Annotated in this window: 46 protein-coding genes, 1 tRNA gene and 1 pseudogene (2 of these 48 running past the window's edge); 36 read left to right on the forward strand and 12 right to left on the reverse strand. The window is 69.5% G+C overall.

The features are described 5' to 3' along the window. Positions 1-27 carry the 5' end (the start) of a GlsB/YeaQ/YmgE family stress response membrane protein gene (locus PQI23_RS00540; RefSeq protein ID WP_339970656.1) on the reverse strand. It extends 246 nt beyond the left edge of the window, so 27 of the gene's 273 nt are visible here — the first part of the coding sequence; its start codon is at positions 25-27; the stop codon falls past the left edge of the window. Between the two features lie 218 nt (positions 28-245). On the opposite strand from PQI23_RS00540, the gene PQI23_RS00545 reads away from it, so the two are divergent. Next, positions 246-893 carry a Maf family protein gene (locus PQI23_RS00545; protein WP_339970657.1) on the forward strand — a complete coding sequence of 216 codons (648 nt, stop codon included), beginning with the start codon at positions 246-248 and terminating at the stop codon, positions 891-893. A 19-nt stretch (positions 894-912) separates the two neighbouring features. On the opposite strand, the gene PQI23_RS00550 is transcribed toward PQI23_RS00545, so the two are convergent. Continuing rightward, positions 913-2,610: a PucR family transcriptional regulator gene (locus PQI23_RS00550; protein ID WP_339970658.1), complete on the reverse strand. Its 1,698-nt coding sequence runs from the start codon at positions 2,608-2,610 to the stop codon at positions 913-915. Positions 2,611-2,804: 194 nt separating this feature from the next. Here PQI23_RS00550 and PQI23_RS00555 point away from each other — a divergent pair, with 194 nt between their 5' ends. The 11 genes from PQI23_RS00555 to PQI23_RS00605 all read left to right on the forward strand — a co-directional run bounded on the left by PQI23_RS00555 (position 2,805) and on the right by PQI23_RS00605 (position 15,926). Further along, positions 2,805-4,289: a CoA-acylating methylmalonate-semialdehyde dehydrogenase gene (locus tag PQI23_RS00555; protein ID WP_339970659.1), complete on the forward strand. Its 1,485-nt coding sequence runs from the start codon at positions 2,805-2,807 to the stop codon at positions 4,287-4,289. A 12-nt stretch (positions 4,290-4,301) separates the two neighbouring features. Further along, positions 4,302-5,690, forward strand: coding sequence for an aspartate aminotransferase family protein (locus PQI23_RS00560; protein ID WP_339970660.1), 1,389 nt, complete (start codon positions 4,302-4,304; stop codon positions 5,688-5,690). Between the two features lie 148 nt (positions 5,691-5,838). Beyond that, on the forward strand, positions 5,839-6,621 hold the full coding sequence (locus PQI23_RS00565) for an IclR family transcriptional regulator (RefSeq protein ID WP_339970661.1): 783 nt from the start codon (positions 5,839-5,841) through the stop codon (positions 6,619-6,621). Positions 6,622-6,683: 62 nt separating this feature from the next. Next, positions 6,684-8,303 carry a thiamine pyrophosphate-dependent enzyme gene (locus PQI23_RS00570; protein WP_339970662.1) on the forward strand — a complete coding sequence of 540 codons (1,620 nt, stop codon included), beginning with the start codon at positions 6,684-6,686 and terminating at the stop codon, positions 8,301-8,303. Continuing rightward, on the forward strand, positions 8,300-9,664 hold the full coding sequence (locus PQI23_RS00575) for an aldehyde dehydrogenase family protein (RefSeq protein ID WP_339970663.1): 1,365 nt from the start codon (positions 8,300-8,302) through the stop codon (positions 9,662-9,664). Before PQI23_RS00570 ends, PQI23_RS00575 begins: the two co-directional genes overlap by 4 nt. Before the next feature lie 33 nt (positions 9,665-9,697). After that, positions 9,698-10,159, forward strand: coding sequence for a MarR family winged helix-turn-helix transcriptional regulator (locus PQI23_RS00580; protein WP_339970664.1), 462 nt, complete (start codon positions 9,698-9,700; stop codon positions 10,157-10,159). Between the two features lie 112 nt (positions 10,160-10,271). Next, positions 10,272-11,555 (forward strand): MFS transporter, encoded by a 1,284-nt coding sequence (locus PQI23_RS00585; protein WP_339970665.1) that lies wholly within the window; start codon positions 10,272-10,274, stop codon positions 11,553-11,555. 47 nt (positions 11,556-11,602) lie between these two features. Further along, positions 11,603-12,811, forward strand: a complete 1,209-nt coding sequence (locus PQI23_RS00590) for a nucleoside hydrolase (protein ID WP_339970666.1) — start codon at positions 11,603-11,605, stop codon at positions 12,809-12,811. After that, the gene (locus PQI23_RS00595; RefSeq protein ID WP_339970667.1) at positions 12,795-13,643 is read left to right on the forward strand and encodes a histidine kinase; all 849 of its coding nucleotides are present in this window, start codon (positions 12,795-12,797) and stop codon (positions 13,641-13,643) included. The genes PQI23_RS00590 and PQI23_RS00595 overlap by 17 nt, the downstream gene beginning before the upstream one ends. An 8-nt stretch (positions 13,644-13,651) precedes the next feature. After that, positions 13,652-14,506: an energy-coupling factor transporter transmembrane component T family protein gene (locus PQI23_RS00600; protein ID WP_339970668.1), complete on the forward strand. Its 855-nt coding sequence runs from the start codon at positions 13,652-13,654 to the stop codon at positions 14,504-14,506. Continuing rightward, entirely contained in the window at positions 14,499-15,926 is a 1,428-nt protein-coding gene (locus tag PQI23_RS00605; protein ID WP_339970669.1) for an ATP-binding cassette domain-containing protein, read from the forward strand. The genes PQI23_RS00600 and PQI23_RS00605 overlap by 8 nt, the downstream gene beginning before the upstream one ends. Before the next feature lie 16 nt (positions 15,927-15,942). Here PQI23_RS00605 and PQI23_RS00610 read toward each other — a convergent pair whose 3' ends face one another. The 3 genes from PQI23_RS00610 to PQI23_RS00620 all read right to left on the reverse strand — a co-directional run bounded on the left by PQI23_RS00610 (position 15,943) and on the right by PQI23_RS00620 (position 18,410). Further along, the gene (locus PQI23_RS00610; RefSeq protein WP_339970670.1) at positions 15,943-16,659 is read right to left on the reverse strand and encodes a CE1759 family FMN reductase; all 717 of its coding nucleotides are present in this window, start codon (positions 16,657-16,659) and stop codon (positions 15,943-15,945) included. 42 nt (positions 16,660-16,701) lie between these two features. Beyond that, a complete protein-coding gene (locus PQI23_RS00615; protein ID WP_339970671.1) occupies positions 16,702-17,157 on the reverse strand; it encodes a MarR family winged helix-turn-helix transcriptional regulator in 456 nt (151 codons plus the stop codon). A 65-nt stretch (positions 17,158-17,222) separates the two neighbouring features. Then, positions 17,223-18,410 (reverse strand): CE1758 family FMN-dependent luciferase-like monooxygenase, encoded by a 1,188-nt coding sequence (locus tag PQI23_RS00620; protein WP_339970672.1) that lies wholly within the window; start codon positions 18,408-18,410, stop codon positions 17,223-17,225. A gap of 133 nt (positions 18,411-18,543) precedes the next feature. Between PQI23_RS00620 and PQI23_RS00625 the strand changes: the two genes are divergently transcribed. After that, positions 18,544-19,371, forward strand: a complete 828-nt coding sequence (locus tag PQI23_RS00625; protein WP_339970673.1) for a lytic murein transglycosylase — start codon at positions 18,544-18,546, stop codon at positions 19,369-19,371. Positions 19,372-19,448: 77 nt separating this feature from the next. Here the strand turns inward: PQI23_RS00625 and PQI23_RS00630 are convergent, their stop codons facing one another. Further along, positions 19,449-20,651, reverse strand: coding sequence for a pyridoxal phosphate-dependent aminotransferase (locus PQI23_RS00630; protein ID WP_339970674.1), 1,203 nt, complete (start codon positions 20,649-20,651; stop codon positions 19,449-19,451). A 179-nt stretch (positions 20,652-20,830) separates the two neighbouring features. Between PQI23_RS00630 and PQI23_RS00635 the strand changes: the two genes are divergently transcribed. The 13 genes from PQI23_RS00635 to PQI23_RS00695 all read left to right on the forward strand — a co-directional run bounded on the left by PQI23_RS00635 (position 20,831) and on the right by PQI23_RS00695 (position 38,957). After that, positions 20,831-20,906 (forward strand) — tRNA-Trp (locus PQI23_RS00635). 51 nt (positions 20,907-20,957) lie between these two features. Next, positions 20,958-21,230, forward strand: coding sequence for a preprotein translocase subunit SecE (gene secE, locus PQI23_RS00640; protein WP_339970675.1), 273 nt, complete (start codon positions 20,958-20,960; stop codon positions 21,228-21,230). 46 nt (positions 21,231-21,276) lie between these two features. Continuing rightward, positions 21,277-22,089 (forward strand): transcription termination/antitermination protein NusG, encoded by an 813-nt coding sequence (nusG, locus tag PQI23_RS00645; protein ID WP_339970676.1) that lies wholly within the window; start codon positions 21,277-21,279, stop codon positions 22,087-22,089. Positions 22,090-22,156: 67 nt separating this feature from the next. Beyond that, on the forward strand, positions 22,157-23,719 hold the full coding sequence (locus PQI23_RS00650) for a molybdopterin-dependent oxidoreductase (RefSeq protein WP_339970677.1): 1,563 nt from the start codon (positions 22,157-22,159) through the stop codon (positions 23,717-23,719). Positions 23,720-23,913: 194 nt separating this feature from the next. Then, positions 23,914-24,342: a 50S ribosomal protein L11 gene (gene rplK / locus PQI23_RS00655; protein WP_010156073.1), complete on the forward strand. Its 429-nt coding sequence runs from the start codon at positions 23,914-23,916 to the stop codon at positions 24,340-24,342. Between the two features lie 12 nt (positions 24,343-24,354). Then, on the forward strand, positions 24,355-25,044 hold the full coding sequence (gene rplA / locus PQI23_RS00660; protein ID WP_339970678.1) for a 50S ribosomal protein L1: 690 nt from the start codon (positions 24,355-24,357) through the stop codon (positions 25,042-25,044). 220 nt (positions 25,045-25,264) lie between these two features. Then, entirely contained in the window at positions 25,265-26,401 is a 1,137-nt protein-coding gene (locus tag PQI23_RS00665; RefSeq protein WP_339970679.1) for a serine/threonine-protein kinase, read from the forward strand. 2 nt (positions 26,402-26,403) lie between these two features. After that, entirely contained in the window at positions 26,404-32,553 is a 6,150-nt protein-coding gene (locus tag PQI23_RS00670; RefSeq protein ID WP_339970680.1) for an Ig-like domain-containing protein, read from the forward strand. 48 nt (positions 32,554-32,601) lie between these two features. Then, on the forward strand, positions 32,602-33,594 hold the full coding sequence (locus PQI23_RS00675; RefSeq protein WP_339970681.1) for an AAA family ATPase: 993 nt from the start codon (positions 32,602-32,604) through the stop codon (positions 33,592-33,594). Next, on the forward strand, positions 33,591-34,958 hold the full coding sequence (locus PQI23_RS00680) for a DUF58 domain-containing protein (protein WP_339970682.1): 1,368 nt from the start codon (positions 33,591-33,593) through the stop codon (positions 34,956-34,958). Before PQI23_RS00675 ends, PQI23_RS00680 begins: the two co-directional genes overlap by 4 nt. Further along, positions 34,955-37,522 carry a transglutaminase domain-containing protein gene (locus tag PQI23_RS00685; RefSeq protein ID WP_339970683.1) on the forward strand — a complete coding sequence of 856 codons (2,568 nt, stop codon included), beginning with the start codon at positions 34,955-34,957 and terminating at the stop codon, positions 37,520-37,522. The genes PQI23_RS00680 and PQI23_RS00685 overlap by 4 nt, the downstream gene beginning before the upstream one ends. After that, positions 37,519-38,343, forward strand: a complete 825-nt coding sequence (locus PQI23_RS00690) for a PP2C family protein-serine/threonine phosphatase (RefSeq protein ID WP_339970684.1) — start codon at positions 37,519-37,521, stop codon at positions 38,341-38,343. The genes PQI23_RS00685 and PQI23_RS00690 overlap by 4 nt, the downstream gene beginning before the upstream one ends. Continuing rightward, positions 38,340-38,957 (forward strand): hypothetical protein, encoded by a 618-nt coding sequence (locus PQI23_RS00695; RefSeq protein WP_339970685.1) that lies wholly within the window; start codon positions 38,340-38,342, stop codon positions 38,955-38,957. Before PQI23_RS00690 ends, PQI23_RS00695 begins: the two co-directional genes overlap by 4 nt. A 143-nt stretch (positions 38,958-39,100) precedes the next feature. Here the strand turns inward: PQI23_RS00695 and PQI23_RS00700 are convergent, their stop codons facing one another. After that, positions 39,101-40,465: a hypothetical protein gene (locus tag PQI23_RS00700; protein ID WP_339970686.1), complete on the reverse strand. Its 1,365-nt coding sequence runs from the start codon at positions 40,463-40,465 to the stop codon at positions 39,101-39,103. Further along, positions 40,462-41,667, reverse strand: coding sequence for a DUF2510 domain-containing protein (locus PQI23_RS00705; RefSeq protein WP_339970687.1), 1,206 nt, complete (start codon positions 41,665-41,667; stop codon positions 40,462-40,464). Before PQI23_RS00705 ends, PQI23_RS00700 begins: the two co-directional genes overlap by 4 nt. 229 nt (positions 41,668-41,896) lie before the next feature. Here PQI23_RS00705 and eccCa point away from each other — a divergent pair. From eccCa to PQI23_RS00725, 4 genes and pseudogenes are all read left to right on the forward strand, one after another. Continuing rightward, a pseudogene (gene eccCa, locus PQI23_RS00710) lies at positions 41,897-43,897 on the forward strand (type VII secretion protein EccCa); the annotation flags it as partial. Between the two features lie 166 nt (positions 43,898-44,063). After that, positions 44,064-45,887 (forward strand): type VII secretion protein EccCb, encoded by a 1,824-nt coding sequence (gene eccCb / locus PQI23_RS00715; RefSeq protein WP_339970688.1) that lies wholly within the window; start codon positions 44,064-44,066, stop codon positions 45,885-45,887. Positions 45,888-45,996: 109 nt separating this feature from the next. Continuing rightward, on the forward strand, positions 45,997-47,598 hold the full coding sequence (locus tag PQI23_RS00720; RefSeq protein WP_339970689.1) for a DUF5684 domain-containing protein: 1,602 nt from the start codon (positions 45,997-45,999) through the stop codon (positions 47,596-47,598). A 119-nt stretch (positions 47,599-47,717) separates the two neighbouring features. Further along, positions 47,718-48,416 (forward strand): endonuclease/exonuclease/phosphatase family protein, encoded by a 699-nt coding sequence (locus PQI23_RS00725; protein ID WP_339970690.1) that lies wholly within the window; start codon positions 47,718-47,720, stop codon positions 48,414-48,416. Between the two features lie 46 nt (positions 48,417-48,462). Here the strand turns inward: PQI23_RS00725 and PQI23_RS00730 are convergent, their stop codons facing one another. Beyond that, positions 48,463-49,254: a GntR family transcriptional regulator gene (locus PQI23_RS00730; RefSeq protein ID WP_339970691.1), complete on the reverse strand. Its 792-nt coding sequence runs from the start codon at positions 49,252-49,254 to the stop codon at positions 48,463-48,465. A gap of 99 nt (positions 49,255-49,353) precedes the next feature. Next, on the reverse strand, positions 49,354-49,821 hold the full coding sequence (locus tag PQI23_RS00735; protein WP_339970692.1) for a MarR family winged helix-turn-helix transcriptional regulator: 468 nt from the start codon (positions 49,819-49,821) through the stop codon (positions 49,354-49,356). 83 nt (positions 49,822-49,904) lie between these two features. On the opposite strand from PQI23_RS00735, the gene PQI23_RS00740 reads away from it, so the two are divergent. Together PQI23_RS00740 and purE are read left to right on the forward strand one after the other, a co-directional pair. After that, positions 49,905-51,050 (forward strand): 5-(carboxyamino)imidazole ribonucleotide synthase, encoded by a 1,146-nt coding sequence (locus tag PQI23_RS00740; protein ID WP_339970693.1) that lies wholly within the window; start codon positions 49,905-49,907, stop codon positions 51,048-51,050. A gap of 24 nt (positions 51,051-51,074) precedes the next feature. Continuing rightward, positions 51,075-51,587: a 5-(carboxyamino)imidazole ribonucleotide mutase gene (purE, locus tag PQI23_RS00745; protein ID WP_339970694.1), complete on the forward strand. Its 513-nt coding sequence runs from the start codon at positions 51,075-51,077 to the stop codon at positions 51,585-51,587. Between the two features lie 25 nt (positions 51,588-51,612). Here the strand turns inward: purE and PQI23_RS00750 are convergent, their stop codons facing one another. Further along, the gene (locus PQI23_RS00750) at positions 51,613-52,728 is read right to left on the reverse strand and encodes a mannosyltransferase (protein ID WP_339970695.1); all 1,116 of its coding nucleotides are present in this window, start codon (positions 52,726-52,728) and stop codon (positions 51,613-51,615) included. Positions 52,729-53,034: 306 nt separating this feature from the next. On the opposite strand from PQI23_RS00750, the gene galE reads away from it, so the two are divergent. The 3 genes from galE to PQI23_RS00765 are packed head-to-tail and all read left to right on the forward strand — an operon-like array spanning position 53,035 to position 56,493. Then, positions 53,035-54,048 (forward strand): UDP-glucose 4-epimerase GalE, encoded by a 1,014-nt coding sequence (galE, locus tag PQI23_RS00755; protein ID WP_339970696.1) that lies wholly within the window; start codon positions 53,035-53,037, stop codon positions 54,046-54,048. Further along, positions 54,045-55,475, forward strand: coding sequence for an LCP family protein (locus tag PQI23_RS00760; RefSeq protein ID WP_339970697.1), 1,431 nt, complete (start codon positions 54,045-54,047; stop codon positions 55,473-55,475). Before galE ends, PQI23_RS00760 begins: the two co-directional genes overlap by 4 nt. A gap of 40 nt (positions 55,476-55,515) precedes the next feature. Continuing rightward, positions 55,516-56,493: a glycosyltransferase gene (locus PQI23_RS00765; protein WP_339970698.1), complete on the forward strand. Its 978-nt coding sequence runs from the start codon at positions 55,516-55,518 to the stop codon at positions 56,491-56,493. A 9-nt stretch (positions 56,494-56,502) separates the two neighbouring features. Here the strand turns inward: PQI23_RS00765 and PQI23_RS00770 are convergent, their stop codons facing one another. Further along, the gene (locus PQI23_RS00770) at positions 56,503-57,036 is read right to left on the reverse strand and encodes an Rv3235 family protein (protein ID WP_339970699.1); all 534 of its coding nucleotides are present in this window, start codon (positions 57,034-57,036) and stop codon (positions 56,503-56,505) included. A 205-nt stretch (positions 57,037-57,241) separates the two neighbouring features. On the opposite strand from PQI23_RS00770, the gene PQI23_RS00775 reads away from it, so the two are divergent. Next, a protein-coding gene (locus tag PQI23_RS00775; protein ID WP_339970700.1) for a sensor histidine kinase crosses the window boundary here: on the forward strand, positions 57,242-57,671 show its beginning. It continues 1,082 nt past the right edge of the window; 430 of the gene's 1,512 nt are visible here — the first part of the coding sequence; it begins with the start codon at positions 57,242-57,244; the stop codon falls past the right edge of the window.

The following is a 57,671-nucleotide window of genomic DNA, read 5'->3' on the forward strand; positions in this document are numbered from 1 at the left end:
GAGCAACAAAAATCCGAGGAAACCCATGAGAACTCCTTCCGTTCACGGGGAGGCACGGTGCGACCCCATGTCTATAGATTCGGGGGGTTCTCCCATCCCGGCCAGGGGGTTGTCGCACCCGAACCCGCTGGTGTAGCGCGCGCCCGCCCGCCTATCAGCATGCGCGGGTGCGCAGTGGCGGGTGCGCAGTGGCGGGTGCGCAGCGGCGGCAGAGCGCGGCCGGGCTGCGAATTACACTGGCAGGCATGCGCCTCTACCTCGCGTCCACGTCGCCCGCCCGTCTCTCCGTGCTGCGCGGAGCCGGCATCGAGCCGGTGTGCTTCGCACCCGAGGTGGATGAGGAGGCCGAGGTCGTCGCGCGCGAAGCACAGCTCGGGCGCGCCCTGACCGCCCCCGAGCTCACCGAGTACCTCGGGCGGCTCAAGGCGGAGGACGTGGTGCGCCGCCACGGCCCCGATGGCACGGGCGAGATCGACGGCCTCGTGCTCGGGGGCGATTCGATGTTTCTGCTCGACGGCGAGATTCTGGGCAAGCCGCACCGCCCGGAGGTCGCGCTCGAACGGTCGAAGCAGCACCGCGGTCGCACAGGAGTGCTGCACTCGGGCCACTGGCTCATCGACTGCTCGGGAGGCGGGACGCGCGCTGCGGCCGGTGCGGTCGACACGGCGACTGTGACACTCGCGAGCGATCTCTCCGATGCCGAGCTCGAGGCCTACGTCGCAACCGGTGAGCCGCTCGAACTCGCCGGCGGCTTCGCGATCGACGGCCTCGCCGGGGCGTTCATCGAACGCATCGAGGGCGCTCCGAGCTGCGTGATCGGGCTCTCGCTGCCGGCGCTTCGGCGTCTCGTGATCGAGCTCGGCCACGAGTATCCCGGCCTGTGGAGCGCTTGACCGGAGCGCGTGACCGGGTTCAGTCGCTCCGCGCGAGCAGAGCGACGGTGAGCGTCGCGATCGTCGTTCCGTCGGCGAGATCGACGCCGAGCAGCTCTTCGATGAGCGCGAGGCGCTGATAGAAGACGGATCGCGAGAGCCGCGCGCGCTGCGCCGCCAGTGAGCGGTTCGTGGGGTGCGCGAGGTAGGAGCGCAGCACGAGCAGGAGATCGCCGCTGTGCCCGGGCCCTGACGCTGCGTCGTGCGCGATCACCGGGCCGAGGGCATCGGCGGCGAACTCCTGCACCTCGGGAGTGGCCGAGAGGCCGCGCACGAGATAGGCGAGCGCTTGGCGCTCGGCCTGCTGCACGGTGACCCTCCCCGCTGCTGCGGTCGGTCGGAGGCGACCTGCTGCCCGCACGCGCTCGAGCGAGGTGATGAGCGAGCGCACGCCTCTGCCGGGCGCGCCGAGTCCGAGGTGGGCCCGCCAAGAGGGCGGCGTCGGTGAGGGGATCAGCATGTCGAGTTCGCGTGCGAGGCGGATCGCGAGGGGTGGCGCCGACCCCGTATCGGCTGCGGGAGCGACGCGGGGGTCGCCCGCCGGGAAGGAGAGGAGAGCGAGCAGCGGGGGGCGATCCTGGTCGGAGCCCGAGGGCCGGGTGCCGTCGATCGCGGTCTCAGCCGGGTCGACCGGGTCGGGTACGAGGATCACGCGGCCCTCGGGAGCGACCGCGCGGCGCATCGCGGTGTCGAGAACCGCGCGCTCGAGGGAGGAGTGCGCGCCGAAGCCGTCCGTGCCGCGCAACGTCGCGCCCAGCAGGATGCGCCCCTCGATCGGCAGACCGGCGGCGGCGAGCTGAGTCGCGAGCTCGCTGTCGCTGCGATAGCGGCCGCTGAGCACCGCGTCGAACAGGCGCTTCGAGCTCAGCCGCAACCACTGCTCCCCATCGGCATCGGCGAGTCTGCCGAGCGCGAGCGCGAAGGCGCCGAGCTCGAGCACGGTGCGTCGGCCGGCGGCGTGCGGGGGTCCCGGAAGGGCGGACAGTCGGCCCCATCGTTTTCCCTGCGCCTCGACGGCGACGGACTCGGCTCCCGAGGGCAGGGACGCGGGGTGGGCCCCGGCCCATGGTGCGAGCGCCGCCTGCGGAAGCAGTTCGCCACCGGCCCAGGCCACGACTCGTCCCGCCGAATCCTCGAGCACGACGGGCGCGTCGAGCGTTTCGGAGAGGCGCTCGACGACGTAATCGACCGGGCTGCGGTTGAGTCCGAGCTCGGTGAGCATCGTGTGCACGTCTGCGCGAGCTGCGAGCGCGTCGGTCTGGGCCGCGAGCACGCGCTGGTGCACGCGCTGCGTGATCTGCACGAAGCGGACCTCCCGATGCAGCACGATGAGCGGGATCCCGTGGCGCTCGCAGGCCTCGGCGAGTTCGGCGGGCGCGGCATCGAAGTGCGACCCGAGCTCGAGAACGGCGGCGGCCGGCCCGGCGGCGATCACGGATCGGGCGAGGGCCTCGAGCGCGGCACGGTCGGTCGGCCACCCGGCGCCCGTCGTGAGGATCAGCTCGTCGCCCTCGAGCAGCGGGATGGCCCCGGTTCCCGCCACGACGTGGGCCCACCGGATCGGCCGCGCGAGCCCGGAGCGGCCCGCGACGAGCTCGGGCGCTCCGGCGCGGAGCTCGGCGAGGTCGAGCGCGTCGGCGACGGTGACCGGAGGGGTGTCGGAGCGTGCGTCAGTCATATCGGACAGATTGTACGGGATTGTGGCGAATCGTGGATGGAATGCGGTCGATCCCGGGGAAGCGTGCTGTCACACTGGGGTCTGGCGGAGTCGACGATTCCGAACAGATTGCCCGGAACCCGCGGTGATCTCCGAATTTCCTGCTCGACCGGTTGAACCCGCTCGGGCAGCTCACGAAGAAAGCAGGCGAACGCATGGCACGCATCCCCCACGTCATCGGCGGCGAGAAGGTCGACACCGCGGAGCGCACCCAGCCGGTGTACAACCCGGCGACCGGCGAGGCGCAGCACGAGCTCAGCATCGCATCGGTCGAGACCGTCGAGCAGGCCATCGCCGCGGCGCAGGAGGCGCTGCCGAAGTGGCGCCGCACCAGCCTCACCAAGCGCGCCGACGTGTTCTTCAACCTGCGCCAGCTGCTCAAGCAGCGCACGCCCGAGCTCGCCGCCATCGTCACGAGCGAGCACGGCAAGGTGCTCTCGGACGCGGCGGGCGAGATCGCGCGCGGCCTCGAGAACGTCGAGTTCGCATCGGGGCTGCTGCACCTGCTGAAGGGCGAGCGCGACGAGCAGGTCTCGACCGGCGTCGACGTGCACTCCATCAAGCAGCCGGTGGGCGTCGTCGCGGCGATCACGCCGTTCAACTTCCCGGTCATGGTGCCGCTCTGGATGATCGCGAGCGCCATCGCGTGCGGCAACACGGTCGTGCTGAAGCCCTCGGAGCGCGACCCCTCCGCCTCGGTCTTCATCGCAGACCTCTTCCGCGAGGCAGGCCTGCCCGACGGCGTGCTCAACGTCGTGCACGGCGACAAGGTCGCGGTCGACACCCTGCTCGACAGCACGGACGTGAAGGCCGTGTCGTTCGTCGGCTCGACCCCGATCGCCAAGTACATCTACGAGCGCGCAGCCGCGAACGGCAAGCGCGTGCAGGCGCTCGGCGGCGCGAAGAACCACATGCTCGTGATGCCCGACGCCGACATCAACGTGACCGCAGATGCCGCGATCTCCGCGGCCTACGGCTCTGCGGGCGAGCGCTGCATGGCCGTCTCGGTCGTCGTCGCGGTCGGCGACGTCGCGGATCGCCTCATCCCCGAGCTCACCAGCCGTATCGCGAACCTCAAGATCGGCAACGGCACGGACCCCGCATCGGAGATGGGCCCGCTCATCACCCGCGAGGCCAAGGAGCGCGTCGAAGGCTACGTCGCCGGGGCCGAGGCCGAAGGCGCGACGGTGGTCGTCGACGGACGCGAGGCGCAGTTCGAGGGCGACGGCTTCTTCACCGGAGTGTCGCTGCTCGATCACGTCAAGACCGACAGCAAGGTGTACCGCGAGGAGATCTTCGGGCCGGTGCTCGCCATCGTGCGCGTCGACAGCTACGAGGAGGGTCTCGAGCTCATCAACTCGCACCAGTTCGGCAACGGCACCGCGATCTTCACCCGCGACGGCGGCGCTGCCCGTCAGTTCGAGTTCGAGGTCGAGGCGGGCATGGTCGGCATCAACGTGCCGATCCCGGTTCCGGTCGGGGCGTTCTCGTTCGGCGGCTGGAAGGATTCGCTCTTCGGCGACTCCCACATCTACGGTCCCGAGTCGATCAACTTCTACACGCGCTCCAAGGTCGTCACGACGCGCTGGCCGAACCCGGATCAGTCGAAGATCGACCTCGGCTTCCCGAGCAACCACTGAGGGGCTGAACGCATGAGCGACTTCATCGATCTGAACGGCGCCGAGCAGAGCTTCGGCGACACGGATGCGCAGCGCGAGGTGCGCGAGAACGACCGCCAGTACGTCTTCCACTCGTGGTCGGCGCAGGGCGCGATCAACCCGCTGCCGATCGCCAAGGGCGAGGGGGTGCGGTTCTGGGACTACGACGGCACCGAGTACCTCGACTTCTCGTCGCAGCTCGTCAACCTGAATCTCGGGCATCAGCACCCGGGCCTCGTCAAGGCGATCCAGGATCAGGCCGGCCGTCTCGCGACGATCCAGCCGGCCATGGCCAACGACGTGCGCGGCGAGCTCGCGAAGCGCATCGTCGAGCACTCCTTCGAGGGCGCCCGCTCCGTGTTCTTCACCAACGGCGGGGCTGACGCCAACGAGTACGCCGTGCGCATGGCGCGTGTGCACACCGGCCGGCAGAAGGTGCTCGCCCGCTACCGCTCGTACCACGGCTCGACGTCGACGGCGATCACGCTGACGGGCGAACCGCGCCGCTGGGCGAACGGCACTCTCGATTCGGGAGTCGTCCACTTCCACGGGCCCTACCCGTACCGTTCGGTCTTCTACTCCGAGACCCCCGAGCAGGAGACGGAGCGCGCGCTCGCGCACCTGCGCTCGACGATCGAGCTCGAGGGTCCGTCGACCATCGCGGCGATCATCCTCGAGAGCGTGACCGGCACGAACGGCATCCTGATCCCGACCCCCGGCTATCTCGCCGGCGTGCGGGCGCTCTGCGACGAGTTCGGGATCCTGCTCATCGCCGACGAGGTCATGGCCGGCTTCGGGCGCACGGGCCACTGGTTCGCCTTCCAGGCGTTCGACGTGAACCCCGACCTCGTGACCTTCGCGAAGGGCGTGAACTCGGGTTACGTGCCCCTGGGCGGCGTGGTCATCTCGGAGGCCGTGCACAGCACCTTCGACCAGAAGCCCTTCCCGGGCGGCCTCACCTACAGCGGCCACCCGCTGGGCGCTGCGGCGGGTGTCGCCACGTTCGACATCTTCGAGGAGGAGGGCATCCTCGAGCGCGTGCGGGATCTCGGAGAGCGCGTCGTCGGGCCGCGCCTCCAGGAGATCGCCGAGAAGCATCCGTCGGTCGGCGAGGTGCGCGGCACCGGGCTCTTCTGGGCGATCGAGCTCGTGAAGGATCCCGAGACGCGCGAGCCGCTCATCCCCTTCAATGCGGCGGGAGAGGCCGCGGCGCCGTTCAACGCCGTGGTGGCAGCGTGCAAGCAGGCGGGCCTGTGGCCGTTCGCGGCGGGCAACCGCGTGCAGGTCGCGCCTCCGCTCGTCATCTCGGAGGAGGACCTCGTGAAGGGTCTCGACATCATCGATGAGGCGCTGAACGTCGCCGACGGGTACGTCGGCGAGTAGCCCGCCCATCTTTGAACAGCAGTAGGCCCGTTCCACATCAGGTGGAACGGGCCTACTGCTGTGTACGGAGCCGTGCTAGCATCTGCCGTATTGCAGAGTCAGACAGTGTCTGTCATTGCAAGACGTCCAGCGATCACGAGGAAGTGCGATGACCGAAGCGACCCCCGGGCCCCGACCGGCCGCCGAGCGGCGCGCGGGCGGAGGCCGTCGTGCGACGGGCACGCCGGTGCTGCAGACGGGCCTGAAGATGCTGACCGTCATCGACGCGCTTGCGAGAGCAGAGGCCGGGCTGTCGGTCTCCGGCTTGGCCGAACGCCTGGGCTGGGCCAGAGCCGCGGCGCACCAGTACCTGCAGACCGCGGTGGCTGCGGGCTGGGCGTTCCAGGATGACCGCTCCGTGTACCGCGTGAGTCTGCGCGTCGCCGACCTCGCGACGCGGGCGAACCCGGCGAAAGAACTGCGGCCGATGCTGCTGCCCGTGATGCACGACACCGTGGAAGAGCTCGGCGCCCCGGTGTCGTTCGCCGTCATGGAGCAGAGCAGCCCCGTCATCGTCGAACGCGTGGAGCCCGCGCGGGCGAAGTTCATCAGGCGCGGGTACGAGGCGCGGGTGTCACCGCGATCCTCCGCCTCCGGGCAGGTGCTGCTGGCGTTCTCCGACGAGGTGCACCGGGCCGTCGCCCGCGAAGGCGCAGTGCTCGACGACGCCGTCTACGAGAACGTCAGACAGCGGGGGTTCGCCCTCGTCCACTCGGAATGGCTCGGCGACCTCATCACGGCGGTGGCCGTGCCTGTCACGAAGGGCGGAACCTGCATCGGTGCACTCAGCGTGATCACCGAGCAGGGCGGGCTGCCCGATGACACGCTCATCACTGCGATGCTGCGGGCGTCGCGACGACTCGACGACGCGCTCGACGACCCGACGGCATGATCCTCGACCCTCGTTCTCGCACGATTCCCCTGCACGCCCCTCCGATCGAAAGATGAGCACGAATGACTGACACCGTTGCCAGCACCATCGTCACGCACCTCGAAGCACGCAGCATCTCACGTGTGTATCAGGTGCCCGGGGAGAGCTTTCTCGGGCTCCTCGACGCCCTGCACGATTCGTCGATCCGGCTGGTGACCGCCCGGCAGGAGGGCGGCGCGGGATTCATGGCGCTCGCAGAGGCTCGCCTGACCGGCCATGCCGGAGTCGTCGCAGTGACGCGCGGGCCGGGTGCGGCGAACGCCTCGATCGCGATTCACACGGCCTATCAGGACTGCACTCCGCTGGTCGTGTTCGTGGGGCTCATCTCGACGAATGTGCGCGACCTCGAATCGTTCCAGGAGTTCAGCCTCGCATCGTGGTTCGGGAGCACCGCGAAAGCGGTCTTCACCCTCGACAATCCGGAATCCGCAGCTGAACGCGTAGCGCGCGCGTTCGAGATCGCCGAATCGGGCCGGCCGGGCCCAGTCGTGATCGGATTGCCGGAGGAGGTGCTCGTCGCGCCGGTCGCGCGCGCGAGAGACCTCGAACCCGCGGAGCGCCCCGCTGCGCAGTTCCGCGAAGACGCGCTCGCCGCGGCCGTCGACGCGCTGGACGCCGCTGAGCGGCCGGTGTTCGTCGTCGGCGGCGACGGCTGGACCGGCGAATCCGCCCAACGTCTGCGAGAGCTCGCCGAGCGTGCGGAGATCCCCGTGGTCTCCGACTTCCGCAGTCACGACGCCTTCCCGCACAGTTCGCCGGTGTGGGTCGGCAGCCTGGGCTTCGGCCGGAACGATGGCGCTGCGGACGCGTACGGCAACGCGGATCTCGTCTGCTATCTCGGTACGACTCGGCGCGATGTGCTCTCCGACGAGTACACGCTCGGCGGCGGCGAAGCCGTCACCATCGTCGTGGGACCCGACGCCGATCTGCTCGGCCACGAAGGCCGGACGTCGCTGCACTACGTCGCGCACCCGGGCGACTGGCTGAGTTCGATGGCGCAGTTGCGCGATGGCTCCCCGGAGCGTCGTGCCCGCGTGCAGCGCGAGCGCGCAGCGTACGTCGACTGGAGCACGCCGGCGGAGTCGCGCGCGGGCGAAGACGCGTGGCGGGGGGAGGTGTTCGGCACGATGCAGCGCCTGCTGCCCGATGACGCCATCATCACCGCGGGCGCCGGCAACTACGTCATCGGAGCGCTGCGCTACCTGCACCACGAGCAGCCGCGAACGTTCGTCGGACCCCGCAACGGGGCGATGGGCATGGGGGTGCCCGCGGCCGTCGCCGCAACCCTCGTGCACCCGGATCGCACGGTCGTCGGGCTCGCGGGCGACGGCTGCTTCGGTATGAACGGCCAGGAGCTCGCAACGCTGCAGGCGACGGGCGGCCGCGCCGTGATCCTCGTGGTCGACAACAGCGGCTACGGAACGATCCGCTCGCACCAGGAACGGCACTTCCCCGGCCGTCCCTCGGGCACCTCGCTCACGAACCCCGACTACGCCCTGCTCGCGCGAGCGCACGGCATCGAGGCGCACCGCATCGACGACGTCGCCGACTTCTCGTCCGCATTCGAGCAGGCATTGAGTTCCGAGCGATCCACGCTCATCTGGCTGCACCTCGCGCCCGTCGTGCCGGAGGCGGCCGCGTGAGCGCCGGCACCGCCGCCGACCCGACGGCGCAGCGCGTCGACGCGCTGCTGAACCGGGCGGCACGCGCGTTCGACGGGTGGAGCAGGGCGCAGCTCGACGCTCGAACGCGCGTGCTCGCGCACGCCGCGAAGATCTACGAGCGGCGCTCTGAGGAGATCGCCCAGCAGATGGCCCGCGACATGGGCAAGCCCGTGTCCCAGGGGCTGAACGAGGTGCAGTCGTGCGTCGCCATCCTCTCCTATTACGCCGAGGAGGCGGCGCGGATCCTGCAGCCGGAGGTCATCTCGCGCTCCGAGGGGAGCCGCGCGGAGCTCCGTCTGCAGCCCACCGGCATCGTGCTCGGCATCATGCCGTGGAACTATCCGCACTACCAGCTGATCCGCTGCATCGCGCCCAATCTGCTGCTCGGCAACGCGGTCGTCTTCAAGCACGCCTCCATCTGCGCGGGGAGCGCTGCGATTGCCGAGCAGATCTTCCTGGAGGCGGGCGCTCCCGAGGGGCTCGTGCACCATACGGGTTTCACGCACGACGAGGTGTTCCAGGCCATCGCGCACCCGCTCGTCGCAGGAGTATCGTTCACCGGCGGCGAGGAGGTGGGGTCGGCGATCGCCCGTGCCGCGGGGGCGTCTCTGAAGAAGGTCGTGCTCGAACTCGGGGGCAGCGATCCGTTCATCGTGTTCGACGGGGAGCGCGCTGGCGAACTCGCCCGACTCGCAGCCTCGATGCGGCTCTCGAACGCCGGCCAGGCATGCGTGTCGCCGAAGCGCATCATCGTGCGGAGCGATCTCCTGCCCGAGTTCGTACGAACCTTCTCGGAGGCGTTTCTCGCGGCGCGCCCCGGTGATCCGCTGGACCCCGAGACGGAGCTCGGTCCGCTCTCGAGCGGGGCGGCAGCCGAGGAGCTGCGCAGCGCGGTGCGATCCGCGCAACAGCAGGGAGCCGAGGTGCTCGGAGACGTCGCTCCCGACGACGAGGATCCGCGACGCTTCGCTCCTGTCGTGCTGCTCGAGCCGCTGCGCGACCTGCCGGTGTGGCACCAGGAGCTCTTCGGCCCCGTCGCCATCATCGTCGGGGCGGAGACGGTCGACGAGGCGATCGGACTCGCCAATGATTCGCCTTTCGGCCTCGGTGCCACCGCGTTCGCAGACGCGGAGGATGCGGCCCGCCGATTCGCGACGGAGATCGACGCGGGCATGGTGTCCATCAATCGCCTGAAGGGTGGGAGCCCGGCGCTGCCGTTCGGCGGCGTCAAGCGGTCGGGGTTCGGCCGCGAACTCGGGGTGCAGGGAATCCGGGAGTTCGCGAACCAGAAACTCGTCGTGATCGAGGAGGCGGCAGAGCTGCCGAACGCAATTGCATAGCTTTCCTATGTAAAAGCGACTACGATGTCATTCATGTCGCCAGGCGATTCCAACAGTAGTTTTCGTTCCGATGTACTCGGGCGCGAACTCACCCGTGTCGCCGGGCGCTTCTCCCGCATCGCGGGCCGAGTCGCGGGCCGCGGGTACTCGCTCATCGCCTGGCGCGTGCTCTCCGAGCTCGAGCAGTCGGGCCCTGCGCGCATCAGTGCGCTCGCGAACCGGCAGCGCGTCGCGCAGCCCTCCATGACGGGCCTCGTGCAGCGCCTCGAGAGCGAGGGCTGGGTCTTGCGCACTCCCGATCCCGCGGACGGGCGCGCCACGCTCGTATCGATCACCCCCGCCGGCGGTCAGGCGCTCGTCGAGTACCTCACGGCCGCTGCCGAGCGTCTGCGCCCGCACCTCGATGCGCTCTCGGACTTCGACCGCGCCACACTCGCACGCGCCGCGGAACTCATGCACCAGCTCGGCGATCGCATCGACGATCCCTCGGGCTGACCGGCGCCGGCCCCGCGCACGACCCGATGAACCGCGTGCCCGCGCACGCACGACCCAGGAGCAGACCACGTCCACCACAGCTGAATCCCGACCAGGCACCGCATCCACCCCAGTGATCCCGACCGCACCGAAGACATCGATCCTGCGCCAGCCCACAGCGGTATGGGCGATCGCATTCGCCTGCGCGGTCTCGTTCATGGGCATCGGGCTGGTCGACCCGATCCTCCCCGCGATCAGCCACGAGCTCGGCGCGAGCCCGAGCCAGACCATGCTGCTGTTCACCAGCTACCTCTTCATCACCGGTGCGGCCATGTTCTTCACGAGCTGGGTGTCGAGCCGACTCGGAGTGAAGCGCACGCTGCTCGCAGGCCTCGTCCTCGTCGTGCTCTTCGCGGCGCTCGCCGGCGCTTCCGATTCGGTCGACGCGATCATCGGATTCCGCGCGGGCTGGGGCCTCGGCAACGCGCTCTTCATCTCGACGGCGCTCGCCGCGATCGTCGGCGCCGCGTCCGGGGGCTCCCGTCAGGCGATCGTGCTCTACGAGGCAGCGCTCGGCGTCGGACTCGCCGTGGGGCCGCTGGTCGGCGGTGTGCTGGGCTCGCTGTCGTGGCGGGGCCCCTTCTTCGGCACCGCAGGGCTGATGGCGGTCGCGCTCATCGCGATCCTCGTACTGCTGCGCCAGCCCAAGCGCCAGGCGGAGACCGGGGCGTCGACCGCCGCGCCGGTCGAACGGATCTCGATCCTCGCCGGGTTCAGAGCGCTGCGCAACCCCGCGCTGCGGTCGCTGTCGCTGGTCGCGCTGTTCTACAACTTCGGCTTCTTCGTGCTGCTCGCGTACAGCCCGTACCCGCTCGAGGCCGCAGCCGAGGCGCTCGGGCGCGAGTTCGGGGCGCACGAACTGGGGCTCGTCTTCTTCGGGTGGGGGCTCGCCCTCGCCATCACCTCGGTGCTCGTGGCACCGGTGCTCACCCGCCGCTTCGGGCTGCGGCCCGTACTGTTCTCCATGCTCGGAGGCCTCACGGTCTGCCTCGTCCTGCTCGGCTGCTTCACCGCTGCTCTCACCGGGCTCATCACCGTCGTCATCGTCAGCGGCCTCCTGCTCGGCGTGATGAACACGGCACTCACCGAAGCGGTGATGGAGGCGACCGATCTTCCGCGCAACGTGGCCTCATCGACCTACTCCGGCGTACGGTTCATGGGCGGTGCCGTGGCTCCTGCCGTCGCGGGCCCCATCTCCGAAGCGCTGGGAGCGGGCGCGCCGTACTGGTTCGGCGCCGCCTCGATCGTCGTCGCGATGGTGATGCTCGGGATCGCGGGGCGTCATCTCGTCCACGTCGGACGCCCGCACGAGACACCCGCGCAGGAGGCGGAGGACATCACCTCGGGCGACGCGTAGGGGCGGATGCGGGGTCGAGCCGCTGCGGCGTCCGTCAGAATAGAGGTATGGCCGAATCCGCGATCCCGCTCTTCCTCGACTGCGACCCCGGCATCGACGACGCCATAGCGATCGCCTACCTGCTCTGCCAGGCCGACGTCGACATCGTCGGCATCGCGGCCAGCGGAGGCAACGTGTCGACGGAGCAGGTCGTGCGCAACACGCTCGGCTGGCTCGCGCTCGCCGGCCGAACCGATCTCCCGGTGCACCGCGGCGCCACGCACCCGCTCGCGCAGTCCGCCGCCGGCGCACGCGCCGAGGCGGCGGCGGCCACCGCGGGCGACTCCGAACCGGACCCCGAACCGGGCCCCGAACCGGACCCCGAATACGCCGAAGTCACGCACGGCGACACCGGCGCAGGCTACGCGGAGCTGCCCGACCCCGCGAGCTCGGTGCGCGACCAGAGCGCGGCTCAGGCCTGGGTCGACGCGGCCCGAGCGCACCCCGGCGAACTCGTCGGCGTGATGATCGGGCCCGCGACGAATCTCGCACTGGCGCTGGAGATCGCTCCGGAGCTGCCGCGCCTGCTGAAGCGACTCTTCGTCATGGGCGGCGCGTTCAACTACCGCGGCAACACCCACCCCACGACCGAGTGGAACGTCAGCTACGACCCGGAGGCCGCGGCGCGGGTGTTCGCCGCGTTCGGCGACGCCTACCTGGCCGGGGACGCCCCGTTCCCTCCCGTCGTCGGGCCCATCGAGGCGACGGAGATGGTCGAGATGACGCCGGAGCGGCTGAGCCGCATCGTGGGCGCCGCTCATCCCGCTCCGGCGCCCTGGCCCGCTCTGCTGCACGAGCTCGGCGAGGCGTTGAGGTTCTACTTCGAGTTCCATGAGGAGGACGGGCACGGCTACCTGGCGCACATCCACGATCCCTACGTGGTCGCGACCGCGGTGCAGTGGGCGCGGGACGCGCGAGGCACGACGCCGATGCCCGAGCGCCGCCGCGACGACGGCGCGCGCGACGCGGCCGAGGTGCAGGCGGAATCGCGCGGCAGGGCCACGGCTGGCAGAATTCCGTGGGCGGAGACAGCGTTCGCGCCGATCGATGTCGAACTCACGGGCACCCTCACCCGCGGCGAGACCATCGCCGATTGGCTGGGACGGTGGAATCGGCCGGCGAACGCCGAGATCATCCGTCGGGTCGATGCGACGCGCTTCCTCGACCACCTCACCGACACCCTGATGGAAGGACCACAGCATGATCGCGCGCGATAGCGTCTCTGGGCAGGGGCTCATCACCACGATGAGTCCCGGAGAAGCCCGCAACACCGCCCCGAAGTGGGCGTACCTCCTCACCGCCGCCGGAGCGATCGTCATCATCGCGACCTACATCGCGGTACTCGTCACCCAGCCCGCGACCCTCGGGCAGGATCTCGGCAACACCACTCTCTGGGTCATGGTCGGCTACCTCGCCGGAGCGGCGCTCATCGCCGCCGGCACGCTGCCCCTCATCCCGCGCAGCATCTTCGCGCTCATGCCGATCGCGATCTCCGTCAACATCACCGTCGGTCAGATCGTCGGCACGCTGACCCCGATCCCGCTGTATCTCGACTCGCTCGGCTCCGTCATCATCGGCGTGCTCGCGGGCCCCGCAGCAGGCGCCCTGACGGGAATCCTCGGAAACCTCATCTGGGGCGTCACGATCAACCCGACCGTCATCGCATTCACCGCGGGAGCCGCCTTCGTGGGCGCCGCTGCCGGGTGGGCGGCGCGACTCGGCGCGTTCCGCGCTCCCTGGTGGGCCGCGCTCGCGGGCGCCATCGCCGGCATTCCAGGCGGCGCACTCGGCGCTCCGGTCGCCGCCTTCGTCTTCGGAGGAGGCCTCGGGGTCGGCACGGGCGGAATCGTCGCGACGCTGCAGGCCGCCGGCCTCGAGATGCTGAACGCCACGACGGTGCAGAGCCTCGCCTCCGACACCGCGGACAAGGCCATCATCTTCGTGCTCGCCTTCCTCGTACTGCGCACGCTTCCCAAGCGCATCGTGAGCCGGTATCCGCTGGCCATGCGGTCGCTCGCGGGCACACGCCGACGCCCCAGCGCTCCGTAGGGCACCGCGTGCCGGAACGCCCGCTCAGTTCAGCCGCACGGTCGGCCTCACGCGCCGGGACGGGGTCGCGGCCTGCTTCGGCAGCCCTGCACCCCGCCACCGAGCTGGTGCTGCTGGTCTGCGCGCTCGTGCTGACGTACGGCGTTCCCTCACCGCTCGTCCCGGTCGCGCTGCTCGTCATCGCGGCCGGGGCAGCCGCGCGGTCTCCGCGCGTCCGCTTCCGTCGCTGGTTCGCGACCCTCGCGGTGCTCTCGGTGCCGATGCTCGTCATGGTCGGCATCATCCAGGGGCTGTTCTACCCGGGCGACGATGTCGAGGTGCTGTGGAGCTGGGGAGCCGCTGCGGTGACGGTCGAAGGCCTCTCCGTCGCCGCGCAGCTCTGGTTGCGCGTCACCGCGATGATCGCCGTGTGCGCGTTGTTCGCATTCGGCTCCGACTCCGCGCGTACGTTCGACGGCATGATCCGGCTGCGTCTTCCCCTCGGCATCGCATACGTCTGCGCCACCGCGCTGAGTCTGATCCCGCTGCTGCGCGACCAGGTGTCGCGCGCTCTCGTCGCCCGGGCCGCCCGGGGTTGGAACACCGGTCGCCTCAGCACACGACTGCGCCTCATGCCGGGCATCATCGCCGGGCTCCTGACGGCGTCGCTCGTGCAGCTCGACCAGCGGCACGACACACTCGAGCAGCGCGGATTCGGCCGTTCCGCCCGGCCGGCCGAGCTGCAGGATCACCCCGACGGGAGCGCCCAGCGCCTGCTGCGATGGGGCGCGCCGATCGCGACGGTACTCGTCGTGAGCGCCGCGCTCACCGGAGTGCTGCCGGTTCCGACGGCCTCCGAGATCCTGGGGGTGCTCCGTGACTGACGCACTCGTGCTCTCGCTCGCCGACGCGCACTTCTCCTTCCACGGCTCCGACGCGCTCGCACTCGCCGGCATCGACCTCCAGGTGCGCCGCGGGGAGACGGTGGCCGTGCTCGGGCCCCTCGGAGCGGGCACCTCCACGCTCTGCCGTCTCGCCGCGGGACTCCTCGGCGAGCGGGGTACACGGTCGGGATCGGTGGAAGTGCAGGGCAGCGTCGCGATGCTCGGCGAAGATCCCGAGGCGCAGCTGACCGGCATGACGAGCTACGTCGATGACGAGGTGCGGCTCCCGGCGCGCCTGTCGGGCAGCGCGCGACCGGTCGATGTCGATGCCGCGCTCGACGCGTTCGGCATGCAGCGTCTGCTCGGGCGGCGACTCGATACGCTGTCGGGCGGCGAACGGCAGCTCGTCGCGCTCGCCGGTCTCATGACGCTGGGGCCATCGCTGCTCGTCCTCGATCAGCCGGCGCTGTCGCTCGACCCCGACGCCCGGCGCCTGCTGTCGGCGTCGCTGCGACGCTTCTGCGACGAGGGGGGAGCGGTGCTGCTGGCCGGGCACCAGCACGACGAACTCACCGCGGCGGCGGATCGCATTGCGTTCGTGCAGGGAGGGCGCCTGGTGGCCGACGCGCGTTCTGCCGAGCTCACCGACGCGGTGCTGGATGCCCACGGCGTGTGGAACACCGTTGGCGACCCGGCCGCCCCTGAACCTGAGCCCAGTTCGGAGCGCGTGCCTGTCCCTGAGCCCGAGCCGCGGAGGCGCGAGAAGCGGCTCGACGTGAGCGCCCTCACGGTGCACCGGGGCCGCTCAGCGGTGTTCGAAGCGCTCGACTGCAGTGCTGCTCCCGGCGAGATCGTGGCGATCGTCGGCGCCAACGGAACCGGGAAGTCGACCCTGCTCCGCGCGATCGCAGGCATGCTCGAGCCGGCCGCGCGCGTCGGGGGAGCGGTGCGCGTCGATCATCAGGACCTGCAGGGCCTTCCCGCCCATCAGCGCGCGCGGTGGATCGGCTGGGTGGGGCAGGATCCCGGCGCCCAGCTGTCGTCGGCGACCGTGCGAGTCGAACTCGAGCGCGCGTTGCCGCTGCCGACGCGTCGCCGCGACCGCCCGCGCGCCCGAGCGGAGCGCGCGGAAGCAGTCGCCCGCGTGCTCGCGCAGACCGGTCTCACCGAGCACGCTGACGCGCACCCCTACGATCTCGATCCGGCGCAGCGCAAGGACCTGGTCATCGCCTCGGCGCTGCTGCTCGACGCGGGCGTGCTGCTGCTCGACGAGCCGACGCTCGCGCGCGACCTCGGGGCAATGCGCCGCCTCGAACGCGTGGTGCACGACTTCTCCGCGCACGGCGGCACTGTCGTCATCACCACGCACGACCTGCGCTGGGCCGGACGCATCGCCAACCGGACGCTGCGCCTCGGCTGACACCGGGCGTTCGAACTCAGCGCCCCGCGCCGCCAGTCGCTAGCTTCATGAGGTCGCTGTCGAAGTCGATGCCGAGCTCCGTGCCGCCCGCGCTCCCGTAGGAGTGCTGGTAGGCGCTCCATGATTCTCCGCGCACGGATTCGCGGAACCCTCCGTCGACGAGAGCGACGAGCTCGCTCGCAGCGCGCTCGATCCGCTTGCCGAATTCGCGGCTCGTCCAGTCGTCGGGCGCTGCGAAGAGGCCGGTCGGCACCGTGATGGTGCGCAGGTACGAGAACAGCCCGCGCAGCTGATCGTCGACCACCAGGGCGTGCCGCGCGCTCCCCGCGGTGGCGCCGAGCACCACGGGCGTGCCGATGAGCAGATCGTTGTCGAGCACCTGGAAGAAGGCGGTGAAGAGACCGCTCGCGCCCGCCTTGTAGACCGGTGTCGACGCCACGATCGCGTCGGCGTCGCGCATGATGTCGCTCGCCGCCTGGAGTTCGGGGGAGATGTGCTGGGTGACGAGCGCTGACGTCACATCCTCTGCGAGCGCGCGCAGGTCGACGAATCGGATGCCCAGCTCGAAGCCGCGCGACTCCGCGAGTTTCGCGGCCGCCTCTGCGACTCGGTTGGCGAGCATCGTCGTGGTGGACGGGTCGCTCGTCCCGGCGCTCACCACCGCGAGGGTGCGAGAGCTGTGGCGGGTGGGGGCTGCGGTGTCGGTGACGGAACCGTCGAAGGGGGTGGTCATGAGGTGCTCCTCGAGCGTTGTGAGGTGAAGTCTGGGGTGGGGTCAGGCCGCGCCGCCCCGGCCGGTGAGCTTGCCGGCGAGGCTGCGCAGATCCTGCATCTCTCGAGCGGTGAGTGCGGTACCGAGCTGACGGGCGACGCTCTTGGCGTGGGCTCGCCCGACCTGCTGCTGCAGCTGCGCTCCCTCCGCGGTCAGGCTCAGCAGCACGGCGCGGCCGTCGTTCGGATCGGGCTCGCGCGCGATCAGTCCGCGCGTCGCGAGGCGATCCACCATGCGCGAGAGCGCCGGTTGGCTGAGCAGCACACCGCTCTGCACGTCGCACATGCGCATGGGAGCGTCGTGCTTGGAGAGGGTGTAGAGCACGTCGTACTCCCGCATGCTGATCTCCGACCACATGTGCTCGGCGGCGAAGGTGTGCATGAGTGCCGAATGGGCTGACATCACCGATTCCCACGCCTCGTTGGCGAGGCGCACATCGATCCGAGTGGGCTGTTCCATCTCGCGTTCTCCTTCATCGACTTGCTGCGGGAGGGGCGGGGTCCCCTCCCGCCGGGGGCGTGGGATCAGGCGAGCCCGAAGGCCGCACCCTGCTTCGCCGGCGAGTCCTGGTAGGGCGACCCGCCCGTTACATTGTCGCCCCGGTTGGCGTTCGGGCGCGGCTGCCGCGGCGCGGCATCGCCGTACTTCGCGGTCACGAGGCTCGCGTGCGAGGGGGCTTCTGCGGCCTGGGGGTCGCGATCCTTCGCCATCTCGGCCCGCAGCACGGGCAGCACCTCGGAGCCGAAGAGGTCGAGCTGCTCGAGCACGGTCTTGGTGGGAAGGCCGGCGTGATCGATGAGGAACATCTGACGCTGGTAGTCGCCGAAGATCTCCCGGAAGCCGAGCGTCTTGTCGATGACCTCCTGGGGGCTTCCGACCGTCAGCGGCGTCTGGCTGGCGAAATCCTCGAGACGAGGCCCGTGGCCGTACACCGGTGCCTCGTTGAAGTAGGGGCGGAACTGCGACACCGCGTCCTGCGAGTTCTTCGCCATGAACGCCTGCCCGCCGAGGCCGACCACGGCCTGCTTCTGCGTGCCGTGGCCGTAGTGCTCGAAGCGTTCACGGTAGAACCGAACCAGTCGCAGCGAGTGCTCGGACGGGGCGAAGATGTGGTTCGAGAAGAACCCGTCGCCGTAGTACGCCGCCTGCTCGGCGATCTCGGGGGTGCGGATCGAGCCGTGCCAGACGAACGGGGGAACGTCGTCGAGCGGGCGCGGAGTGCTCGTGAAGCCCTGGAGCGGAGTGCGGAAGTTGCCGTCGTAGTCGACGACGTCTTCTCGCCAGAGGCGGTGCAGCAGGTTGTAGTTGTCGAGTGCGAGGGGCAGTGCCGAGCGGATGTCCTTGCCGAACCATGGGTAGACCGGCGCGGTGTTGCCGCGACCGAGCATGAGATCCATGCGGCCCTGCGCGAGGTGCTGCAGCATCGCGTACTCCTCGGCGATGCGCACGGGGTCGTTGGTCGTGATGAGCGTCGTGCTCGTCGAGAGCTTCAGCGTCTTCGTCATCGCGGCGATGTAGGCGAGGAACGTGGTGGGGCTCGAGGAGAAGAAGGGGGCGTTGTGGTGCTCGCCGATCGCGAAGACGTCGAAGCCGACCTCCTCCGCGTGCACGGCGATCTCGGCGAGCCCCCGAATGCGTTCGGCCTCGCTCGGCGTTTCGCCGGAGACCGGGTCGCGGGTGACGTCGCTGACCGAGAAGATCCCGAATTCCATGGTGTGCTCCTATGTCTCGCGCGAGCCGACCCGAGTGAACGGCGGCGTCGCGGCGGTGATGCGTCATTTACATGCGCTTGCATACAAATGTAACACGCGATGGTCGGTTTCATTCCCGGTAATCTGATCGGCGATGCATCACTCTCAGCGAGCTGCGGACTCGCCCGCGTCGGCCGGCGGCCGAACCGGCGCAGGATCACGCGGCCGCACCCTCCGGTACGCCCTCGGCGGGCTCGCGCTCGCAGCGGTGCTCGTGGCATCGGGGGTCGGGGTTCTCGGCGCTCTCGGCGCCCGGAACCAGGGAGATGAGCACCCGAACGCGACCCCGGAAACGGGCGGCGAGCAGTCCGACGGGGCGGGCGCGCCAGCCCCCTCCTCCGACACCCCGATCCCCGGCGGTCTCGAGGTCGTCGATCCCGCCTGGCTCGACCGGGTCGCGGCGGACTCGGGGATTCCGCGGCGTGCGCTCAGTGCGTACGCGGGCGCCGCGCTGACCCTCGCGAGCGAGCAGCCGGGATGCCGCCTCGGATGGAACATGCTCGCCGGCATCGGCCGGGTCGAATCCGATCACGGGCGCATCGACGGTTCTCGGCTTCTGCCGAGCGGGCTGACGACTCCGCGCATCATCGGCGTGCCGCTCGACGGAACTCGATTCCTCGCGACTCCCGACACCGACGGCGGGTCCATCGACGGCGACACCGAGTGGGATCGCGCCGTCGGCCCGATGCAGTTCATCCCGCAGACGTGGGAGATGTTCGGGCGGGACGGCAATGGTGACGGCCGCATCGAGATCGATCAGATCGACGACGCCGCACTGTCGGCCGCGGCGCTGCTGTGCGACCCGGGCCTCGATCTCACCGTCGGCGAGCACTGGATCGCGGCACTCGACGGGTACAACCCGAGTGCTTCGTACAACAACGACGTAGCCGACGCAGCCGAGTACTACGCGCAGTTCGGATGAACGGATCGCGCGGGGAGCCCGGCGGGCGGTGCAGGATCAGCTGAGCCTCCACCGCCCGCTCTCGAGTGCGCGCCGGGTTACTCGCCGAGCAGAGCCTGAATGCGGCGGATGCCCTCGACCAGCGCTTCATCGCCGAGCGCGTAGCTGAATCGGAGGTATCCGCTCGGGCCGAAGGCCTCACCTGGCACCGCGGCGACCTCCGCCTCGGAGAGGATGAGATCCGCGAGTTCGAGCGAGGTCGTCGGGGTGATCCCGCGGTACGACTTTCCGAGCGCAGCAGTCACGTCGACGTACGCGTAGAAGGCCCCCTCGGGCGTCGGGCAGTTGAAGCCGGGCACCTGATTGAGCTCTGCGACGATGAGCTTCCGCCGACGATCGAACGCCTGCCGCATGGCCTCGATGGGCTCCTGCGGGCCGGTGAGCGCGGCGATCGCGGCGCGCTGCGCGATGTTGTTGACGTTCGATGTGAGGTGCGACTGCAGGTTCGAGGCGCCCTTGATGATGTCGGCCGGCGCGACCATCCAGCCGAGACGCCAGCCTGTCATCGCGTAGGTCTTCGCGACGCCGTTGACGAGGATCGTGCGATCCTGGAGTGCCGGAACGGCCTCCACGATCGAGACTGCGCGCACCCCGTCGTAGGTCAGATTCTGATAGATCTCATCGGCGATGATCCAGAGCCCGTTGGCCTCCGCCCACTCGCCGATCGCCCGCGTCTCCTCGGGGGAGTACACGGCCCCGGTGGGGTTGGAGGGCGACACGAAGAGCAGCACCTTGGTGCGCTCGGTGCGTGCGGCCTCGAGCTGCTCGACGGTCACCTTGTACTGTTGCTCGGCGCCGGCGAACACCTCGACGGGCACGCCGTCGGCGAGCTGGATCGCCTCGGGGTACGTCGTCCAGTAGGGGGCGGGCAGCAGCACCTCGTCGCCCGGATCGAGCAGCACCTGGAACGCCTGATAGACGGCCTGCTTGCCGCCGTTCGTGACGACGACCTGCGACGGATCGATCGCCCAGCCGGAGTCGCGGGCGGTCTTGTCGGCGATCGCGCGCTTCAGGTCGGGCAGGCCGGCAGCGGCCGTGTAGCGGAAGTTCTTCGGGTCGTCGAGCGCGCTGCGAGCGGCATCGACGATGTGCTCGGGAGTGGAGAAATCGGGCTCGCCTGCCGCGTAACTGATGACAGGCCGGCCCTCGGCCTGCAGGGCTTTCGCCTTCGCATCGACCTTGAGCGTCGCGGACTCGGCGATTGCGGAGATCTTCTTTGATAAACGGGAGATGTGGCTCACCCTCCGATCCTAACGCCGGGGCGAAGTCTGCGGGGCATGCGGTTCTGCGCGACGCGCCCGGGCTGGCGGCGCCCGGTTCGACACGAGCGAATCGATCACGTAGAGTGTCTCTCGGTAGTTGACTTCTGCCAGAATTTCCTATGCCTGGCGGCCACGGAGATTCCGGCCGAGAACTCCATAGGGCAGTGGCGCAATTGGTAGCGCAGCGGTCTCCAAAACCGCAGGTTGCAGGTTCGAGTCCTGTCTGCCCTGCCAGACCCGCTCGGCGCGCAAGCGCCGAGCGGGGGCAACGGAAAGGACACGCGAGTGAGCAGCACCGAAGTCGAGGAGAGCGGCGGCCTCGTCGAGCGCGCCAAAGCCGATCGCGCCGCGAAGCGCAACTGGTTCAGCCGCATCGTTCTGTTCATTCAGCAGGTCATCGCCGAGTTGAAGAAGGTCGTCACCCCGACCCGCAAGGAACTCATCAACTTCACCCTCGTGGTGATCGCCTTCGTGCTGATCATGATGGCGCTGGTGTGGGTACTCGACCAGGCGTTCGGATTCGTGACGGTCTTCCTATTCGGAACGACGCTCGGCTGATCAGCCGTCGCACGAACCGACCGCAGAGCAAGGAAAGCAAGTAGAGATGACGAGCGAGAACAACACCCCCGAGGCAGACCTCGACGCGGCACTCGACGCACTGGTGCAGTCGACGGACCCCGATGTGGACGCCGCGGTGGAGGATGCGCTCGATATCGATAGCGCCGAAGAGGCCGAGGCGGCCGCTGCTGCGATCGTCGATGAGGAATCGGAAGAGGAGACCGGGGAGGATGGCGAATCGGCTGTCGATCCCTACAAGGCCTTCAAGAAGGATCTGCGCCGCCGGCCGGGCAAGTGGTTCGTGATCCACACCTACGCCGGGTACGAGCGCAAGGTGAAGTCGAACCTGTGGAACCGTCGCGAGACGATGGGCGCGGTCGACGACATCTTCGAGATCCAGGTCCCCATGGAAGAGGTCATGGAGGTCAAGAACGGCCAGCGCAAGATGGTGACGCGCGTGCGCATCCCCGGTTATGTGCTCGTTCGCATGCACCTCAACGAGACCACCTGGTCGGTCGTGCGCCACACTCCCGGCGTCACCGGCTTCGTCGGCAACGCTCACAACCCGGTGCCGCTGCGCATCAACGAGGCGTTCGAGATGCTCAAGAGCACCGTCGAGCTCGAGCCGGCCGCTACGGCGAAGGGCAAAGCGGCTGCCAATGCCGCGGCCCAGGGCAATGTCGAGATCGATTTCGAGGTCGGCGAGACCATCACGATCAAGTCCGGATCGTTCGAGGGGCTCCCGGGCACCATCAGCGAGATCAATGCGGCTTCGGGCAAGCTCACGGTGCTCGTCTCGCTCTTCGAGCGCGAGACGCCGGTCGAGCTGAGCTTCGACCAGGTCACCAAGATGGTGTAACGGATCTTCCGCAGAAAAGCCCCGCCTCGGCGGGGCTTTTCGCATGTTGGCCGGTTACGGTGACTCCATGCGGCGGCAGCGGGTGGGCAACCGGCTCGGCGGCGCCATCCTCGGCGTCGCGGCCGCGCTCGTCGTGCTCGGCGTCGCCGAGCTCGCCGCGGTGTTCGTCGCCGCCGGTTCATCACCCCTGTTCGGAGTCGGCGCCCTCGCCATCGATCTCGCCCCGAGCTGGGTGAAAGACACGATGATCGCACTGTTCGGCACAGCGGACAAGCTCGCGCTCTTCGTCATTCTCGGCATCGTCGTGCTGGCGCTGGCCGTGATCGCCGGGTGCGCTGAAGCGGCGCGACGCGGCGCGGGCATGGTGGTGCTCATCACGGTGTCGGCCGTCGCGCTGATCGCGATCCTCACTCGTGCCGAAGCCACCCCGTTCTGGGCGATCCCCACGATCATCGGGACGGTCGCCGGGCTCTGGGTGCTGGATCGCGGCCGACCGCGAGTGCTCGCATGGTCGGCGGCGGAGAACGCCGAGCGGCCGGACGACGCGGATGAGGGGGCGAGACTGGCTCGACGCGGCTTCCTGGTCTTCGCGGGCGCGACCTCGGTGACCGCGCTCCTCGTGGGCGCCGGTGCGCGGGTGAAGAACGCCGGAAGCGCCGCGTACACGGCTGTGCGCGAGGCGATCCGTCTGCCGCGGCCGGCCGAACCCGCGGCAGCAGTGCCCGCCGCCGCGCAGCTCGACGTTCCGGGGATCAGTCCGCTGATCACGCCCAACGCCGATTTCTACCGCATCGACATCGCGCTGCAAGTGCCGAGGATCGATCCCGCGAGGTGGAGCCTCGAGATCACCGGGCTCGTCGACCGGCCCCTGACGCTCACCTACGCGGAGCTCCTCGCGCTGCCGCTCGAGGAGCACATCGCCACCATCGCGTGCGTCTCGAACACCGTCGGCGGAGACCTCATCGGGAACGCGACGTGGCTCGGGTACCCGCTCAGGGAGCTGCTGGCGCGCGCCGGCGTCTCCCGTGGCGCCGACATGGTGCTCTCGTCGGGTCCCGACGGATTCACCGCCGGCACGCCGCTCGAGACGCTCACCGATTCCGGCCGCAACGCCCTCCTCGCGGTGGGCATGAACGGAGAGCCCCTGCCCGCGGAGCACGGATTCCCCGCCCGCCTGATCGTTCCCGGGTTGTACGGCTACGTCTCGGCGACGAAGTGGGTGACGCGTCTCGAGGTGACCCGGTTCGCCGATGCGGAGGGGTACTGGACGCCCCGCGGCTGGTCGGCGCTCGGTCCGATCAAGACGGCCTCGCGCATCGACACCCCGCGCTCGGGCGCCGCAGTTGCTGGCGGGACGATCGCACTCGCGGGTGTCGCCTGGGCGCAGCACACCGGCGTCGCCGCAGTCGAGGTGCAGATCGACGAGGGCGAGTGGCAGCAGGCGGAACTCGCGTCGGCGATTTCGGACGACACGTGGGTGCAGTGGTCGCTCGCCTGGGCGGCGACGCCCGGCCGTCACACCGCACGGGTGCGCGCCACCGACAAGTCGGGCTACACGCAGACCTCCGACGAGGCGCCGCCGGCTCCGAATGGCGCAACGGGTTGGCACGCGGTGGCATTCTCGGTGTAGCGGTGCGTCGGAGGAGGCGGGTGGCGATGACGCCGCATGCGGGTGCGCGATCCGGAATCTTCGGGTAGACTTGCCTGGTTTGCGTCTGCGAACGCCTCTGGCGTGCGTCGGCGCGAACGAGTACCGCATCCGGAACGGCCGGACTCGCGGGAGAGCTTGCACCACCGTGCGAGTTCGATGGAAAGGAAACAATCATGGCAAAGGCCAAGAAGGTTACCGGTCTGATCAAGCTTCAGATCCCGGCCGGTGCAGCCAACCCCGCGCCCCCCGTGGGCCCGGCACTCGGTCAGCACGGCGTCAACATCATGGAGTTCTGCAAGGCGTACAACGCTGCGACGGAATCCCAGCGCGGCAACATCGTGCCGGTGGAGATCACCGTGTACGAGGACCGTTCGTTCACGTTCGTGCTCAAGACCCCTCCGGCAGCCGAGCTGCTGAAGAAGGCGGCAGGCGTGCAGAAGGGCTCCGGCACCCCGCACACCGTCAAGGTCGCCAAGGTCACCGCAGAGCAGGTTCGTCAGATCGCCGAGCAGAAGCAGGCCGATCTGAACGCGAACGACATCGACGCTGCGGCGAAGATCATTGCGGGCACCGCTCGCTCCATGGGCATCACCGTCGAGTAAGGGGCATCGGACATGGCACAGAAGTCGAAGGCGTACCGCGCCGCTGCCGAGAAGATTCAGGCAGACAAGTTCTACACTCCCGCCGAGGCCGTCGCCCTGGCGAAGGAGACCGGTTCCACCAAGACCGACACGACCGTCGAGGTCGCCGTCAAGCTCGGTGTGGACCCTCGCAAGGCAGACCAGATGGTTCGCGGCACCGTGAGCCTGCCTCACGGCACCGGCAAGACCGCGCGCGTCATCGTGTTCGCGGTGGGCGCTGCCGCTGAGGCGGCAATCGCAGCCGGCGCTGACGAGGTCGGCGGTGACGAGTTGATCGAGAAGGTGGCCGCAGGCTACACCGACTTCGATTCGGCAGTCTCGACCCCCGAGCTCATGGGCAAGGTCGGTCGTCTGGGTAAGGTGCTCGGCCCCCGCGGCCTCATGCCCAACCCGAAGACCGGCACCGTGACCCCGGATGCGGCGAAGGCCGTCACCGAGATCAAGGGCGGCAAGATCGAGTTCCGCGTCGACAAGCACTCGAACGTGCACTTCATCGTCGGCAAGGCATCGTTCTCGGCCGAGCAGCTCGCCGACAACCTCGCCTCGGTGCTCGACGAGATCTCGCGTCTGAAGCCGTCGTCGGCGAAGGGCAAGTACGTGCAGAAGGGCGCCGTCTCGACGACCTTCGGCCCGGGCATTCCGCTCGACGTCTCCGGTCTGTAAGCAGAACCGTTCGGCTCAGCCCTCGTCCGCTCAGCGGGCGGGGGCTGAGCCGTTTCCAGCGGCCGGATGCCGCGTCCGCGATCTTCGCTCGCGAGCCTGTGGATACGGTCTCGCAGCCGTACGCCCTCGATTAGGATGTTTCACGTGACACTCTGTTTCCGAGCCGCGAACGCGCCCCGTTGCGCACGGCAGCAGCGCGGTCCCATTACGGGAGCATGTCGTGGCTGAGCGCGCCGCCGTCAGCGCGCCCGCGATTCCCGGATTCAGCTATGTGCGCCCGCTCGGTTCCGGCGGCTTCGCGCAGGTGTTCCTCTACGAGCAGGACATGCCCCGCCGTCTCGTCGCGGTGAAGGTGCTGAACGGCGCTGCGAACGGGGCCGCGGCCGTGGCGGAGCTGCGGGAGGTCTTCGAGAGCGAGGCCGACGTCATGGCTCGCCTGAGCAGCCACCCCTCGGTGGTCTCGATCTATCAGGCCAGCATCTCGCTCGAAGGTCACCCCTACCTCGCCATGGAGTTCTGCCCCGCATCGATGGGCGCCCTCACGAAGGGGCAGCCCGCGCGATTGCGCGACGTGCTCGACGCCGGTGTGCGTATCGCGGGGGCGCTCGAGACGGCGCACCGCGCAGGAGTGCTGCATCGCGACATCAAGCCGTCCAACGTGCTGCTCACGACGCTCGGCCGCCCCGCGCTCTCCGACTTCGGCATCGCGCAGGTGCTCGGCCGCCGCGAACTCGACGGAGAGATGGCGATGTCGATCCCGTGGTCGGCGCCCGAGGTGGTGGGCCTGCAGAGCACCGGAAGCGTTGCGACCGAGGTGTGGTCGCTCGGCGCGACGCTCTACTCGTTCGCAGCGGGGCGATCGCCCTTCGAATTGGCGGATCGCTCCCAGAACTCGCGATCGAAGCTCACGGAGCGCATCCAGAAGGCGCTGTATCAGGCGATTCCGGGGGCGCAGGGCTACGAGCGGTTCGACGAGGTCATCTCGAAAGCGCTCCGCAAGAATCCGCACGAGCGGTACGCCACGATGGCGGAGTTCGGGGAGGCGCTGCAGCAGCTGCAGCGAACATTCGGCTATGACGTGACACCGCTCGAGATCGTCGCGGAAGCCTGGTTGCCGCGTGCCGAGGCGGTGCCCGCCGGCACTCGCGGACCCGTCGTGAGCACGGTGGGCCGGGTGACCCGTGCGGAGGCTCGCGCCGAGATGCTCGCGCAGCGACGCGGCACGGACGACGACGGGTTGATCCTCGACCGCCCGGCATCGCCCTGGCGAGCCGGGCTCATCGGTGCTGGTGTTGCGCTGGCCGTCGTGGCGGGGGCCGCGAGCGTACTGTGGGCGATGAGCGGCGGTGCCGGGTGAGCGTGACGGCGAGCACTGGCCGCGAGCGGTTTCGCCGGCTGCAGTGGTGGATCGCCGGCGTCGTCTCGTGCGCGCTCATCGCAACGGTTGCCGTGATCGCGAACGGCTACGATGCTCGTGAGACCCCGCGGGCCGAGCCCGGTGTGTGGGTCGCGCGCGAAGCCGGCCAGTACGCCCGGGTGAACACCGACACCGGTGAGCTCGATCTCGTGCGCAAGGTCTCCGATCCGAGCGGAGTGCTGCAGTCCGGAGCGCACGCGGCCGTGCTCTCGCACGGCAACGGACGCGCGTGGCCGCTCGACGTGGGCGACCCTGTGGACCTGGGGGATCGCGCACCCGCGGATGCTGGCGCCGCGGCTGCTGGCTCCGCCGATGAGGCGTCACCCGTCTCAAGCACCGAGAACGGTGAGGCCGAGACCGACGCAAGCGAAGCGCCCGCCGGCGACGACGCGGCCGAGGCGGTGCACCTGCCCGACGGTACGCGCGAGGTGGTGAGCGCCGGGCGATTCGTCGCGGTCCGCACGGAGGCCGGAGCCGTGTACGCGGGAGAGATCGCCGCCGATGCAATGTCGACCCCTGTCGATGGACCGGGAGAGCCGGTCTCGGACCTCGCAGGAGACGAGAGTGCGCTCCGCGACCTCGAATCCCGCCTGGCGTCGCTCGAACGTGTCGACCCGCTCGCGGGCGAGAATGCGAGTGACGGCGCCGAGGAGGACGCCGAGGAAGGCGCCGGATCCGAGAGCGTGGATGGCGGATCCTCGTACCGCGCATCGGCGATCGCGCTGGACGAATCCGGCCGCCTCGCCCTCTTCTCCGGAGATGAAGACGCGGTGCGCGAGTACGACGCGACGAGCCGGGAGTTCGTCGGCGGGGCGCTCGAGGCGCCCGGTGCCGCCGGTGACGCACCCGCGCCGCAGCTCGCGATCGTCGCGGGGGACTGGGTGCTGCTCGACCCCGAGAGCGGCCGGCTCTGGCGTGAGGGCGGCATCTCGACCACGCTCGAGCTCGACGGCTCGGCCCGGCTGCAGGCGAGCGGTGGCGATGGAACGCGCACCGGGCGTACCGTGCTCGTGGCCGATACGAGTGGCCTCACGAGCATCGACGCCGAAGGCGAGGCGGAGCGCGTCGTCGATACGACGGGAACGCCCGCGCAGCCCGTGTACATCGGCGACGTCGCGTACGCTGCGTGGGTGGGTCAGAACGCCGGGGCGCTCTGGACATCGGACGAGGGCGAGAAGCCGCTCGTGATCGACGACGGGGCGCGAGAAGCGGGCGATCTGCTCCCGGTCATCCGCTCGAACGGCGAACGCGGCGTGCTGAACGAGATGCGCACCGGGATGCTCTGGACGCTGCCGGGCGGCGAGCTGATCCCGCTGTCGCAGTGGACGATCTCGGACCCGCCGAAAGAGGATCGCGGCACCGTGGTCGTGGAGGACGTGACGGAGCAGGTACCCCCGACAGCCGTCGACGACGCCTTCGGCGTTCGCGCGGGAGAACCGGCCCCACTGCCGGTGCTGCTCAACGATTACGATGCGAACAAGCGCGACGTGCTGACGATCGTGCCCGATTCGATCGGCGACGAGGGGCTTCCCGAATCGTTCGGCACGCTGCAGCTCATGCCCGACGGGCAGTCGCTCACCGTGCGGCCCGCGGCCGACGCGAGCGGCAGCGCCACCTTCTCCTACCGTGTGACCGACGGCGCCCTGGTCTCGGAGCCAGCCACGGTCACACTGACGGTGGCTGATGACGAGACGAACACCGCCCCTGCATGGTGCCCGGTCGAGGGCTGCCAGCGCGAGTGGCGCGTGCCCGCCATCGCACCCGGCGGCACACTCGTGTACCCGATTCTCGAGGGCTGGGTCGACCCGGAAGGCGACGTGATGACGCTCGCCGCTGCGGAGGCGGTGCGGTCGGAGGATCCGGTTCGCGCGATCGTGACCGCCGACGGTCGTCTGGGCGTTCGGCACACCGACCCGAACGCCGGTGCCGCCGACATCGCGCTGCGCGTCACGGTGCGCGACGGCCGCGGGGAGGAGGCGCAGCGGGAGCTGACCCTCGTCGTCGATCCGAGTGCGACCCCCGAATTCACCGCGACTGCGACGACCGTGCAGGTGGGCCGCACGGCTACCGTGCGACCGCTCGACCGCGTGGCGGGCGGTTCGGGCTCGTATGCCCTGCTCGATGCCACCGACCCGAGCGGCACGGTGCAGGTGACGCCGCAAGCCACCAGCGGTGCGGTGGAGATCGAAGCGACCGCGGCGGGCACGGCAGCGGTGACGGTGACCGTGCGCGACACCGTGACCGGTGGCGAGATCACCGGGCAGCTCCGCGTCACCGCCACACCCGCGGGGCCGCCGCTCGCGCTCCCGGCGCTGCGCGCGTTCGTGCGTCCGCTCACCGATGCAACCGTTGAAATACTCGACGCAATCCCTGGTTCGACCTCTCGGTCGCTCTCGGTCGCCGGCGCAGAGGTGACCGATGGCGACCTCCAGGCCGACATCATCGATCACGCCCAGGTCCGCGTCGCCGGGAGCACCGAGGACGGCGGTGCCGGACGCATCGGCGCGGTCGAGGTCACCGTCGCCGAGGGCGATGCGCGGGCCCAGGGCAAGCTCACGGTCTTCCAGGTCCCCGATACCGGCTCCACGGGTGCCATCGCGGTCGCTGACACCGCCACGGTGCGCGCGGGTTCGGTCGTCGATATCCGAGTGCTCGACAACGATGTCGCCGCCCCGGGGGAGCGCCTGCTCCTCGATCCCGACATCGTCGGGTCAGGCACGAAGGGCGAACTCGCGTTCGCCTCCGGCAACGTGCTGCGCTACCTCGCCCCGAAGGAGCCCGGCACCTACCGGCTGAGCTACACCGCGTACGGCGCCAGCGATCCTGCTGCCGGGGATGTCGGGTCCGTGATCGTCACCGTTCTGGCCGAGGGTTCGAATCGCGACCCGGAACCGGCCGCGGTCACCGCGCGAGTGAGCCCCGGTTCGACGACGCAGGTGCGCGTGCCGCTCTCCGGAGTGGACCCCGACGGCGATCGCGTGCGCCTGGTGAGCGTCGAGGGAGATGCCGACGCCGGCATCTCGGCGACCGTGAACTCCGCGGCGAATGGATTCGCAGTGGAGGCGCTCGCGAATGCCGCCGCAGGGCCGGTCGAACTCACGTACTCCGTGCGCGATCCGGAGGGAGGAACGGGCACGGGCAAGCTCACCGTCATCGTCGTGCAGGCTTCCGAGTCGAGCGCGATCGTCGCTTCGACCGACTACCTCCGGCTCACTCCGCAGAGCGAGCCGGCAGTCGTGCGTCCGCTCGACAACGACGTCGACCCCGCGGGAGGCAAGCTCTCCATCGAATCCGTGGTGCCCAACGTCGCCGGAGGCCCCGACAGCAGCGAGGCCGAGCAGCTGGCTGAGCGCCTCGATCTCTCCAAGGTGAAAGAGGGACGGGTTTCGATTCGCCCGGGAGATGACCTGGGCGCCGTCTCCTACCGATACACCGTGCGCTCGGAGGCGACGAAGAGCACCGCCGATGGACTCATCGTCGTCCACACGTCGGAGCGCGTCGGTGCCCAGGCGCCGACCATCACAGACACCGTGCTGAACGTGCGCGATCGGGCCGAGCTCGCGGCCGGCGGCGTGGACGTGATCACCGACAAGGTGCGGTGGGCGACCGGCGACGTCTCCGCACTGCAGTTGTCGCTCTGGTCGGGTTCGCGCGATGGCTACCGCGCCTCCGGTTCGAAGATCTCGGGCGAGTACCGCTCGGGCGGCGACACCGTCGTCTTCAAACTCTCGGGGACTGACGCGTCGGGCCAGGATGTGGCCTCGTACGGGCTGCTCGTCATTCCTCCCCTCGATGAGCTGAGGCTCACGCTCAAGCCCGATCTGCAGCCGATCAGCGTCGACGAGAACGAGCAGCGGGAGGTCTCCGTGAATGACCTCGTCGACAGCGGCTCGGGCGATCGCGTCGAACTGCGCCGCGAATCGTTCACCGTCGGCCGCGCGCAGGCGACGTGCGAAGCGGTGTCGGGCGACCGTCTGCGGTACTCGGCCGGCCGCGAAGCTCCATGGAACGACACGTGTCTCATGCAGGCGAGACTCGTGGGGCAGCAAGCGTGGACCACACTGCCCGTGCCCGTCGTCATCGTTCCCGATGCACCCGCCGTGCAGGCCGCACCCCTGACGCGAACCGTCGACCCGGGCGCGAGCGCGGAGATCGCGTTGATCGACATGATCTCGTGGCAGGGCGGTCGCGAGGGCGACGCCTCGAAGCTGCGATTCGAGGTTTCGGGTGGGAGCTCGCTCTTCACGGTGACCCAGAACGGGGCGACGATCTCGGTCGAGGCTCGCGCCGACGCGGTGCCCGGCAGCCAGGAGTCGGTGTCGGTGTCGGTGAGCGGCGCCGGCGCATCGCGCGCCCCGCTCACCCTGCGCGTGGGGCAGGCCCCGCGCGATCTGCCGAAGGGCGCGACGGTCGCGCTGAAGTGCACCGTCGGCAGTGACTGCCAGGCTCAGCTCGTCGGAGTCTCGGGAGAGCACGATCCCTTCGCGGGGAAGAGCGGCGGCGGATTGAAGCTCGCTGCCGTCAGCGGTTCGGGCTGCTCGTACGGCAGCTTCACCCGCGTCGGCGACTCCGGGGTCTCGGTCTCCTGGCCCGGCGGGCCGGAGGTCGGCGGAACCTGCCGTGTCGGCTTCACCGTCGTCGATGCTCAGGGGCGCACCGGAGACGGAGCCATCGAGTTCGACGCGCAGGGCATTCCGAGCCGACCGAGCATTCAGCAGACCGGCTACACGACGGACAGTGCGAGCTTCACGGTGACGCTCGGGGGCCGTCAGGCGCACCCCGCGGTGTCGGGGGTGAACCTCTCGGGCGGCGGATCGACGAGCTGCACCGCCGTGGGCGACTCGTCGTTCCAGTGCGTCGCGACCGGACTGGCGAACGGGCAGAAGCACCAGTTCGCCGCGACGGCCGTGAATGCCGTCGGCTCCTCCGCAGCCTCGACGTCGGTGACCGCCTGGGCCTACGCGGCCCCGGCAGCTCCGAAGGTCACGGTCGAGTCGATCAAGAACCCGCGAAATACGAATCAGCGTGCCGGTGGCGTTCGGCTCTCGATCGAGGGATCGAACGATACGAAGCAGTTCCTGGTCTCCTACCGGGATCAGCAGGAGACGCTCGACGGTTCGAGTGCGGAACGCCGCTACGAGAACATCGCCGTCGGCGCGATCTCGTTCGCGGTGACCCCGGTCACCAAGTTCGACGTCCCGGAGATCGGCGGCGGATCCAACACAGGTGCCGCAGCGCAGGGCGACGGGTTCGTCTATGGAGCGCCGACCCTTTCGCGGGCATCGCTGACATCAGCACGTGATAATTCGGCTGTCGTCAGTCATGACGGGCCGAAAGATGGAGTGACGTCGAGGTACACGATAAGCGCACCGTACGGGCAACCCGATGACTGCTTCGTGGATGGGCAGCTCAACGATCCGAATTTCGGCGGGTTGAAGAAGTACCGCGTCTACACCGCGAAGGTGTGCTTGAGTAACGACTTCGGCCGAAGCGAAATGAAAACGAACCCAGAGCTCATCGGGGGGTCCATCCCCCGCCCGACTGCATCGTTCACCATCGGACCTGATCCGCGGCCTGCGGAGAATGGTTTCGACTATACGCTGTCGTCAGCAGAAATCGTTACCGCTGAGGGCGCGGAAGGGCAGTGGTCGGTGGGCAACGCTGTCGTAGAGGCGGAAAAACTGGGCAGCGCGCTTTCCGCGGATTCTATTCAGAAGGTGCGTGCGCGTCAGTGCATCGATCCTGGCAATGAGAGTACGTGTTCCGAATGGGTTGATGCCCGGGTGAACACTGCCCCAACGCTGGTGACAGTTCGGGAGCAGGGCAATTGCTGGATTGCAGACTCCCCACCGAGGACCATGGAAGAGAAGCGTGCTCTGCTGGGTATTTCCGCTGCGGCAAGAGAGTCTGCAGACGTGATCGAAGGGGCACCGGAGGGTGGACGGATCCCGCTCACGATCACTTGGACCGGTGACTACAGGAATCTCGCTCCCGTCACACTCAGTGTGTGCTATCAGCCCGAGACGCCGACGCCTCCGGAACCGGGCGGCGATCCTGACCCCGACCCCGAAGCTCCGCCCCAGACCCCGTAGCGCCATGCGCACGTCCGCCGTTTCGACCAGCCCCGCCGAAGGAGCCGCATGACTTCACAGCAGCAGACCGCATCCCACGCCATCACTCCGGATCAGGCGCAGTGGGTCGCGCAGCTGTTCGCCACCACGGCCGACGCGATGGAGCAGGCGATCCACGGCAAGCGCCGCGTGGTCGAGCTGGTGATCGCCTGTGCGCTCGCGGGCGGACACGTACTGCTCGAAGACGTGCCCGGCACGGGGAAGACGGCACTCGCCCGCGCGCTCGGTCAGGTAATCCAGGGCACGTCGTCGCGTGTGCAGTTCACGCCGGACCTGCTGCCGGGAGACATCACGGGCATCACGGTGTTCGACCAGCGCGCGGGGGCGTTCGAATTCCATCCGGGCCCGATCTTCGCGAACGTCGTGCTCGCCGACGAGATCAACCGCGCCAGCCCGAAGACGCAGTCCGCACTGCTCGAGGTGATGGAGGAGGGGCGCGTCACGGTCGACGGCACGAGCCACGACGTCGGCAGCCCGTTCCTCGTCATCGCGACGCAGAACCCGGTCGAGCAGGCGGGCACGTACCGTCTGCCCGAGGCGCAGCTCGACCGATTCATGGTGAAGACGTCGATCGGCTACCCCGATCAAGCCGCGATGACTCGCATCCTGCAGGGCGACCGCGCGCAGCAGCATCCGCTCTCGCCGGTCGTGAGCACGGGCATGGTGACGCAGGCGCAGGAGCTCATCAGTCGCGTGCACGTCAGCCCGCTGGTCGCCGACTACGCGGTGCGGCTCGTCGAAGCGACGCGTCGTGCGAGCGAGGTGCGTCTCGGCGCGAGCGTGCGCGGCGCCCTCGCGCTCGTGCGACTCGCGTCGGCGTGGGCCGCGGCGAACGGGCGCCACTACGTCACCCCCGACGACGTGCGCGATCTCGCGATGCCCGTGCTGACCCACCGTCTCGTGCTCGAACCCGAAGCCGAGTTCGACGGGGTCACGGCTGCGCAGATCCTCGGCCAGATCATGCTCGACATCTCGGCGCCCCAGGAGAACGGCACCGCGTGAGTCTCGACACCTCGCGCGCCCCGGTGTCGAATACCGGGACGAGAACGCGTGGCAGCACCTCCACGCGATTCGGCGATACCGTACCGGGCACCGGGCGCGTCAGCACGCGCCGGCGCCGCGCTGCTCGGCGCTGGTGGCGCCGCAATCGGCGTCGTCTGCGCCGCCAGTGGCGCCGTGTGCGCGAAACCGTCACGCCGACCGGCTATTTCGTGCTCGGCGTCGCCGCACTCTCGGTGGTGCTCGGCGCCGCGTTCGGGTGGGTCGAGGCCTGGTTCGTCGCGATCGGGTTCGGCGTGCTGCTGCTCGTCGGCCTGCCGTTCCTGCTCGGCTCGCGCGCCTACCTGATCCGCATCGCGGTCGATCGGCTGCGGGTGGTCGCCGGCGGGGAGGTCGCGCTGCAGATCGAGGTCGAGAACTCCGGTGGGCGCCCCGCCCTGCCCGCGACGGCGGAACTGCCGGTCGGCGAAGCGCTCCGCGAGATTCCGATCCCGTTCATCGGCCCGCGCGGCACGGCAACCGTTCCCGTCGGCATCCCGGCGGTCTCGCGCGGCGTCATCGAAGTCGGTCCGCTGACGCTGGCGCGCCGCGACCCGCTCGGGCTCGTACGTCGCGAGATCACCTGGCGCGACCGGCATCTCGTGCATGTGCACCCCCGCACCGCGCTGCTGCCGCAGGGGTCCGCGGGGCTCGTGCGCGACCTCGAAGGCGCGGCGAGCCGGCGGCTCACCGACTCCGACCTGTCGTTCCACGCGGTGCGCGAGTATGTGCGCGGCGATGCGATGCGGCATGTGCACTGGAAGTCGACGGCGAAGACCGGAACGCTGATGGTGCGCCAGTACGAGGAGTCGCAGACGGCCCGCGCCGCGATCCTCTTCGATGCCGTTCGTGAGGAGTATGCGAGCGACGAGGAATTCGAGCTCGGTGTGAGCATCGCCGCCTCCCTCGGGCTGCAGGCGGTTCGCGAGGGGCGCGAACGGTTCATCGCCTCGCAGTGGGCCCCGGGTCGTGTGCGCCCCAGCATCGACGGGCTCGAAGAACTGCCCTCGAGCACCCCGGCTCAGCTCCTCGACGCCTGGGCCGAGCTCGAGGCGGCCGAAGACGCACTGCCCATCGAGCGGCTCACCCGCAGTCTTGCGGAGTCGAGACGCCCGCTCTCCATCGTGGCCGTCGTCACGGGCTCGATTCCGGATCCGGCGCGGCTGCGCCGCGCCGCCGCAGCCTTCACCGAAGACGTGCGCGTGCTCGTGGTGCGAGCCGAGACCCTCGCAGACCCGGCAGCGCACCTGGTCGACAACTGCACCCTGTTCACCGTCGGTGCGATCGGCGACCTTCCCCAGCTCGTGGTGCGAGGGGGGCTGTCATGAGCGGCGCCACACCGGAGCCGGGCCCGCGTCGGGCCGGCCGGGGTGCCGCCGCCGCCCCGCGCCCCGCGCACCCGCGGCGCACAGCACCCCAGCGCCGCCGCGCACGGCGCCGCACGAGCACCAGCCCGGCGCTGATCATCGGAGCCGCGACGCTGAGCGGCATCTCCGTCGTCGCCGGTGCCCTCTCCGCAATGCCGATCTACCGCACGCCGTGGGTGTGGGTCGTCGGGGGCGTCGCGTGGGCCGTGGTGTTCGGCATCGTGTGGGCGGGCCGTCGTCTGGGGTGGGGAGTCGCCACGGTCGCCGCGCTCATCGCAGCGTTCGTGCTCGTCGTCGTTCCGCTCGGGGTGCCGAGCGCGCTGGGCACCGGCCCGATGGGGATCGTCGGAGGGCTGATCGACGGTCTCGCGACCGTGACGCTCGGGTGGAAGCAGCTGCTCACGCTCACGCTGCCGGTCGGCACCTATCAGGCGGTGATGGTGCCGTGGCTGCTCGTCTCCATGGGTACGACGGCGATGATCGCCGGCCTCGCGCTGCGCGGAGGCAAGGCGGCGCCCTTCGCGGCGATCCCCGCGCTCGTGCCCGTCGCCTTCGGCGTCATCTTCGGGTCGTCGCAGGTGAGTTCACCGATGCCCCTCGGTCCGCTGACGATCACGGCGCCGCGCGAGCTGGCGCTGTGGGCCCTGATCTGCGTCGCCGGCGCGGCGTGGGTGGCCTGGTCGTCGGGCATCGGCCGTCGCCGGGCGCTGCGGCTCGGCCGCTCGACAGAGCCGGCCGAGGGCGCCGGGGGCGTGCGCCGCAATGCAGTGGTGCGCGCGATCAGCGCAGTGCTGACGGCGGCCGTCGCGCTCGGCATCGGAGCCGCGGTCGCTCCGCTCGCGAATGCCGAACGGCACGTGCCGCGCGACCGCGTCGATCCCGAGCTCGTGGTGCGGGAGCAGACCAGTCCGCTCGCGGGGTACCGGGCATCGAAGCGGGACGCGGCGTTCACTGCGCCGCTGTTCAGCGTGCAGAGCGACGGTGCGGCGCCGGAGCGACTGCGCATGGCGGTGCTCGACGGATACGACGGGGTCGACTTCTTCGTCGAGCCCGGAGCCGACGGCCGCTTCACCCGGTTCCCGAGTGGTGAACCGGTGGCCGAGCCGGTCAGCGTCACCGTCGAGATCGCCGACGGCTACGACGGCATCTGGTTGCCGATCGCGCCCCCGCTCGCAGCGCCGCCCGTGTTCGACGGACCGCGATCCGGCGCCCTCGGCGATGCCTTCTACATCAACCGGTCGAGCTGGGCCGCGATCGCGGTTCCCGGCGGCCGGGGCGTTCGCGAGGGCGACGGGTACACGGCCGAGATGAGCGCGGCCGCCGGCGCCGAGCCCGCAGGCGACCCCGTGCAGGACGCCCCCCTGATCGACCTCGAGCGCACCCCGCAACTCGCGCAGTGGCTCAACGCGCAGCAGCTTCCGACGTCGATGCAGGGTCTGCTCGAGGCGATTCAGCGTCTGCGCGACCGCGGGTACCTGAGCCACTCCCTCACCGAAGGCGAGGGAGAACGTGCATGGCTCGAAGCGGCCTCGGAGGAGTATGGCACCAAGTTCTTCCCCAGCACCGGCGGGCACTCGATCGCGCGGATCGAGACGCTCTTCACGCAACTGAACGAGCAGCAGCGCGCCGCGGGCGACGGAGCCGATGAACGCGCGCTCGTGGCCGGCATCGGCGACGACGAGCAGTTCGCCGCTGCCGCCGCACTCATCGCGCGCGCAATGGGGTTCGAGTCGCGCGTGGTGCTCGGCGTGCGTCTCGGCGCCGACGAGGAAGCGGGGGTGCCCGGAGTTCCCGCCTGCACCGACGTGTGCACGGGCGAGCATCTCGCCGCGTGGATCGAGGTGCGCGGAAGCGACGGCGAGTGGGCGGCCATCGACGCGAGCCCTCAGGTGGAGACGCCGCCGATCACGCTCGAGCGCGGCGAGCAACTGCCCGAGTTCCCCTCCGTTCCCGAGGAACGCGATGCGAGTCAGGCCGACCCCCCGTCGGGCACGAGCGGTGATTCGAGCGAGCCGTCGGAGACGCAGGATCGCGACGCATTCGCCGCGCTGTGGCCCATCTTGCGCGTCGTGGGGTTGTCGCTGCTCGCGCTCGTGCTGCTCGCTCTGCCCCTGCTCTTCCTACCGCTCGCCAAGCGGATGCGCCGCAACCGCCGCCGCAGAGCGCACTCGCCGGAGGAGCGGGCGCTCGGGGCATGGGATGAACTGATCGATGGCTTCGCAGACACGGGCCTCGTGGCCACCGAACCTGGAAGTCGACGAGATATCGCGGAGCAGCTGCACGTGCCATCCGGCCCCTGGGTCGCCTCGGCCGTCGATCGGGCGGTGTATTCTCACGAGGGAATCGACGGCAGCGACGCCGACGAGCTGTGGACCGTCGTCGACGAAGAACTGACGGCACGACGAGCGGGGCTCGGGTTCTGGAAGCGCCTGCGCGCCGAATACTCCCTGCGCTCGCTGATGCCGAAGACACGTACACGACGCGTCGCGCGCCTGTCGCGACGCGCGACCGCAGGAGGACGATGATGCGAATCGGAATGGCACCGGAGGTGAGCGCCGCCGTGCGCACCGATCCCGGGATGCTGCGATCGGTGAACGAGGACTCCGCGCTCCTCGAGTTCCCGAGCTTTCTCGTGGCGGACGGCATGGGAGGGCACGAGGCGGGCGACCAGGCGAGTCGTGCTGCGGTGGAGGCGTTCGCATCGGTGATCCGGCCCGGGGAGATGTCGACCGTTCGCGACGTCGGCCACGCGCTCGAAGCGGCGCGCGAGGCGGTGGGCAGAGTTGCGGCGAATCGTGAGCGGGGCGCGGGCTGCACACTCACGGGCGCCGTGCTCGTGCGGCACGAGGGGCGGGCGTACTGGCTCGTGCTCAACGTCGGCGACTCCCGGGTCTACCTCCACCGCGGAGCGGAACTGCACCAGGTGACGGTCGACCACTCGCTGCGCGACGAGATGATCGCGGGCGGGGTCGGGCTCGACGCGCTCCCCGGGCGCAACGTCATCACGCGCGCGCTCGGCTCCGCCGACACGACCGCAGACAGCTGGTTGCTGCCGGTCGAGGACGGATCCCGGCTGCTCATCTGCTCCGACGGACTGACCACCGAAGTCGATGATCAGCAGTTGCGAGCGGCACTCACCATGGGCGGTCAGCCGGAGGCCGTCGTCGAGGAGCTCGTGCACCGCGCCAATGAAGCCGGTGGGCGCGACAACATCACCGTTCTCGTCGTGGACGTGCTCTCCGGGGGGTCCCCATGGCACGTGAGTTCGGATCTCGGTTCGGATGTCGTCACCGAGAGTGAGGACGACCGGACCCTGACGGCGACGGTGCCGAGGCGCGGGCAATGAGCGATCCGGGGCAGTCCGACGACGAGACGGTGGTCACGCCGCGCCGGGCCGCGTCTGAGCCCCTGGACGAGACGGTCGTCACGCCGCGCAGGGCAGTACCCGCATCCGCGGACGAGACGGTCGTCACGCCGCGCGCCGCTCCTCGGCCTGCCGTTCGAGCGGCACCGAGTGATTCCACGGCGCACGGCGGCTCGACGGGCGTCGGTGCATCGCGCAATCCGGCACCACCCGTCGACGAGCCCCCGCCGCGCGAACTCCCACCGGAACTCGCGGCCCGCATGTTCAAGTCGCCGCTCGACGCCCGCTACCGAGTGCCCGAGGCTCCGAGCCCTGCACCCGATCACGCGTTGCCCCGCCGCGGAGTCAGCCCCGCTCTGCCGGTGATCACCTCGCAGCGCACCGGGCGCCGCTCGGCGGCGGGCACCGAGACGGATGCGCGCTTCGGCCCTCCGCCGGCCTCCCGGCCGGCGCCGCCCCCTGCCGATCGTGCAGCTCTGCGCTCGACCGTCCGCGCGAACCGACGCTTCGGGATCGGGGCGCTCGCCGGTTTCGCGGGCACCGTGGTAATCGCGATCGGCGGGCTCTGGCTCGTCGCCGTGCTCGCCTTCGGCTAGCGTTTCGGCGCTAGCGACGCTCGCTGCGACGGCGGCGCAGGATCGCGCCGAGCCCGAAGAGCGATACCAGGCCCGAGGGGGATGGCGGTCCTGCAGCGCGCGCGTCGCGCGCGGGCGGCAGGCTCAGCGAGGAGTGAGGGACGCTAGCGGCCCGCCACCCACTGCTGCCAGTTCTCCGCCGTGAGCGCAGGCGACATCTCGGCGGAGACCTCGAAGATCGGGCGCCCCTCGGTGACCGAATCGACCGCGAGTGCCCAGGGGTCTCCGCCGTTCTCCGCGACGAAGAGGTAGTAGGATCCGGCGGCGTCGTAGGCCTCGGTCGCGCCCGATTCCTGATAGATGCGGTCGTCCGAGAAGACGTCGACGCCGAGCGTTGCCACCGCGGACTTCAGCTCCGGGTAGGCGACGAACTCCGACGCTCCCGAGGCGTACTCCGCATAGCGGGCGAAGCCCTCGAGTGCCGCAGTCGATGTCGACCAGCTCTGAGAGGGCGCGGCCGTGTAGTGGATCGCGTGAGCGAATTCGTGAATGAACACCACGCGCCGGTCGAAGTCGGCGCCGGGCCCGAGAATCACGGTGGTGCCGCCCGTCGCGTCACCGGTGGCGATGGTCGGGTCGATGATCTCCGAGGCTTGCGAGGGCCGGTACAGGGAGCGGGCGAACCCGGCGGCGTCGATCTCGCCCTCCGGCTTCTCCGAATTGCCGTACCGCCAGCGCTCCAGTCGCTCATCGCTTCCGGTGATGCCCGAGGTGAATCCGGTCTGCGGCACGTCTCCGCCCATGCGTGTCGCGAGTTCGAGCGTCGTCACCGCCGCTTCCTCGGCTTCATCGATGGAGCGGGTCACGAGCTCGCGCTCGTCCTCGAGTGCGAAGAGCACGACGTGGTCTCGGCGCTCGACGTAGAGCTTGCCGTCGTCCCACGGCTGGATGACGTCGCGCGGCACGAACGAGGTGATGCGCAGCGACTCGCCGCTGCCGGTCGTGGTGATGCGGTAGTAGCTGCCCTGAGTCAGAATGAGCCCGGCGTCGGCCGATCCGCTGCCCCGCATCTCGTTCGCGGGGAAGCCGAGATCGACGCCGATGTTGACCAGTTGCGACCCGTCGGCGTCCGTGTTCGGAGTGATGAACCCTGTGGTCCAGCCGATCGCCGACAGGTTGTCCCACCACAGGGCCAGCTGTGCCTCCGCATCCCCGTCCGCGAAGGAGAGGAAGAGCTCGCGGTCATGGGTCTGCAGCGCGGTGTTCATGTCGAACCAGGCCTGGTCGTAGGTGCTGGTCTCCATGTCGAAGTCGTCTTCCACCCAGATGGGGGAGGAGTCTCCGGTGGGTACAGCTGCTGCTTCACCCATCGGATAGGGTCGGGGCCAATTCACGGCCGCGACCGCTCCTGCCGCGCCCAGGCAGAGCACGGTCACTCCGATGATGATGAGCCGCGCGATCCTGGCGCGCCTGTTGCGCGGCTGCCTCTGCGCGGAGGCTTCGACGCCGGTCGTGTGTGCGGTGGTCATTCGCTCTTCACCTCTGCGATCTGAACGAAGCGGAGTGTCTGCCCGTACATCCCCGCGCCACCGCTCGGGGTTGCGGCGATGGTGAAGACGTATTCCGTGTCCCCCATGGCAACCGGGTACTGCGAGAGCGGCGGCAGCGTGTCGTATCCGGCCTGCGCGCCCATCACGTCATCGGCGATCGCGCTGAACTCGTTCATGACCGGGAACTGCTGCGCGACCGCCTTCGGGTCGAGCTCCTCCGGTCGCAGTGACGCGTCTCCCTGACGCACCAGGCAGGAGCTTCTGAGCTCCCCGTCCTGCCGCGAGAGCTGGGACATCTCGAGGATCATCGACTTCGGTTCCCGGCAGACGCTCTCATCTCCTTCGACGGGATCGTCCGAGAACGTCGTGACGAACTCGTCGCCCGAGATATCGAAATCGATGGTGGAGGCCTCCGCGATACCGGCGACGCGCCAGGGCCCGACCGCGGACGGCGTGCGCGCCTCCAGTGCGGCGCTGGGCTCGTCGGATCCCTCGTAGTAGAAGGGGCGGGTGAGCCAGATCGCCTGCGTGAGTTCGGAGGTGAAGGTCTCGCCGTCGACGGAATAGGTGTAGGTGAAGTCGACGGGTACGGACACGGTGTCGGCGGTCTGCGGGTCGCCGTCGATGTAGCTCTCCTCCGAGTTCACGTAGCTGAAGTCGCCGGAGTCGTACTGGTAATCGAGGGTGAGTCCGAGCTGCTCCGCCGAGGCGAGATCGCCGTACAGCGGAGTCGCGCTGTCGTCCGTTTCGGGGTGCAGCGCGGGATCGGCTGCATCGCGCCATGCGGGATCGCCCGTCGTCGTGGCGGCGAGAAACGCCTCGACCGCGACGGCGGCGTCGCCTTCGAGCGCCCGCGCCTTCGCGCCCGCGAGCCAGGCGAGCGCGGGAATCGACGCGATCACGAGCACGGCGCACACGATCAGCGTGGCGACGGTGCTCTTCGTCCAGGCCCGTTCATGGGGCGGGCGACGAGGCCGCTGATAGACGGGACGCGCAAGCTGCGTCGATTGCATCGGAGGGTATCCGGTCGCCGAAGCCGCCGACTGCGGTGCCGGAGGAACCGGGGGTGCGAGATGCTCGGTCCAGGTCGACCCATCCCAGTACCGCAGCAGCCCGCTGCCGGCAGGGTCGGGATACCACCCTGCTGCCGGCGCCCCGGCCGATCCCTGCGCGACATCCACGGACGTTCTCCTCTGCACGTTCACTGTCGCCACCAGCGCTGGCAGCGGCCACGTTCCGGCCGCTGCAGCGGAAGCGCATTCCTGCGGAGAGCTTATCGTCTGAGAGGTCGCATCGGGAGTCCGGAGAGCAGCCGCAGAACGGACTCCACCTGCATCCCGGTCATTGGTAGTCTGAATCGGTGGCAGCAGGCAACGGCCGAGCGAGGCGCCGGCTCGAAGGAGCACATCGATGAGCAGTCGACTCGCGCCGCCGCGCGTGCCGTCCGGCAGTGTGAACCTGCAGCCGCCGCCCGAGATCGAGCCGTCGGAGGGCGGCAGCAGCCTCCTGACGTCGGCGCTTCCGATGCTCGGCAGCGTGGGCGCGATCATCATGGTCTCGGTGAGCAATGCCGGCCCGACGGGGTGGATCACGGGCGGCATGTTCCTCATCTCCGCGCTGGGCTTCGTCTTCGTGAACGGCTGGCGCCAGCGCGCGACGCGTCAGGCGTCGATCCTGAGCTCCCGTCGCGAGTACCTCGCCTACCTGACCGACCTGCGCGATACCGTTCGCACTGCCGCGAAGGCGCAGCGACGAGAGCGGAACTGGCGCTACCCGGCCCCCGAGACGCTGAGCTATCTCGTCGAGGACGGGACGCGGGTGTGGGAGCGCGCCGCCTCCGACGACGACTTCCTCACCGTGCGGGTGGGGACCTGCGAGCAGCCGCTCGCGTTGACCCTCGTCGCGCCCGAGCTGCCGCCGATCGCGGATCTCGATCCGGTCGCGACGACGGCCGCTCACCGGTTCCTCGCAACCCATGAGGTCCAGCCGGATCTCCCCACCTACATGCGGGTGTCGCACTACCGCAGCGTGCAACTCGTCGGCGACGACGTCGAGCGCATCCGCGGTCTCGCGCGCGGCATGATCTCCCATCTCGCCGCGCTGCACAGCCCCGAGGAGCTGCAGATCGTCATCGCTGCAGCACCCGAGTCGCTTCCCCAGTGGGAATGGGCGAAGTGGCTTCCTCACGTGCAGTCGACCCGGCTTCGAGACTCGCTCGGCCCGGCGCGAATGATCGGCTCGGATCTCGACACGCTCATGCGCATGCTGCCGGCGGATCTGCGCGAGCGCCCCCGCTTCTCGGCGGGCGGGGCAGCAGCTCAGAGCCCGCATCTGCTCGTCGTGGTCGATGGAGCGAGTGTGCCGCCGAGCGACTCGGTCTTCGCCGGCGGGCTGCAGGGCGTGACGGTACTCGATCTCCCCAGTACCTGGGACGACAACGACGACGCCAGTACCGCCCGCATCTACGTGGGCGCGGGCACCGCCGAGGTCGCCGAGGGGCGCACTCGGGCGCAGACCATCACACCGGACGACATGAGTCTCGTGGAGGCCGAGGCCGTCGCGCGGCGGCTCGCGCCGCTGCATCGAGAGGGCGGTGGGGGAGGCGCGGTCTCCCGCGCGAGCAAGCGGCAGCAGGAGCTGCTCGAGCTGCTCGACCTCCCCGATGTGCGCGATCTCGACCTGGAGCAGCAGTGGCGCTACTTGCCGGAGCGCGACCGCTTGAGGGTGCCGATCGGCCAGGACACGAACGGCGCCCCGCTGATCCTCGATCTCAAGGAGTCGGCATCGCAGGGCATGGGCCCCCACGGACTCATCATCGGCGCGACGGGATCGGGCAAGTCCGAGGTGCTGCGCACGCTCGTGCTCTCCCTCGCGCTCACGCACTCGCCCGAGCAGCTGAACTTCGTGCTGGTGGACTTCAAGGGCGGCGCCACGTTCGCGGGCATGGCAGACATGCCGCACGTGTCGGCCATCATCACCAACCTCGGTGAGGAGATCAGCCTCGTCGACCGCATGCAGGACGCCCTGCAGGGCGAGATGACCCGCCGTCAGGAGCTCCTGCAATCGGCGGGCAACTTCGTGAACGTCGGCGAATACGAGAAGGCGCGGAAGAACGGCCGCAGCGACCTGCCGCCGCTGCCTGCGCTGCTCATCGTCGCCGACGAGTTCTCCGAGCTGCTGAGCGCGAAACCGGAGTTCATCGAGTCCTTCGTCGCGATCGGCCGGCTGGGGCGCTCACTGCACGTGCACCTGCTGCTCGCCTCCCAGCGGCTCGAGGAGTCGCGGTTGAAAGGGCTCGACACTCATCTCTCGTACCGCATCGGTCTGCGCACCTTCTCGGCCGCGGAGTCGCGCACCGTCATCGGCGTGCCCGACGCATACCACCTGCCGCAGGAGCCCGGCGGCGGCCTGCTGAAGGTCGGCAGCGACGACAATCTGACGCAGTTCCGCGCCGCCTACGTCTCGGGGCCGCCCCCCCGCCCGTCGAGCGATCGCGACGGGCGACGATGCGGCCGGCGCTCCCGGCGCGGCGCGCATCACCCCGTTCACTGCGGCTGCCCAGCAGCTGACGGACCCCGTGGACGAGGCGGCTCGTGCCGCCGAGGCAGCGGAGCGACGGGCGGCAGAGCTCGCGGCAGCCGAACCCGAGGAGACGCGCAGCACCTTCGAACTCGCGGTGGCGCGCATGTCGGGCATCGGCCCTGCGGCTCACCAGGTCTGGCTGCCGCCGCTCGAGGAGCCCGCGACGCTCGATCAGCTGCTCGGAAAACTCGTCGTCAGTTACGAGCTCGGGCTGCACGCGCCGCGCTGGCGCGAGCATCGGCGCCTCACGGTGCCCGTCGGCATCGTCGACGTGCCGCTCTACCAGCGACGCGACCTGCTGACGCTCGATCTGTCTGGGGCCGCCGGGCATGTGGCGATCGTCGGCGCGCCGCTCTCGGGCAAGAGCACGGCGGCCCGCGCGCTCGTCGCCGCCCTGGCGCTCACGCATACTCCGCAAGAGGTGCAGGTGTTCGTCATCGACTTCGGCGGCAGTTTCACCGGACTGCGGGAGCTGCCGCACATCGCCGGGCTCGCGACGCGCGGCGAGCCCGAAGTGATCCGCCGCACGGTCGCCGAGGTCACGTCGCTGCTCAACGCGCGAGAGGCGTACTTCCGCGCCCAGGGCATCGACTCGATCGACACGTATCGTGCTCGTCGCGAGCAGAACCTCGTCGACGACGGGTACGGCGACATCTTCCTCGTCATCGACGGGTGGGCGACGCTCCGCAGCGATTACGAGAGCCTGGAAGCGCCCGTGCAGCAGTTGGCGGCCCGCGGCCTCAGCTTCGGCGTGCACGTCGTGCTGACCGCGAGCCGCTGGCTCGACATCCGTCCCAATGTCAAAGACCTCATGGGCGGGCGCATCGAGCTGCGTCTCGGCGATGCCTCGGACTCCGAGATCAATCGTCGTGCAGCGGCCAACGTGTCGGCCATTCCCGGGCGCGGCCTCGATCCTGCAGGCCTGCAGATGCTCACGGCGCTGCCGCGCATCGATGGAGACACCACCGCGGACACCCTGGTCGACGGCGTCGACGATCTCGTCGCGAAGGTCGGCAGCGCGTGGCAGCGCGAGCACGGGCCGAAGCTGCGCCTGCTGCCCGAACGGCTCCCGCTCGACGAACTGCGTCAGCACCCCGCGGCGAACTCCCAGCAGCTGCTGCTCGGCCTCGACGAGGCGGAGCTCGCTCCGGTCGGCATCGATCCCGAACGGGAGCAGCACCTCTTCTTGTACGGAGATTCCGGGTCGGGCAAGTCGTCGATGCTGCGCGGCGTCGTGCACGAGATCGCGCGACGATACGAGCCCGGTCAGGCCCGCATCTTCATGATCGACTACCGTCGGGCGCATCTGGGCGAGATTCCCGACGCGTATCTCGGCGCCTATCTGACCACCGCGGAGCAGACCGCCGGTGCGATCGCTCAGCTCGTCGAGTTCTTCCGCGGACGCCTTCCGGGCCCGGATGTCACGGCGGATCAGCTGCGCTCCCGGAGCTGGTGGACGGGGGCGGAGGGGTTCGTCCTGATCGACGACTACGATCTCGTGGCGACCCAGCAGGGAAACCCTGCCGCGCCGCTCGCGCAGCTCCTGGCTCAAGCCGGCGACCTCGGGCTCCACGTCATCGTCACACGTCGCTCGGGCGGGGCGTCGCGGGCGGCGTACGATCCGATCCTCCAGGGCATGACCGATCTCGGCGTGACCGGAATCCTGCTGAGCGGGAACCCCGAGGAGGGGCAACTGATCGGCAAGGTCAAGGCGATTCCGAGCGCGCCCGGTCGCGCCCAGGTCATCTCCCGCGCCCGGGGGCACCAGGTGGTGCAGCTCGCGTACGCGCCTTCGACGCAGGATTCGGATGCGGATTAGGCGCGATCCGCCGGATTCTCGAATGCGGGCGAGAACGGTACCCTGTCAGAGGCGTGCCCGCGCTGCACGCCGTTTCCCCGCACCGCCGCCCGACGGAAAAGAGTGATTCATGGACTACGAGACTTCGACGCAGCTGGGTGCTGGGTTCTTCCTCGTCTTCGGTGTCTGGTCGCTCGTCGGCCTCGCCGTGTACGTCTGGTACCTCTGGTCGCTCTCGAGGCTCTTCCCGTACCTGGGCCTGCCGTCGGGGTGGGGATGGATTCCACTCTGGAACCAGTGGCAGCTCATTCAGCGCGGCGGGCTCCCGGGTTGGCTCGCACTGTTCATGATCGTGCCGGGTCTGAGCATCGTGACGCTCGTGATCTCGATCATCGCGATCCATCGCATCAACACCGAGTTCGGCAAGGGCGCCGGCTTCACCGTTCTCGGCGCGTTCATCGCACCGCTCTGGGCGACGCTCTTCGCCGGTCAGCTGCGGGACCGCGAGTTCGGCAACCCGGGATACTCGACGGGGGAGTACTCGCAGATCGGCGGAGGGTTCGACGGCAGTGCGCACGGGTACGCGCCCGCTCCCGCGTACGGAGCGGCTGGGTTTGCGCCCCAGCCCGTCGACCAGCACGACCCGGATTGGCAGGGGCTGCCGCCCGTCCCCCAGCAGCAGGCCGCACCCCATGACCCGTGGGCCGCCCCGCAGCCGGTTCCGCAGCCGGTTCCGCAGGCGGCGCCGCAGCCGCAGCCCGGCGGGCATCACGCGCCCGTCGCCGCCCCATCGCCGGCGCAGGCCGAAGCTCCCGCAGACCCGTGGCAGCAGCCACCCGCTCCCGGCGGGCAGGCGCCCGGTGCGCAGGCTCCGGCGCCGAACAACTGGGGCTTCAGCAATACCACCGAGGGAGACTACGAGCGTCTCGCCGCCGAAGGAGTCGCGCCGCGCCCGCCCGCGCCGCTCGGCGGGGTCGCACCGCCCCGACCCTTCTCGTGGCCGGCGGTAGAGGATACGAAGGTGGAGCACGAGTCGGGCCCCCTCGTCCTTCCCGAGCCCTCCGAGGCGGCGCTCTCGCAGGGGGCGCAGCAGGAGTCCGCGCCGGTCCCCGCTCCGGAGCCGCCGCAGGCGGCTCACCCCGGAGCGCAGGCGGTGGCGGATCCGGAGCCGTCGATATTCGATCGCCGCACTCCCGCCGCACCGCCCGCGGCGCCGCAGACCGCAGCACCGCAGCCCGCAGCACCGCAGCCCGCAGCACCGGAGCCCGCGGCTGAGCCCGTGGTGGCGCCGCCCACTGCCGCACCTCCGGTCGCGGCGCCTCCCGTCGCCGCACCGCCTGCTGCACCGCCCGTGACGCCTCCGGTCGCGCCCTCCGGACTCGACGAGGATCACACCGTCGTCGTCTCGCAGCGCGCCCGCTGGGGCCTCGAGCTCCCGGGCGGGGAGACGCTCGAACTCGAAGGCGACGACATCGTGATCGGCCGCAAGCCCGAATCGCGCGAGGGATCGTCAGTGCTGCAGATCAGCGACCCGACGCGGACCACGTCGAAATCTCATGCGCGCCTGCGCCGAGACGGTGATGAGTGGACGATCGAGGATCTGCAGTCGACCAACGGCGTTTCGCTCGTCAGCACCGACGGAGCGGTGACGCAGCTCGAGTCGGGGCGATCCGCGTCGGCGACCGAGCAGATGATCATCGGAACCCTCGAAGTGCGTCTGATCCGGTTGTGACCGGCGTCGTGAAGCTGGGTGATTTGCCAGCCGTGACACGCTGACTCCACAGCCGCCCGGGCGTAGGGTGTCTTCTGTTGGGCCGACCCGCCCGGCACGACCCCATGGAGGAACGCGATATGAAGGTCATCAGCTACAACTTGCGGAAGAACCGCGCCGTCAGCGAGCTCGATGCGCTCGCCGATGATCACGGCGTCGATGTGCTCTGTCTGCAAGAAGCTGAGGCCGTCGCGCTGCCCGCGCGCCTGGGGCACCTCTCACTCGTGCACGCGACCGAGCGCAATCGCCTCGGCCTCGCCATGTACGTGCGAGACGAGCGCTTCCACACCCGCTCGGCGCACACGTTCCAGTTGAAGAAGTCCCTGCACGACCGCCTGCTCGCTCCCGCGCACGAGCGTCTGCTCGGTGTGCGTCTGCACGATTCGGAGCTGCAGCGCGACCTCGTCGTCGCCTCGTTCCATGCGGCTCCGCTGACCGCGCTCAACTCGCTGCGCCGACACCAGATCCACGCCGCACTCGCCGAATTGCGCCACCTCGGGCCGGGCCTCCCCGCTCTCATGGTCGGCGACTACAACTACCCCGTCTTCAAGGGGCGCCTCGATACGGAGATGCGCGATACCGGGTACGAGCTGAGTCTCAGCGATAAGCGCACGTACACGCGCTACAAGATGTTCCGCGGTCACTTCGACTTCGCGACCTCGATGGGCCTCGACATCGACAGCGTTCGCACGCTCGAACGGGGCACCTCCGATCACCTTCCGATCATGGTGACGGCATCGATGTCGGAGATTCCCGCGCTGCAGACCTCCGCCGCCTAGCGTCAGCCCGACCGGGGCTCGCGTCCCGGTACTGGACAGCGATCCTTCAGCTGCTCGCGCCCTCGTACACGGAGTGCAGTGCCGACGCAGGGGGTGCCGTGTGCCGGGAGAGATGGTTGCGGTGCTTCGCGCTGTTCTCGACCACGAACGTCGCCATGGTGGGGAGATACCTGTCGTCGGCGCTCTCGATGACGGTGCCGAATTCGTTGTAGGCCAGCCGACGCACCCGCAGCAGCGGGCTCCCCGGGGCGATGTGCAGCTGCTCGACCTCGAGCGGGTGCGCGGCGATCGCGTCGATGACGTGGCGGGCGCGCATGGGCACGATGCCGACGTTCGCGAGCGCCTGCGTCACACTGCCGTGGTGGAAGTCGGTGCCGAGCAGGTGCTTCCCGATCTCGTAGGGGAAGAGCGAGCGCTCGAGCATCGCGGGCTTCTCGTCGAGGTAGCGCACTCGGATGATCTCGATCACCGGCGAGTCGGGCGCGATCTGGAGTTCGCGCGCGCATTCCTCGGTCGCCGAGCGGCGGCTCGCCTCGATCACGCGCTGACCGGGAGTCAGCCCGAGTTCGCGCGCCCACTCGCTGAACGAGATGAAGGTGTCGAATGATTGCGGGGGAGCGGTGTGCTGCACCCGGGGCGGGGTGCCCCGGCCTCCCACGATCATTCCCTCAGCCCGCAGCGCGGCGAGCGCCTGGCGCACGGGGCCCCGGGAGGTGCCGAACTCCGCGATGAGCGACTTCTCACTGGGAACCTTGTCGCCCGGCTGCCACACGCCTGTTCGGATGCGGTGGATCATCTCCTCGTACAACTGCACGTGGAGCGGCGATGAGGTCGTCATGAAGCCACTGTATAAGTCACAACTTGGTTACGGTCGCCCGTGCGGTAACGGCTGCGTGAACGATGGGCGAACGGCGGATGATCCGCAGCCACTCCGCCGCTACTCCGCTGCTGACGCGTTGAAGCGGTGCAGTGACGCGCGCAGCTGCTCGAGTTCGTCGGAGCTCCAATCGGCGAATCGCTCATGGTAGGCGTGCGCCCATTTCCGGCGGATGGCGCCGAGCAGATCCTCGGCCTTCGCGCTCGGAGTGAGGAGCAGGACTCGGCGATCCTCTGCCGCGGCGCGCGTATCGACCAGTTCGAGCTCGCGCAGTTTCGCGATCTGGCGGCTCACCATCGCCTTGTCCATGTCGAGCAACTGGCTGATTCCCGTCGCACTGATCGGTCCTTTGCGCAGGATCAACTGCAGCACCATGATCCCGACCCCTTTGAGATCGGGGTCCACCTCTTCCGCGTAGCGCGCCCACCGCGTGCGGGCGAAGGCGAACACTTCGGAGAACTCGGCGATGATGTCGGAGATCCCGTCGTGGTTCGCAGCGTTCGGCGCGGTCTCGCTGGCATCGTGCATGGGTACTAGTGTGCCGCAATGCGGCAGAATGGAGGATGGCCGATGCGGCAACGCGCGGCCGAGGCGAACCCGAGAGGCGAGACGTGACCCAGAACGGCAGCATCAAGATCGGTGTGATCGGCGGCGGGCAGCTCGCCCGCATGATGGTTCCCCCCGCCATTCATCTGGGGCTGCGCATCAGTGTGCTCGCCGAGAACGAGGGGTCGAGCGCTGAGCGCGCGGCCGACACCGTCGGCGATTACCGGGACGCGGAGACGGTGTACGCGTTCGCCGACACCGTGGATGTCGTCACCTTCGATCACGAGCACGTGCCGCAGACCATCCTGCACGAGCTCGAAGCGCGCGGAGTCGCTGTTCACCCGCGACCTGACGCGCTGCAGTACGCGCAGGACAAGATCGTCATGCGCGAGAAGCTCGTCGAGCTCGGCGTCCCCATCCCCGATTGGGCGGCCGTCGCCGATGAGGCCGACCTCCAGGCATTCCTCGATGCGCACGGCGGCCGAGCCGTCGTGAAGACTGCGCGCGGCGGGTACGACGGCAAGGGCGTCCGCGTCGTCTCCGATGCCGCCGAGGTGCGCGACTGGTTCACCGCGCTCGCAGAGGATGGGAACGGCGGCTTCCTGCTCGCGGAGGAGCTCGTCGATTTCGTGCGCGAACTCTCGCAGCTGGTCGCACGCCGACCGAGCGGTGAGACCCGCACATGGCCGGTGGTGGAGACGATTCAGCGCGACGGCGTCTGCGCCGAGGTGCTCGCTCCGGCTCCGACCGATCGACCGGCCGTGCTCGAGGAGGCCGCCCGCATCGGCGCGGCCGTCGCCGAGGGCGTCGCCGTCACCGGAGTGCTCGCCGTCGAGATGTTCGAGACGCGCGACGGTCGCGTGCTCGTGAATGAGCTGGCCATGCGTCCGCACAATTCGGGGCACTTCTCGATCGAGGGATCCGTGACCAGTCAGTTCGAGCAGCATCTGCGCGCGGTCGCCGATCTGCCCCTCGGCGACACCTCCATGACCGCGCCCGCGGCGGTCATGGTGAACGTACTGGGCGGGCCGGCGGAGGGTCCGATGCCGGTGCGCTACGCCGAGGCCCTCGCCGCTCACCCGCGGGCGAAGTTCCACAGCTACGACAAGCAGCCCCGCCCCGGGCGCAAAGTCGGGCACGTCACGGTCACGGGCGAGCGCCTCGATGAGGTGCGCGCCGAGGCGGTCGCAGCCGCCCAGCGCTTCGCGTGATCCGGCGCCGATACGATAAGACGCATGGCTGAAACCTCCGCGCCCCTCGTCGGCGTCATCATGGGCTCCGATTCCGACTACTCGGTGATGGCCGACGCCGTGCAGATGCTGCGCGAGTTCGACATCGCGCACGAGGTCGAGGTCGTCAGCGCGCACCGTACGCCCGAGAAGATGGTGAGGTACGCGCGCGAGGCAGCGGGCCGGGGCATCCGCGTCATCATCGCGGGGGCCGGCGGTGCGGCGCACCTGCCCGGAATGGTCGCCTCGATGACGACGCTCCCGGTGATCGGCGTGCCCGTGCCGCTCGCGAAGCTCGACGGCCTCGACTCGCTGCTCTCGATCGTGCAGATGCCCGGAGGGATTCCCGTGGCGACGGTGTCGATCGGCGGTGCGAAGAACGCGGGGATCCTCGCGGCGCGCATTCTCGGCTCGAGCGACGCCTCCGTCGCGCAGCGACTCGCCGACTACGCCGAAGCGCTCACCGCCGCGGTCGGGGAGAAGAACGACGCCCTGAAGGTGCGCGTCGCCGCCGAATAGCCTCGCTGGTCACGAGACCGGCGTCCTACAGGTTCGCGTGCGTCTCCCACAGGTGCCAGGCCGACGCGCGCCAGCTGAAACCGCGGCTGCGGTCGCAGGCGAGCACCGTCATCGTGGGCAGTGCGCCCGACCGGCCGACCAGGTCGCTGTACTTCTGCGCGAAGCCTGCGGCGGTGTCGGCCGAGACGCCGGCGTCGAGTACCAGCTCCTCCGTGGCGGGGTGCCCGGCGTGCACGACCGGTACGGCGGCGTCGAGCGCGGCGAGCACGGTGTACCCCGTTCCCGCGAACGCCTGCGGCTGCAGAAGCACGACTGCGGCGGCAAGTACGGCTCCGATATCGGAGAGGTCTGCGATGCGCACCGTGTGCACGCGGCCCTGCAGGTCCTCGGGAACCTCGAGGGCCGGATCGCGATCCTTGTCACGATTCATCGGCCCCTGCGGGTCCACCCCTTCGAGCACGACGAGTGGCGGAAGGTCGGCGTCGGTGCGCATCGCCTCGAAGATCCACTCGAGACGACCGTGCTCTCCGAGCCGCGCCGTGGTCGCGGCGTAGCGGTCGGGGAGCCCCCAAGCGGCTCGACGCTCGGCGGAGTCGGCAGGGGCGGCGAACGCGGTCGGCGTCGCGAGTGGGAACACCTGCACGGGCAGATCGCCGCCGTACTGCTGCTGCAGCACGCGTGCAGTGGCATGCGTCGGGGTCAGGATGATGTCGGCGTGCTTGACGGCGCGGCGCACGAAGGCGCGGAAGAGGCGCGCCTGCGAATTGCCGATGAGCGCCGGTGCATCCCACGCAATGCTGTGCGGGATCGTCACCGAGGTCTGCGAGCCGTCGTCGTCGCCGCGCGCGCGGAGCGGCATCATCGGCGTCAGGGCGTGCACGAACTCCCCGTCGAGCGGACGAGCGGTGGCCCCGTTCTGCCAGACGAGCGGGAGCACGCTCGCGCGAAGGGGGAGCACATCGGTGGAGAGGCGCGGCGACGCGAACTCGGGAGTCTCGCCCCCGCGCGCCATCAGATACCGGGCGCTGCAGCTGCGCGGGGCCGTTTCCGCGACGGCCTGAGCGAGATCGCGGGCTGCGGATGCATGCGCTGCGGACTCCCAATCCGGGAACGGGTCTGCGATGAGGGTGAGCGTCGCCAATCGATCTCCCCTCGAATCTCCGAACGCGTGCGTGCGGTGCGAGCCCGCACTCCACATTGTATGGAATGCGAAGCTGAGAGCGGCTGTGCGCCACGTCGGAAAGCCCTGGAGTGAGACGCAATCGCAACAATTCGGGGCGCGATCCGAGTTTCGGTGCGGCCCGGTGCGATGCGAGCCGACCTCCGGGTTCGTCCGAGTCGCAGGACGTCTCCTGGGGCACTGCACGAGGAGATCGCTCGCACGCAAACCGACTCATTGCGGTGCGGCTTGAGCGTTCCCCCACGATCCGCGAAGTACCCTGTCCGCATGCGTGTTTTGTTGACAGGCGGCGCCGGCTACATCGGCTCGCATACCGCTCTCGTTCTGATCGAGCGCGGCCATGAGGTGATCGTGCTCGACGACTTCTCGAACAGCAGTCGCGAGGCGGTGCGCCGGGTCGAGGAGCTGAGCGGCGCAGCGGTGCAGCTCGTCGAGGCCGATCTCGCCGACCGCGACGGCGCTCGCACCGCGCTCGCGAACGTCGAGTTCGACGCGGCGATCCACCTCGCCGGTCTGAAGGCGGTGGGCGAATCCGTGCAGCAGCCGACGCGCTACTACCGGGTCAATCTCGACTCCACGATCGTCCTGCTCGACCTCATGCGCGAGCGCGGAGTCACGAACTTCATCTTCAGCTCGTCGGCCACCGTGTACGGAGACCCGCAGTACGCGCCCATCGACGAGGCGCATCAGGTGGGAGTCGGAGTGACGAACCCCTACGGCTGGTCGAAGTTCATGAACGAGCAGATCGTGCGAGACGCGCAGCGGGCCTGGCCCGAACTGGGTGCGGTGCTGCTTCGCTACTTCAACCCGGTGGGGGCGCACCCCTCGGGCCGTATCGGCGAAGACCCGAGCGGGATCCCGAACAATCTCATGCCGTTCATCGCGCAGGTGGCGGTCGGCAAGCGCGAGCGGCTGAGCGTCTTCGGAGACGCCTACCCCACACCCGACGGCACCGGAGTGCGCGACTACATCCACGTCATGGATCTCGCCGAGGGCCACGTCGCGGCGCTCGAGCACAATGCGCCGGGTGTCTCCGCGTACAACCTCGGATCCGGCGTCGGGTCCAGCGTGCTCGAGGTCGTGCGCGCATTCGAAGAAGCGGCTGGTCGGCCGATCCCGTACGTCATCGAGGCGCCGCGAGCCGGTGATGTCGCCGAGACGACCGCGGATCCGTCGCTCGCGAACGCCGAGCTCGAGTGGCGCACCACCCGCACGCTCGCCGATGCCTGCCGCGACTCCTGGAAGTGGCAGTCGCTGAATCCGGCCGGATACCGCGCATGACGCTGGACCTCGAGCGGCCCCTGCGAAACCCGGATCTGGCGTCCGAACCGCTCATGAGCAAGCGGGCGCGGTGGCTCGTGATCCTCGGGTTCCTGCTCCCCGGCACGGCGCAGGTGGTCGCGGGCAACCGGCGCCTCGGGCGATTCGGTCTGATCGCGACCGCGATCCTCGTCGTCGGCGTCGTCATCGCGGGAGTGAGCTTTCTGCTCGCGCGCACCGCGACCCTCACCTTCTTCACGAACAATCTCGTGCTGCTCATCGTGCAGTGGCTCCTCTTCATCTACGCCGTGATCTGGGTCGTGCTGGGCATCGACACGCTGCGGCTCACCAAGCTCATCCGAGTGCAGCGCGGGTGGCGCGTGCCGGTCGCGATGCTCTCGGTGCTGCTCACCATCGTTCCCGCCGCCGGTGCGGCCTGGGCCGGCAACGCGGTCGGAGCGGGGCGCGGGCTCATCAGCGACCTCTTCCGCAGCGCCCCCGCGGTCGCGCCGGTGGACGGCCGGTACAACATCCTGCTGCTCGGAACCGACGCAGGATCGGACCGGGAGGGACTGCGGCCCGACAGCATCTCGCTCATCAGCGTCGACGCCGAAACCGGGCAGTCGATGATCGTCGGGCTGCCCCGGGAACTCAAGGACACCCCGTTCCCCGAGGGCTCGCCCCTCGCCCCCGTGTACCCCGAAGGGTACTGCGACGAGGTCAACAACTACGAGATCGTCGACGGAGGCGGTTACTACTGCTTCACCACCGGCAATCTGAACTCCCTGGTCACCGAACTCGAGGATTCGGGATCGCCGTCGTACGAGGGCATGTACGCCGATGCCGTGTCGCAGGGCTCCTCGCCGGGCATCGAGGCGACCAAGGATGCCGTGTCGGGCGCGACCGGGCTCGAGGTGCAGTTCTACGTGCTCGTCAACATGGACGCGTTCGAGAGCCTCATCGACGCCCTCGGAGGCATCACGATCAACGTGCAGGAACGGCTGCCCATCGGTGGTCAGATCGACGAGATGACCGGTGAGCTCGTGGGCGTCGAGGGGTGGATCGAGCCCGGCGAGCAGGAGATGGACGGATTCACCGCCCTCTGGTACGCCCGTTCGCGCTACGGCTCCGCCGACGGGGACTACGCCCGGATGCAGCGCCAGCGCGAACTCCAATCGGCGATCCTCGCGCAGATGAACCCGCAGAACGTGCTCGCGAGATTCCAGGAGGTGCTCTCGGCGGGATCGCAACTCGTCGACACCGACATCCCGGATTCGATGCTCGGCCGGTTCGTCGATCTCGCCGCGGACGCGCGAGGATACGAACCGGTGAACGTCGAACTCGTTCCGCCCGCAGTGGACCCCGAGAACCCGGATTGGGCCGCCATTCAGCAACTCATCGCCGACGGGATCGCCGCTGCATCGCCGACCGAGGAGGACGCGGGCTAGACTTGCCGGGTTTGCTCGAAACGTGAAGGAGACGGATCACATGCGTGTGACCGCCGTGCTGGTGGCCTACAACCGACGAGAGCTGCTCAGGGAATCCCTGGCAGCCCTCGCGGCGCAGAGCCGACCCGTCGATCGCCTCGTGGTGGTCGACAACGCCTCGGACGACGGGTCCGTCGAGGTCGCGGCCGAGATGCTCGAAGCCTGGGGTGAGCGGGCCCGGCACATCGAGCTCATCGAGAACACCGGGGGCGCCGGCGGGTTCGCGACCGGGATCGCCGCTGCAGTCGTCGAGGACGACACCGACTGGGTATGGGTCATGGACGACGACACCGTGCCCGGCCCGGATGCGCTCGCCGGCGCCCTGGCGACGCACGAACGGTACCGCGCGACGGGGCCGGACGATCTTGCGGTCATGGGCTCACGTGTGGTGTGGACGGACGGGGAGGACCACCCGATGAACACGCCGAAGGCGAAGATCCGCGCTTCTCGGGCGGAGCGGGAGCGCGCCGCCTCGGTCGGCGCCATGGAGATCCGCTCGATCTCGTTCGTCTCCGCTTTCCTGCGAGCGGCTCGCGTCCGCGAGCAGGGTCTGCCGATCGCCGACTACTTCCTGTGGAACGACGACTTCGAGTACTCGGCGCGCCTGCTGCGCGGCGCGCGCGGCCTGTACGTGCCCGCATCGGTTGTGACGCATCGTACGGAGAAGCGCGGTTCAAGCGACCAGGATCCGGGTCAGCGCTTCTTCTACGAGGTGCGCAACAAGCTCTGGGTGTTCCGCCGAAGCTCCGCGCTCTTCGGCTGGGAGAAGCTGCTGTACTCCGCAGCGACCGCGCGGCGCTGGTTCCGCACGTTCCGGGCCTCGCGGGACCGGGCGCAGCTGCGCGACTGCCTGCGTCAAGGCTGGTCGGCGGGGTGGCTCCGCACTCCGCGTTCGACGCGCGACGTGCTGCGGGGCGCCGGCGTTCCCGTCGACGTCATGTACGAAATCGAGAAGCTCTCGCGTCTGAACGACCGGTAGACGCGGCGCTCAGAGCACGGTGATGTCGGTGGCCCGCCAGCGATCCCGGAGGTGCTCGAGGCGAATCGCTACGACGTGGGACTTCACGTCGGTGTGGAGCACGACCGTCGCCTCGATGATGTGGGGAAGCGGGGAGGTGAGGTGCGCGCGGCCCGGTGTCGCGGTACGCCTCCGACGATCCCGCATCAGCGATTCGCGCTCGGCGCGGAGTGCCCGCCGTGCTCTGAACGCCGCCGCGACTTCGGGCGTGATCCAGCCCCCGAACTGCGCGACGGAACGCACCCCCTCGAGCACCTCGAATGCGTACACGGCGAGACGTTGCACGAACGCGTCCGGGGGCGGAGCGACGGCCGGAGCGTCGAGTATCGCACCGCGATCACGAAGCAACGCGGAGGATCGGGGACGTGCGGAGGGGGGAACGCCGGCGCGCTCGTCCGCCTTCGGCACGGCCCGCAGGTGGTGCCGCTGCGCCCCAGCGCGAGAACTCTGGGATGCGGCTCGAATGGCCCGGCGATGCTCGGGCGAGGGTGCAGAGGCAGGCATGACGGTCCTTTCGAACGGATCCGCGCGCCGCTCCCTGTGCGACTCACCCCTACTGCACTGCCGGATTCGAGATGGTGTGGAGATCACCCTATGCACTCCGCACTGTGGGCTGTCAAGATCCCGGTTCGCCCACGGCAGAAGTCGGCTGCCGCAGAGTGCGCTCCCATGAGGCCGCTCTCGGACGGCGTGCTCTAGTCTGGGGGGCGTGGCCACACTGCGCAGTCTTGCAACGAAGTACTCGTCCCTCGACGAAGAGGAGATCGAATGGCTCGAGCTGCTCACGCTCGATCTGCGATTACTCGCAGACCTGGCTCTGGGCGACGTCGTGCTGTGGGTGCCGACGAGCGACGAGAACTACCTCGCCATCGCGCACAGCCGGCCCGCGGGCTCGGTGACGCTCTTCTACCGCGACGTGATCGGCGACCTGCTGCGCGCGGACTGGCGCGAGCTCGTCGACGAAGCGATGTCGAGCACGAATCCCACGGTCTCCACGTCGCCGGCATGGTACGAGGAGAACCCGATGCGACTCGCCGCGTTCTCGGTGAGCCGGACCGACGCGGACGGCGAGGTGCGGGGGCCGTTCGCGGTGATCACGGTGCACACCAGTGTCGCGGACACGCAACCCGCGTCGCGGA

It is taken from the genome of Leucobacter sp. USCH14, assembly GCF_037619215.1.
GTDB lineage: Bacteria > Actinomycetota > Actinomycetes > Actinomycetales > Microbacteriaceae > Leucobacter.

Bases quoted from the DNA above. Each gene is read 5' to 3' on its own strand.
- PQI23_RS00545 (WP_339970657.1), top strand. From the start codon at position 246: ATGCGCCTCTACCTCGCGTCCACGTCGCCCGCCCGTCTCTCCGTGCTG.
- PQI23_RS00550 (WP_339970658.1), bottom strand. From the start codon at position 2,610: ATGACTGACGCACGCTCCGACACCCCTCCGGTCACCGTCGCCGACGCG.
- PQI23_RS00555 (WP_339970659.1), top strand. From the start codon at position 2,805: ATGGCACGCATCCCCCACGTCATCGGCGGCGAGAAGGTCGACACCGCG.
- PQI23_RS00560 (WP_339970660.1), top strand. From the start codon at position 4,302: ATGAGCGACTTCATCGATCTGAACGGCGCCGAGCAGAGCTTCGGCGAC.
- PQI23_RS00565 (WP_339970661.1), top strand. From the start codon at position 5,839: ATGACCGAAGCGACCCCCGGGCCCCGACCGGCCGCCGAGCGGCGCGCG.
- PQI23_RS00570 (WP_339970662.1), top strand. From the start codon at position 6,684: ATGACTGACACCGTTGCCAGCACCATCGTCACGCACCTCGAAGCACGC.
- PQI23_RS00580 (WP_339970664.1), top strand. From the start codon at position 9,698: ATGTCGCCAGGCGATTCCAACAGTAGTTTTCGTTCCGATGTACTCGGG.
- PQI23_RS00590 (WP_339970666.1), top strand. From the start codon at position 11,603: ATGGCCGAATCCGCGATCCCGCTCTTCCTCGACTGCGACCCCGGCATC.
- PQI23_RS00595 (WP_339970667.1), top strand. From the start codon at position 12,795: ATGATCGCGCGCGATAGCGTCTCTGGGCAGGGGCTCATCACCACGATG.
- PQI23_RS00610 (WP_339970670.1), bottom strand. From the start codon at position 16,659: ATGACCACCCCCTTCGACGGTTCCGTCACCGACACCGCAGCCCCCACC.
- PQI23_RS00615 (WP_339970671.1), bottom strand. From the start codon at position 17,157: ATGGAACAGCCCACTCGGATCGATGTGCGCCTCGCCAACGAGGCGTGG.
- PQI23_RS00620 (WP_339970672.1), bottom strand. From the start codon at position 18,410: ATGGAATTCGGGATCTTCTCGGTCAGCGACGTCACCCGCGACCCGGTC.
- PQI23_RS00625 (WP_339970673.1), top strand. From the start codon at position 18,544: ATGCATCACTCTCAGCGAGCTGCGGACTCGCCCGCGTCGGCCGGCGGC.
- nusG (WP_339970676.1), top strand. From the start codon at position 21,277: ATGACGAGCGAGAACAACACCCCCGAGGCAGACCTCGACGCGGCACTC.
- PQI23_RS00650 (WP_339970677.1), top strand. From the start codon at position 22,157: ATGCGGCGGCAGCGGGTGGGCAACCGGCTCGGCGGCGCCATCCTCGGC.
- rplK (WP_010156073.1), top strand. From the start codon at position 23,914: ATGGCAAAGGCCAAGAAGGTTACCGGTCTGATCAAGCTTCAGATCCCG.
- rplA (WP_339970678.1), top strand. From the start codon at position 24,355: ATGGCACAGAAGTCGAAGGCGTACCGCGCCGCTGCCGAGAAGATTCAG.
- PQI23_RS00675 (WP_339970681.1), top strand. From the start codon at position 32,602: ATGACTTCACAGCAGCAGACCGCATCCCACGCCATCACTCCGGATCAG.
- PQI23_RS00685 (WP_339970683.1), top strand. From the start codon at position 34,955: ATGAGCGGCGCCACACCGGAGCCGGGCCCGCGTCGGGCCGGCCGGGGT.
- PQI23_RS00690 (WP_339970684.1), top strand. From the start codon at position 37,519: ATGATGCGAATCGGAATGGCACCGGAGGTGAGCGCCGCCGTGCGCACC.
- PQI23_RS00695 (WP_339970685.1), top strand. From the start codon at position 38,340: ATGAGCGATCCGGGGCAGTCCGACGACGAGACGGTGGTCACGCCGCGC.
- PQI23_RS00700 (WP_339970686.1), bottom strand. From the start codon at position 40,465: ATGACCACCGCACACACGACCGGCGTCGAAGCCTCCGCGCAGAGGCAG.
- PQI23_RS00720 (WP_339970689.1), top strand. From the start codon at position 45,997: ATGGACTACGAGACTTCGACGCAGCTGGGTGCTGGGTTCTTCCTCGTC.
- PQI23_RS00725 (WP_339970690.1), top strand. From the start codon at position 47,718: ATGAAGGTCATCAGCTACAACTTGCGGAAGAACCGCGCCGTCAGCGAG.
- PQI23_RS00730 (WP_339970691.1), bottom strand. From the start codon at position 49,254: ATGACGACCTCATCGCCGCTCCACGTGCAGTTGTACGAGGAGATGATC.
- PQI23_RS00735 (WP_339970692.1), bottom strand. From the start codon at position 49,821: ATGCACGATGCCAGCGAGACCGCGCCGAACGCTGCGAACCACGACGGG.
- purE (WP_339970694.1), top strand. From the start codon at position 51,075: ATGGCTGAAACCTCCGCGCCCCTCGTCGGCGTCATCATGGGCTCCGAT.
- galE (WP_339970696.1), top strand. From the start codon at position 53,035: ATGCGTGTTTTGTTGACAGGCGGCGCCGGCTACATCGGCTCGCATACC.
- PQI23_RS00760 (WP_339970697.1), top strand. From the start codon at position 54,045: ATGACGCTGGACCTCGAGCGGCCCCTGCGAAACCCGGATCTGGCGTCC.
- PQI23_RS00765 (WP_339970698.1), top strand. From the start codon at position 55,516: ATGCGTGTGACCGCCGTGCTGGTGGCCTACAACCGACGAGAGCTGCTC.
- PQI23_RS00770 (WP_339970699.1), bottom strand. From the start codon at position 57,036: ATGCCTGCCTCTGCACCCTCGCCCGAGCATCGCCGGGCCATTCGAGCC.